We start from the raw sequence: 57,671 nt of genomic DNA on the forward strand, positions 1-57,671 counted from the left end.
GACGAGGCGCTGGCCGGCTACTGCGACACCATCCGGGTCGAGCTGCTGGCCGACAGCGGCATCCGGGTGGTCGACAACGGCCGCGGGATCCCGGTCGGCATCCACCCCAAGGAGGGCATCTCCGCCCTCACCGTGGCCCTGACCATGCTGCATGCGGGCGGCAAGTTCGGCACCGGTGGCTACAAGGTGTCCGGCGGTCTGCACGGCGTCGGCGTCTCCGTCGTCAACGCCCTGTCCGATCGGCTGGTCGTCGACGTGTACACGGACGGCTTCCACTGGCGCCAGGGCTTCCACCTCGGCACCCCGGACGCCCCGCTGGAGCGGCTGGAGCCCAGCGAGGAGACCGGCACCACGGTCACCTTCTACGCCTCCGACGAGATCTTCGAGACCACCGACTACTCGTACGACACGCTGGCGACGCGGTTCCGGGAGATGGCCTTCCTCAACAAGGGCCTGTCGATCACCCTGGTCGATCTGCGTCCCCGCGGCGATCAGGACCAGGGCGGCGAGGACCTCGACCAAGCGGCGGTGCCCGACTCCGGCAAGAAGCAGCGCGGGCCCCGCACCGACGTCTTCCGCTACGACGACGGCCTGATCGACTACGTCAAGTACCTGACCGGCACCAAGGAGACCGTGCACTCCAGCGTGATCGCGGTCGAGACCCACGACCCCGAGCACGCGATGGGCCTCGAGGTCGCGATGCAATGGAACCAGTCCTACACCGAGTCGGTGCACACCTTCGCCAACACCATCAACACCCACGAGGGCGGCACCCACGAGGAGGGCTTCCGCTCCGCGCTGACCAACACGGTGAACAAGTGGGGCGAGACCTGGGGGCTGATCAAGAAGCGCGAGGACCGGGTCTCCGGCGACGACATCCGTGAGGGCCTCACCGCGGTGATCTCGATCAAGATCGGCGAGCCGCAGTTCGAGGGCCAGACGAAGACGAAGCTCGGCAACACCGAGGCGCGCTCGTTCGTGCAGAAGGTCGTCAACGAGAAGCTCGGCGACTGGTTCGAGCAGAACCCGTCCGAGGGCAAGGACATCGTCCGCAAGGCCCAGGCCGCCGCCTCGGCCCGGATCGCGGCCCGCAAGGCCCGTGACCTGGCCCGCAACCGGAAGAGCCTGCTCGGCGGCGGCTCGCTGCCCGGCAAGCTCGCCGACTGCTCGTCGACGAACCCCGAGGAGTGCGAGGTCTTCCTCGTCGAGGGTGACTCGGCCGGCGGCTCCGCCAAGGGCGGCCGCAACCCGCGGACCCAGGCGATCCTCCCGCTGCGCGGCAAGATCCTCAACGTCGAGAAGGCGCGGATCGACAAGATCCTCCAGAACAAGGAGGTCGAGGCGATCATCAACGCCCTCGGCACCGGCGTGCACGAGGAATTCGACATCGAGAAGCTGCGCTACCACAAGATCGTCCTGATGGCCGACGCCGATGTCGATGGCGCGCACATCCGTACGCTCCTGCTGACACTGTTGTTCCGCTTCATGAAGCCGCTGATCGCCGCCGGCCACGTCTACCTGGCCCAGCCGCCGCTGTTCCGGCTGCGCTGGACCAACGCGCCGCACGAGCTGGCGTACAACGACGAGGAGCGCGACGCGCTGCGGGAGGCGGGCCTGGCGGCCGGCAAGAAGCTGCCGAACATCAACCCGATCCAGCGTTACAAGGGCCTCGGCGAGATGGACCCCGAGGACCTGTGGACCACCACGATGGACCCGGACAACCGGATCCTGCTCCAGGTGACGCTGGAGGACGCGGCCGCCGCCGACGCGATGTTCACCATCCTCATGGGCGAGGACGTCGCGGAGCGCCGGGCGTTCATCCAGCGCAACGCCAAGGACGTCCGGTACCTCGACATCTGATCGGAAGAACTGAACAATGAGCGAAATCCCCCCGCAGAACGAGGACGCACCGGGCCAGGGCCCCGACGAGCAGGCCGGGCCCGACGAGCAGGCGGTCGCCGACCAGCAGGGTCTCGCGGTCGTCGCGAAGACCGACAACGTCGAGCAGGTCGACCTCGAGGCGGAGATCCAGAAGTCCTACCTCGACTACGCCATGTCGGTGATCGTCGGGCGCGCTCTGCCCGACGTCCGCGACGGCCTTAAGCCGGTGCACCGCCGGGTGCTGTATGCGATGTACGACGGCGGCTACCGCCCCGACCGCGGCTGGAACAAGTGCGCCCGCGTCGTCGGTGAGGTGATGGGCACCTACCACCCGCACGGCGACTCGGCGATCTACGACACTCTGGTCCGGCTCGCCCAGCCGTGGGTGATGCGGGCGCCGCTGGTCAACGGCCAGGGCAACTTCGGCTCCCCGGGCAATGATCCGGCCGCGGCGATGCGTTACACCGAGTGCAAGATGGCGCCGCTGTCGATGGAGATGGTCCGCGACATCGACGAGGACACCGTCGACTTCCAGCCGAACTACGACGGCCGCGACATGGAGCCGACCGTGCTGCCGGCCCGCTTCCCGAACCTGCTGGTGAACGGCTCGACCGGCATCGCCGTCGGGATGGCCACCAACATCCCGACGCACAACATGCGCGAGGTCAACGACGCCGTGCAGTGGGCGCTGCAGCATGCCGAGGCCTCCGAGGAGGAGCTGCTCGAGGCGGCGATGGAGCGGATCAAGGGCCCGGACTTCCCGCTCGGCGCGCTGATCGTCGGCCGCAAGGGCATCGACGAGGCCTACCGGACCGGTCGCGGCTCGGTCACCATGCGGGCGGTGATCGACATCGAGGAGGACGAGAAGGGTCGTACGCAGCTCGTCGTCACCGAGCTGCCGTACATGTGCAACCCGGACAACCTGGCGCTGAAGATCGCCGAGCTGGTCCACAACGGCAAGCTCAACGGCATCGCCGACATCCGCGACGACAGCTCGGCGCGCACCGGCCAGCGGCTGGTGATCGTGCTGAAGCGTGACGCCCAGCCGCGGGTGGTGATGAACAACCTCTACAAGCACACCCAGCTGCAGGACACCTTCGGCTGCAACATGGTGGCGCTGGTCGACGACGTGCCACGTACGCTGCGGCTGGACCAGTTCATCTCGCACTGGATCACCCACCAGATCGAGGTGATCCGGCGCCGGACCGAGTACCGGCTGCGCAAGGCCGAGGAGCAGGCGCACATCTACCGCGCCCTGGTGAAGGCCCTGGACGCCCTCGACGAGGTGATCGCGCTGATCCGCCGCTCGCCGACCACCGAGGCCGCCCGCGAGGGCCTGAAGGACCTGCTGGAGATCGACGACGCGCAGGCCACTGCCATCCTCGACATGCAGCTGCGCCGGCTGGCCGCCCTGGAGCGGCAGAAGATCATCGAGACCCTCGAGGAGATCGAGGCCCGGATCGCCGACTACCGCGACATCCTCGCCAAGCCCGACCGGCAGCGCCAGATCATCGCCACCGAGCTGCAGGAGATCGTCGACAAGTACGGCGACGAGCGGCGCACCCGGATCGTCTCGGCCGACGGCGACCTGTCCGACGAGGACCTGATCCCGGACGAGGACGTCATCGTCACCATCACCCACGGTGGTTACGCGAAGCGCACCCGGTCCGACCAGTACCGGGTGCAGAAGCGCGGCGGCAAGGGCGTACGCGGCGCGACGCTGCGCGCCGACGACGAGGTGGCGCACCTGTTCGCCACCACCAACCACCAGTGGATCCTGTTCTTCACCAACATGGGCCGGGTCTACCGGGCCAAGGCCTGGCAGCTGCCGGAGGCCAACCGGGACGCCAAGGGCGGCCACGTGGCGGGCCTGCTGAGCTTCCTGCCCGGGGAGACGATCGCTCAGGTGCTCGCCATCCCGTCGTACGACGTGGCGGACTACCTGCTGCTCGCCACCCGCAAGGGGCTGGTGAAGAAGACCGCACTGACGGCGTACGACTCGCCGCGGCAGGCGGGGGTGATCGCGATCAGCTTCCGTGACGATGACGACGAGCTGATCGGCGCCGAGCTGGCCAGCAGCGTCGATGACGTGCTGCTGATCTCCCGCAAGGGCCAGGCGATCCGGTTCCGTGCCGACGATGCGCAGCTGCGCCCGATGGGCCGGGCCACCTCCGGGGTGACCGGGATGAAGTTCCGCGAGGGCGACGAGCTGCTGACCATGATGGTGGTCCGTGACGACTTCCCCGAGGACGACCGGTTCGTCTTCACCGTGACCGACGAGGGCTATGCCAAGCGGTCGCGGGTGAGCGACTACCGGCTGCAGGGCCGGGGCGGGCTCGGCATCAAGGCGATGAAGCTGAACTCGGAGCGCGGCGGCCTGGTCGGCGGTCTGATGGTCCAGGAGGGCGATGAGGTGATCGCCATCAAGACCTCGGGCCAGGTGACACGGAGCGCGGTCCAGGAGGTGGCTGTCACCTCGCGTGACACTATGGGGGTGAAGTTCGTCAAGGTCTCCGCCAACGACGCGGTGTCGATCATCGCGCTCAACCCGGAGAGCTCGGAGGACGACGAGGATGCCGAGGGCGAGGCGCCCGAGGGTGTGGACACCGCGACAGCCGAGGACACCGAGCTGACCGAGGCCCCGGACCTGACCGACGACATCGACCCGACCGACGACACGGACACGACCGAGGAGACCACCAGTGAGTGACGCCCGACCGGACGGCGACGTCGACGAGACCGTCCTGCGGTCCACCGAGGAGTTCTACGGCCCTGCCGGAGTGCCCGAGACCCCGGCCGCGCTGCGCCGCCCGGGTCAGGAGGGTGACGGCCCGGCGCCGCAGCGGACCCGGAAGGCCACCCTGCGGCTCAGCCACGTCGACCCCTGGTCGGTGATGAAGACGTCGTTCGTCTTCTCCATCGCCTTCGGCATCGCAGCGCTGATCCTGGTGCTGATCACCTGGCTGGTGCTGTCGGTCTCGGGGGTGTTCACCCTGATCAACGAGCAGGTCGGCGCGCTGCTGCTGTCACCGGGGGAGACCCAGCAGTTCCGGATCCAGGACTACTTCGGGCTGTCCAAGACGATGGGCCTGACGATCCTGCTGTCGGTGCTCAACGTGGTCATCCTGACCGCCATGTCGACGCTGCTGGCGTTCCTCTACAACACCGCCTGTCGCCTCATCGGCGGCCTCGAGGTGACCCTCGCCGAGGACTGAGCCCTGCCGCATCCCCGATTTTGCCTGCCATGAAGGGATGCGCTAGTGTTTGTCCTCGGCGCGGCAAGCAGTTGAGCGCCGTACGGGCCTATAGCTCAGGTGGTTAGAGCGCTGTCCTGATAAGACAGAGGTCGCTGGTTCAAGTCCAGCTAGGCCCACCAGAAGATCGTTGTCCAGACGGTCGACATCCCCGGTTCGCTGATTCGGATCGTTGAGGCCGTTGTCAGTAGGTGTCGAACTCCACGACCGCGGCCGAGGCGTCTCGCAGGGGCGCGATCTGTTCGGCCTCGTCCTGCAACGCCGTCCGGTGTCGGCTCGACAGGGCTCCGAACGTCCTGACTGTGATGGTCAGCGTCCGGCCGGTCCTGCGCGGACGCCAGGTGCCGATGATGGCGCCGTCAGCCAGGATCGTCCCGGGATCACCGATTGTTCGCCAGACGTCTCGGTGGTGCTTCTTCTCGACGATCATCTCGCGGTCGCGGGCCTGGACATAGGGGTCGTGGGGTGGGAGCAGGCGTACGCCCTGCGGTGTCGCGCCCGACCGCAGCGCGTCGAGGTCTTCGGTGAGGATCCACGCGGTGCCGCCGAACTCGACCTGGGTCAGCCCGTCGGCGAGCAGACGCCACCAGGGATCGGTGTCGCCGGCCCGGATTCCCAGCCAGGCGGCGAAATCGGCGCGGGTCGAAGGCCCGTAGCAGTGCAGGTAGCGGCGGAGCAGTTCCGTGCGCGCCGTCTCCGGGTCGGTGTCCGGGATCGGCTGGCCGAGCCACTCGGTGGCCAGGACGAACGGGGCCCTGTTCCGGGTGCGCGGGGCGAAGCAGACGACGCGTCGCAGGGTGAGGATGCGGACGCAGAAATGAACGACGGCCTCGCCGAGCGGCTGCCCCGGGGCGTACGGACCTTCTTCCTCCCAGATGTCGCGTTGCTCCAGCGGCAACCTGCGGGCGATCCGCCCAGCGAGCTCCGTGCCGAGTTCGTCGATGGCGAGCCCGCGCCCGGACAGGACATCGCCGATCTCGGCCTCGGTCAGTGCGACCGCCTCGGTCAGGCTCATGCCGAGTCTGTCCACCGCCGGTCCCGCTCCGAGGAGGAAGTGCCGCATCGTGGCCTCGGTGGGCGGGAGTACTCCGGTGGTGAACACGGGGGCGTCCGCGGTCGGGACGTAGAACGGTGCACCGCGCATGCACCAGGTCTGCACCAGGCTCCTGTCGTCGGCGACCGCCTCGTCCACTCGCTGCCGGGTGATGTCGCGCACCCTGGCGTGTAGTGCGAGCAGCGCCGAACCGGGCGGGCTGTTCTGAATGCCGCACCGGCCGGTCACGTCGAGCAGTCCGTCCGCGTCCGACCGTTCGAGAAGGTGGTGGGCGCGCAGGCGGAACGCGATGACGTCGCCCTTCGACACCTTCTCGACCACACGGACAGGCTATCGGCGGCTTCGGTCGCCGTGCGGTGACGTGGCGAGCCGGTCCGGTGCTCTGTGCTCCGGTCGTGTGTCACCGTGGGATGATGGCGTGACGTCCCGGATCACTACGCGACCGAGGGTGTTCACCCGAGGGCGGTCAGCGCAGCCAGAGCCAGGCGGCCAGGATGAACCCGGCTCCCGCGACGACCGCCCGCAGCACCGGCTCGGGGATCAGCCGCTGGATCACCGGGCCGAAGTTGCCGCCGACCACGCACCCCAGGCCGAGCGCGATCGCCGCCGCCCAGTTCACCGGTCCGAAGCCGATGAAGATGAGGGAGGCGACGAGGTTGCTCACCCCGAGCAGCAGGCTCTTCATCACCATCGACCGGGTGAACAGCTCGGTGCTCGCGATCAGGGTGAGGGCGAGGTACATCACGCCCGCGCCGGCCCCGAAGTAGCCGCCGTAGCAGCTGACCAGGAACAGCCCGATCCAGTAGACGACAGGGTTGGGGGCATCCCCCCGCAGCCGGCTGATCCGTGGGCTGAGCAGCAACAGGACCGAGGCGAGCACGATCAACCAGGGCACGATCGCCGTGAAGCTCGACTCCCCGGCGACCAGCAGCACCGTCGCCCCCAGGCCGCCGCCGACGGCGGCCACGACCAGCTGCGCAGCCAGGGTCCGGCGGCGGCCGCCGGTGACCGTACGCATCGCCCGGGCGGTCGAGCCGACCCCGACGCCGACCAGCCCCAGGGTGTTGGAGACGTTCGCCGCGACCGGCGACAGACCCGCTGCCAGTAGCACGGGGTAGCTGACCAGGGAGGCCAGCCCGGTGAGGTAGCCGACGATGCCGGTGCCGACGCCGGCCAGCGCGATCAGCGCCAGGACACCCAATGGCATTCCCAGGATCTCGATCCCGCCCATCGCGTCTCCTCCCGGTGCCGCGGCGCCGGTGCCGGCGGCCACGCCGCCACGATAGCGGCGATCGGTGCGGGGACAGCCCGTGCGGACAGCCCGTGCGGAGGGTCGCGAGGCCCGCTGCCGTCAGGTCCGGGTGACCTCTTCGACGGGGACCGACTGCGCCGGGACGGACTCTGCAAGGATCGACTGCGCGGGAATCGACTGCGCGGGAACCGACTCCGCCGGGACCGGCCCGATACCGGTCGACCCCGGGTCGACCGAGGCGCTCCTCGGCCGCTGGTTGTTCACGTACGCGTAGTAGTAGCCGATCAGGATGCCGCCGCCGATGAAGTTGCCGACCAGCGCGATCGCGACGTTGCCGGCGGCCCGGGCCACGTCGATGCCCTGGCTGAGCCCGACGATCAGGAAGAAGACGGTGTTCGCCACGGAGTGTTCCAGGCCGAGGAAGGCGAAGACGAACACCGCGGCGACCATCGTCAGGGTCATCGTGATGGAGTCCTTGACGAAGCCGTTGTAGACCAGCAGCATCGCGACGTTGATCACCAGGTTGCACAGGATCGCCCGGACGAACAGGTCCCCGACCCCGGCGGCGGTGTCCAGATAGCCGAGCTTCACCTCGACGGCATGCGCCATCTGGGTGGCGACCGCCCCGGAGACCAGTGTCGAGCACTTCAGCAGGAGGGCGAGGACCAGGCCGCCCAGCGCGTTGCCGAGGAAGCAGGTCGCCAGCACCCGCAGGGCCCGCCGGGTCGTCGTCCGGCGGTGGTAGTGCGCGATGCTGACCACCATCATGTTGGAGGTGAGCAGCTCCGACCTGGTGAAGAAGATGAACACCAGCGCCCAGCCGAAGATGAACGAGCCGAGCATCTTCCCGAAGCCGACGAGGCTGACGCCGCCCACCTGCACGGCGGCGAAGGTCGCCGCGGTCGCGTGGTAGGCGACATAGAACAGGCCGATGAGGAAGCCGGCCATCGCTGCGCGCTGGAGGTAGCGCACCGTGATCCGGCTCGACATGTGCACCTTGGTGTCTGCGGCCTCGAGGGTGTTCTCGATGAACACGCGGCCCGGATAGAGGCGGTCGTCGTCGATCTCCACAGGTGAAGTTTGTCAATACAAAATAGTATTTGTCAATACAAAAGAAGATCGTGGTCCGGGCCGCCGCCGGCACGCCGAGGGGCAGAATGTGGCCATGACCTACGATGTCGTACGTCTCGCCGTCGACGAGCAGCACACTCAGCTGGTGAAGAAGAGCGTCGGGCCCGTGCTGCTGCAGCTGCGCGCGTACGCGATGATGCCGCCGGAGGAGCGTCCGGTCGGGCACGACCAGTTCTACATGATGTGGATGGACCTCGACCGGCGCAGCGTCCCGGTGCCGGCGGTGATCCGGGCCGCCCTGGCGCCGGCCACCGCGCATGCGATGACCGCGCGGGTGTTCGGCGACGGCGTCGACCCGGTCGCGGGCCGGCTGGGCTGGTGGCGGGCCGCCGACCTGATCGGCTCACAGCAGGGCTTCGAGGCCCGGGTGGCCGCCCGGCTGGCCTGGTTGGTCGACGAGGACATGGGGGCCTTCCTGCGCTGGGATCAGCCCGATCCCGAGCAACTGGCCGCGCTGCCGCCCGCCGTCGCGCCGATCGACGCGGTCGGCCGCTGGGTCTTCGACCGCTTCACCCTCACCGACCCGGACACCTGGGCGCGGACCAGCCGGGAGCTGGAGGCCACCCCGGACCCGGCGGTCCGTCGCCGTCTGCTCGCGCTGCGCACCGACCTCGGCGGGGCCGCACCGCCGACCCTGGCCGCCGAGGCCGCCCGGGCCCGCGCGCTGGTCGCAGCAGGGTGGCGGACCGAGGCCGCCTCCCTGCTCGCGGCGCTGGTCACCGTCGCCCCGTTCGACCCGGAGCTGCTGACCGCCCTCGCCGACGCGGTGACCGATCCCGACCACGCCGCGCTGCTGCGGCGGCGGGCGGCGAGCTACCGCGTGGTGGGCGACCCCACGCTCACATAATGGTCATACCAATGTTTCAATAGAAGCATGGCTCCCACCGTTGGTAACAGGATTCTGCTTGTCGGCGCCGGTGACGTCGGCGCCGCGTACGCGTACGCGCTGGTCAACCAGGGCATCACCCACGATCTCGCGATCATCGACCTGAACGAGACCAAGGCGCGCGGCGAGGTCGAGGACCTCAACCACGGCGTCGTCTGGGCCCCCTCGCCCACCAACGTCCGGTTCGGCTCGTACGAGGCCGACTCGGCCGACGCGGCGCTGCTGGTGGTCACCGCCGGCGCTGCCCAGAAGCCCGGCGAGACCCGGCTCGACCTGGTCGACAAGAACCTGAGGATCACCGGTGGGATCATCCGCCAGGCCATCGACAACGGCTTCCACGGGGTCATCCTGATGGCCACCAACCCGGTCGACATCCTGTCCTACGCGGCCTGGAAGGTCTCGGGCCTGCCCAGCAGTCAGGTCCTCGGCTCCGGCACCACGCTCGACTCGGCCCGGTTCCGTTACCTGCTCGGCATGCTGTACGACGTCGCGCCGATGAGCGTGCACGCGAACGTGGTGGGGGAGCACGGCGACTCAGAGCTGCCCGCGCTGTCCAGCGCGACCATCGCCGGGGTGCCGATCGCCGAGGAGCTGGCCCGCCACCCGGAGCGCCGGCTGGAGATCGAGGAGGCGTTCCAGGTGACCGTCACCTCGGCCGAACGGATCATCGCCGCGAAGGGCTCGACGTCGTTCGGCATCGGGATGGCGCTGGCCCGGATCACCCGCGCGATCCTGGAGGACCAGCGGGTCGCGCTGCCGGTGTCGACACTGCTGAACGGCGAGTACGGCCAGCACGACGTCTACCTGGGCACTCCGGCGGTGCTCTGCCGCGGCGGTGTCGAGCGGGTCATCCAGATCCCGCTCAGCGAGGACGAACAGGCCCGGTTCTCGGCCAGCGCGGCGGCCCTGCACGAGGTGCAGGACCCCTACTTCCACACCTCCGCCAACAACTGAAGGCTGCGCAGCCGGACCTGCGGATCGTGGGCGTACGTCACCACGATGAGCTCGTCCGCACCGGTCGCCGCCACCAGCTCGTCCAGCTGCCGGCGCACCGTGGCGGGGGAGCCCACCGCCCGGCAGGCCAGCATGCCCTGGGCGGCCCGCCAGCCCTCGTCGTGCGGCAGGTCGGTGCGCGGGGGCTGCAGCGGCCGGCGGGCCCCGGTGGCGTTGCCGATCGACATCTGCAGGTGGGTGGAGTACTGGTACTCCGCCTCCGCATCGGTGTCCGCGACCAGCACCGACACCCCGACCATGGCGTACGGGGCCGCCAGCCGCGCCGTCGGCGACTCGGTGGAGAAGGAGTGCCGGTAGACCGACAGCGCCTCGTACAGCTCGTCGGGGGCGAAGTGCGACGCGACGGCGAACGGCAGCCCCAGCTGGCCCGCGATCGAGGCGCCGTTGGTGGTGGAGCCGAGCACCCAGATCGGCACCTCGGTGCCGGCGGCGACGATCGAGGACACCCCGCGCGGTGAGTCGCCGGACCGGAACCAGGACTGCAGCTCGTAGATCTGGTCGGCGAAGGACTGGGCGTCGGAGGCGCCGCGGCGCAGCAGCCGGGCGGTCATCGGATCGGTGCCGGGGGCCCGGCCGAGGCCGAGGTCGACCCGGTCACCGTGCAGCTGGACCAGGGTGCCGAACTGCTCGGCGACCGTCAGCGGCGCGTGGTTCGGCAACATCACGCCGCCCGAACCGACCCGCAGGGTGCTGGTCATCGCCAGTGCGTGCTCGATCAGCAGGCCGGTCGCGGAGCTGGCGAAGGTCGGTGAGTTGTGGTGCTCGGCGAACCAGTACCGGCGGTAGCCGCTCTCCTCGGCCAGCCGGACGGCCGCGTAGGTGGCCTCCAGGGCCGCCCTGACATCGGATCCGGCCGAGACGGGGACGAGGTCGAGGACGCACAGCGGTGGGGTCGTCATGCCCCGATCGTACGTGCGCGCGACCACCGGCCCCGGAACGTCGTCCGGGGGTGGATCGGGTTGGGGCCGAAGCTGCCCAGGGCCGTACGCTTCGCCGCGGCCACCAGGGCCTCGTGGTGTGCCTGGGCCAGGTCACCGGCCTCGCGCTCGGCCTGGGCCTGGCGGATGGCCGTGTCCAGCCGGGTCCGGACGAGGTCCGGCATCGCGGGGACGGTTGTCCGGCGGAGCAGCTCGCCCAGCTGCTCGGCCAGGGGATCCCCCCAGCTCTGGTCGCTCGCGTCGAGTGGGCTCCCGGCCTGCTCCTGCGGGTCGTCGATCACCACGCCTCCTGATCCTCGAAGCACACGTTGTTGTCCGGTGTGATGTACCCCCGTACGCCTCACAGCCCAGTGACTGACTCGTCCTATTCTGGCTCATCCCGGGGTCGGGAAGTCGTGCAACAGCGCGGCCAATCGTGCCCGGCCGCGCGAGCACCGGGACTTGATCGTCCCGGGGGCGCAGCCGAGCATGGCGGCTGCCTCCTCGACGGTGAACCCCTCCATGTCCACCAGGATCAGCGCCGCGCGCTGGTCCGGGGTGATCCGACCGAGCGCCTCGGTGACCGCGTCGACCAGCGCCTCGGGCGGGTCGTCCCCGCCCGGCCGGGCGGCCACCCGCTCGGGGTCGAGCGGGGCGGTCGGACGTCGCTTCAGGTAGCGGATCCGGTCCAGGCAGGAGTTGATCACGATCCGGTGCAGCCAGGTCGCGACGCGGGCGTCGCCGCGGAACGTGTGGGCCCGGCGGAAGGCCCGCAGGTAGGCGTCCTGCAGGGCGTCCGCGGCGTCCTCCGGGTCGCCGAGGGTCCGCAGCGCCACCGACCAGAGGCGGTCCTGGTGGCGCCCGACGAGCACCGCGAAGGCCTCCGGGGCGCCCGTGACGTGGGCGGCCAGCAGCTCCTCGTCGGTGGGCGGCTCGGGCGACCGCGTCATGGCGTCACCTGCACCTCGTAGATCCCGCCCCGGAACTGGCCGTTCCCGTCGGAGGGCAGCGACGTCAGGTAGACCAACACGTAGCGGGTGGTGACCGGGCTGTCCGCGGTCAGGTCCACCGTCCCGGCGGCACCGGTGGCCCGGGCCACCGCCCGCCAGGACTTCTCCGAGTCCATCGGCGCCGAGGTGGCGGCGGTGTCCTTCGGGACCCGCACCTCGAGATCGGTCCCGGTCCCGTAGAGCTGCAGGGTCACGGTGCGGACGTCGCGGGGGCGGCCCAGGTCGAGCACCAGGCCGGCGCCGGGCTTGAGCTTGCCGAAGCGGGCGTCGCCGACGTACGACATCGTCTGCCACATCGTGGTCGGGTTGCCGTCGGTCGCGTACGGGGCGGTCCGGTCGTTCTCCTCGTTGTTGCCGCCGTCGGCCGAGGGGTCGAAGGTGGCCACCCCGGTGATCTTCCAGGGGCCGGTGTCGGCGGAGCCGGACGAGCTGGCGGTGCCGCTGGTGACCCCGGCCGGCCCGGTGCCCGAGTGCCCGGCCCGGCCGGCGTTGATCGCCACCCCGATCAGCCCGACGACGACGGCCATCGCGACCAGCACGAGCAGGGCGATCACCCAGCCACGCCGGGGTGTGCTGCGGGGCACGATGCGGAGCGGGCGCTCGCTGGGCTGCGGGGGCACGGCCGCGGTCTGCGGTGGCACCGGCGCGGCGGGGACGGCCGGCTGCTCGCGGGTGGCGTCCAGTGACAGGGTGCCCTGGGCGGTTCGGACCCGCTGCTCCAGCCGGTACGAGGCGTCGGTGACCCCGAGCACGGTCGACAGTGCCGCCACCAGGCCGGTGGCGGTGGTGATGCCGGGCCGGCCGGTGGCGTTCTCCATCATCGGGCTGACGCCGCCGATCACCTGCGCGCAGATCCGGTCCAGGGCGGGCGGCACGTCGGTGCGGACCCGCCGCGGTGAGGGCCACATGCCGCCCCGGGTGGGGGCGGGCGGCAGCCCGGGCACCGTCCCGCCGGGCCACAGGCCGGTGAGGCAGGTGTAGAGCAGTCGACCGAGGGCGAGGACGTCGGTGCGTTCGGCGCCCTGCACCCTCGGCTCGGGCTCCTCGCCGGGCAGCAGCGCCTCGTCGATCTGGAAGCCGAGGATCTTCACGTTGCCGGTGTCGGTGACCATCACCGCGTCCGGGTCGAGTCGCTGGTGGTAGCGGCGCTGGGCATGCACGGTCGACATCGCGTCGGCGATCTCGCGGACCAGCCAGGCCGACTCGGTGCCGGACAACGGCCCGCGGGCCAGCAGCTTGGTGAGGGTCTGGCCGGGGGCGTACTCACGCACCACGTACGGCTCGTCGCCGTCGTCGGAGAAGTCGAGGATGCGGACGAACCGGGCGTCGGTGACCTGGGCGGCGCGCTTGGCGGCGGCCAGCAGCAGCGGGCTGCGCGGGTCACCGGCGGGGAAGAACTGGCAGACGACCCAGCGCTTCAGGCTGAGGTCGGTGGCCCGCCACAGGTCCTGGCGGCGCCCGTCGAGCGGGTCCTCGAGGCGGAACCGGCCGCCGAGCAGCCGGCCGGCCTGGTAGCCGGGCGCCCCGATCGGCCGGGTGTACTCGTCGCTGCCGAAGGCGTCCCCGTGGCCGGGGGAGTCAGCGTGGCCGGGGGAATCCGTGTGGCCCGGGGCGTGCGTGTCGCCCGGCCCGGCGGCCTCGGTCCTCGGGTCCTGCGGCACGGCCCCCTCCTCCTGCTGCCGTGGGAGGCCGGTCGGCGGGGTGCCGGATCCGCCCCTGCGTCGCAGGGCGGTGAGCACCTCCTCGACCTCCTCGATCTGCAGCCTACGTGCCAGCACCACGAAAGTCGCGACGGCGCCCGCCCCACCGACCGCGACGGAAAGGAGCAGCAGCAGCTGGCCGTGGCCCCCGGTGAACCGGACGATCAGCCAGGCCAGCAGTGCGCCGGGGGCGGTGGCCACGGTGAGCCGGACGATGTGGCGGATGATCGGCGCGAACCGGAAGTCCGGCAGCCGGCGGCGCAGCAGCGGGACGGCGATGCCGAGCCCCACCACGTACGCCAGCGCGTACGCCCCGCCCAGGCCGGCCGCGACCCAGCCGGGCGCGTGCCACGGGACGACCAGGACGATCGCCAGGATGATGTTGCTGGCCACGATGGTGCTCTGCACCAGGAAGGGCGTACGGGTGTCCTCGAGGGCGTAGAAGGACCGGATCACCAGGTAGTGCAGGCTGTACGGCACCAGGCCGAGAGCCATCACCAGCAGCGTCCGGCCGATGAAGTCGGCGTCCCGGGCCCCGGCGCCGTTGCCGAACATCAGCTGGCTGATCGGGAAGGCGAGGGCGAACAGCGCGATCGCGCTCGGCACGATGACGGCCAGTGCGCTGCGCATCGTCCGGTCGGACTCGGCCGCGACACCCCGCAGGTCGCCCTCGGCGGCCAGCCGGGAGCTGCTGGTCATCATCTGGGTGGCCAGCGACAGGGTGATCAGCGAGTGCGGGACGATCCAGATCAGCGAGGCCGTCTGGTAGGCGGTGATGCCCGCCCCCTCGCCGCTGGCGCCGAGCACGGCGGTCGACCCGAGCCGGTTGACGACGAAGATCGCCAGCTGGTTGACCAGCACGAAGTAGAGCGTCCACTGCGCCAGCCGGAAGGTGTGGCCCAGCCCGGTGCCCCGCAGGTCCCAGCGGGGCCGGTAGCGGAAGCCGGCCCGGGTGAGGAACGGCACCAGGATGAAGAACTGGGCGGCGATCCCGAGGGTCGAGCCCAGGCCCAGCAGCAGCACCTGCGGCCAGCTGAACGGCGCCCCGTGGGAGGTGCCCCACAGGCCGAGGTAGAGGCCGAAGACGGCGATCGAGATGACGTTGTTGGCGATCGGCGCCCACATGTAGGGGATGTAGACCTGCCGGGCGTTGAGCACCTGGCCGACGAGCACCGTGGCGCCGTAGAAGAAGATCTCCGGCAGGCACAGGTAGGCCAGCGCGACCATGTTGCTCCAGTACGGCGCCATCGCCGGCTCGCGCCAGCCCTCCGCCGTGTAGAGCGTCATGATCCACGGCGCGGCGACGGTGACCAGTGCCGTCGTCACACCCAGCGCGGCGAGGAACGCCGTCATGATCCGGTTGGTGTAGGCCGCGCCGCCGTCCTCGTCCTCGTCCATCGCCCGGACGATCTGCGGCACCAGGACCGCGTTCATCACGCCGCCGGCGAGCAGGATGTAGAGGCTGTTGGGGATGGTGTTGGCGAGGTTGAACGCCTCGGCCGGACGGGTGCCGTTGCCGAGGACGACCGCGATCAGGGCGGCCCGGACGAACCCGAGGACCCGGGAGGCGAAGGTGCCCCCGGCCATCAGAACGGTCGTGGACATCATCGAACGGGTCCGGCTCACCGGGGGCTCCGTTCGGCCCGGACCTGCTTGATCCGGAACACCGTGGTGCCGATCACGACGAGTCCCGACACGATCATCAGTATCCATCCGACCCTTCCGGCCTGTGTGGCCTGTACGTCGATGTCCACGGGGACGCCGATGGCGGTCCCTTCGGGCGTGGTGAGCCGGGCCACGACGGTGTAGCTGCCGTTCGCCGCCACCCTCGGCACGGCGACCACCCCGATCGCCTCGCCCGCCCCGATGGTGCGGACGTCGACCGGTGGCACGTGCAGGCGCTCGGCGTTCTCCGATTCGAACTCCAGCCGGACCGACACCGGCACGTCGAGGTTGTTGGTGATGGTGACGGGGAACTGGGTGTCCTGGCGGGCGGTGAGCAGCACCGGGCGGGCGCTGATCGCCACCGCGTCGCCGTCGGTGATCCGGTTGATCCGCTCCTTCTGGAGGTCCCGATAGGTGGCGTACGCGTCGGTGGTGGTGCCCGGGCCGGCGGACACCGAGGTCGGCGCCCACTGGGTGCTGGCGACCGCGGCGACGGCCCGCCAAGTGGTGTCCGCGGCGACGGCCGGGTCGGTGAACAGGCTGGAGAGCCCGGTGGTGGCGGTGGCCAGCCGGCGGACGTCGCGGGTCCGGTCGTCGTCGGCGGGCGGGGCGTGCAGCACCGCGTCGGTGATCGCCGCGGCGCTGCCGTCGACCAGCCAGGACAGTGAGGTGCGGGCGGTGGCGTCGAGGTCGTCGGCATGCGCGGTGTCGGTGTCGGTGATCAGCCGCACCTGGGCCGGCCGGTTGTCCAGGGCATCGAGGTAGCCGATGGCCGTCAGCGCCGCGCGCCGCTGGGCGTCGGTGCCGGCCGCGTCCGGCCCCGGGGTGAGCGAGCGGGAGTCGTACGTCACCACCGCAGGGCCCTCGGAGGTGGTCCAGTGGGCCGGCGGGGTGGCGCCGTGGGCGATGTCGGCGCCGTCGGTCGGCTGGGCGGCGAGCACCACCGGAGGGGTGGTCGAGGTCGGCACGGTGGCGGGGGTGGCGCCGGCGGAGGCCGAGGGAGTGGGTGAGGCGGCGGGGCCGTCGGTGGGGGCCAGAGCGGCCAGGCCGCGTCGGGTGAGCTGGCCGCCGGCCGGCAGCACCGCGGGGGGCAGCCCCGCGACGTCGGCCGGCAGGGTGGTGGCGTCGAGGGCGGAGCGGACCATCCCGATCTGGTCGATGCCGGCCATCAGGTCGACGTCGACGGTGGCGTACGGCAGCCGGTAGCCGGGCGTGGTGAGTGCGTCGAAGGCCTGCAGCCAGTTCTTCGCGTCGGCCTGGCCGGTGCCGTCACTGCCGTCGGTGAGCTTGTAGCCCTTGGCCATCTCCTCCACGGAGACGATCAGCGCGGGGTCGATGAGGTGGGTCCGGTTGTTCGCCGCGGCGCTGCGGAGCAGTACGTCGAGGCGGCCGCCGGGGGCGATCTCCCGGGCCAGGTGGTCATCGGAGAACGTCCCGGCCGCCACCCGCGAGGGCGCCGAGGCGAGCACCACGACCGAGGCGACACGCGGGGTGAGGGCCCGGGTGCCGAAGTCCTGGGTCAGCCAGGACCGGGCCCGGCCGAGGGTGGCGTTGCCCGAGCCGTCCGACCCGCGGACCTGGACGCCGATCATCGTCACGCCGTCCCGGGCCGGGATGCCGAGCTCGGAGAGTGGGGCGGTGAGGGTGAAGCCGCTCTGCTGGCCGGGTGTCAGGGTGCCGGTGGTGTCGGTGCCGAGGATCACGTACTTACCGAGGTAGCGGGCGCCGACCGGGCCGTCCGCGGTGTCGAGGTCGGTCGCGGTGGTGCGGACCAGTTGGTCGCGCCACAGGTAGGCCTGCACGCCCGACAGGGTGGTGGCGCTGGTGTTCGTCACCGTGCCGCTGACCGTGACGACGTCGGTGGCCTTGGTCACCTTGGGGGTGATCGCGGTCAGGTCGATCCGCACCCGGTCCTCCGCATGCGCCGGGGTGGCCGCCCCGGTGAGGACCGTCAGCATCGCCAGTAGCAGCGCGGTGAGCACGGCGGGCAGCACCAGCAGCCGGCGGCCGGTCGTGACCGGGCGCCGAGGGCCGGTCAGGGCGCGACGGTCCTGGCTGGATGAGCCGGGTAGCCCGCGGCCGGATGAGCCGGGTAGCCCGCCGCCGGGCGCGCCGAGGAACCGGCTGCCGAGGGGGCGGCGCCGGGACGGCAGCGGGCAGGGGCTCACTCCGCCATCGTACGGGCGACCCCGGGTAGACTCGGTCAGCGTGCCTTCCCTGACCCAAGCCCAGGACAACGCAGTGACCGAGTTGATGCGGATCGCCCCCGTCATCGACCGGCTCGGCGATGTCTTCGCCTTGGCGGGTCACCAGCTCTATCTGGTCGGCGGATCCGTACGTGACGCCCTGATGGGTCGGCTGGGCCACGACCTGGACTTCACCACCTCGGCCCGGCCCGATGAGATCGAGCGGCTGCTGAAGAAGGTGTCGCGCCACGTGTGGGACATCGGCAAGGCGTTCGGCACGATCGGGTGCAACGTCGAGGGCGGCTGGGTGGTCGAGATCACCACGTACCGGGCCGACACCTACCGCAGCGACTCGCGCAAGCCGGAGGTGGTCTTCGGCGACACCCTCGAGGGGGACCTGGGCCGGCGTGACTTCACCGTGAACGCGATGGCGGTCGACGTCCGGACCCGGAAGTTCGTCGATCCGTTCGGCGGGCTGGCCGATCTGGCCGCGGAGGTGATCCGTACGCCCGGGACGCCGGAGCAGTCGTTCTCCGATGATCCGCTGCGGATGATGCGGGCGGCCCGGTTCACCTCCCAGCTCGGTTTCGTGCCGACCCGCGAGGTGATCACGGCGATGCGGGAGATGGCCGACCGACTGGACATCATCTCCGCCGAGCGGGTGCGTGACGAGCTCAGCAAGCTGCTGCTCACCCCGCACCCGCGCAACGGGCTGAACGTCTTCGTGGCGACCGGGCTGGCCGCCCGGGTGCTGCCCGAACTGCCGGCGCTGCAGCTGGAGGTCGACGAACACCACCGGCACAAGGACGTCTACGAGCACTCGCTGACCGTGCTCGACCAGGCGATCGCCCTGGAGCAGGCCCGCGGCCATGCGCCGGACCTGGTGCTGCGGATGGCGGCGCTGCTGCACGACATCGGCAAGCCGGCGACCCGGCGGTTCGAGGACGGCGGCAAGGTGTCCTTCCACCACCACGACGTGGTCGGCGCGAAGATGGCCCGCAAACGGCTCAAGGCCCTGCACTTCAGCAGCGACGAGGTCAAGGAGATCTGCACGCTGATCGAGCTGCACCTGCGCTTCCACGGGTACGGCGAGGGCGGCTGGACCGACTCGGCGGTGCGCCGCTACGTCCGCGACGCCGGGGACCAGCTGGAGCGGCTGCACATCCTCACCCGGGCCGACTGCACGACGCGCAACCGCAAGCGGGCGGCCGGGCTGCGCGCCGCGTACGACCACCTCGAGGACCGGATCGGCGAGCTGGAGCAGCAGGAGGAGCTGGACGCGATGCGCCCGGACCTGAACGGCGACCAGATCATGGCGATCCTCGACGTGCCGGCCGGCCCGGTGGTCGGCCGGGCGTACAAGTTCCTCCTGGAGCTGCGCATCGACAACGGTCCGCTCGGCGAGGAGGAGGCCGCCCGTCGCCTGCGGGAGTGGGCCGCCGAGAGCCTGTAGGGTCCTCGGTCCTCGGTTGGTCCTCGGCCGGTCATCGGTTGGTCCTCGGGGACAGACGTTCGAGGTCTCCGCCCGCGGCACCCGGCGCGTCCCCGACCGACCGGGCCCGGAACATACACCAGGGGCCGCCGGTACGACACCTGACGGCCCCTGGGGATTCTGTGATCTCGCTACGAGACTGCTGTAAGCCTACCCTGTGCTCACCTTTTGGATACCCCTCGGGGCCGTGTAACGATCCCCACACCGACGGGCGGCCTGATCGGACCCTGCCTGTTCCCGGTCCAAACCGGCCAACACTAGGGGTGTTGCGGACAACACCTCGGACAACACCGGCCGGGAAGTATGGACGCGTGTTCCACTCTCCGATACGTCCCGTGCCCCCGGCGGCCTCCGACCCCTCCGGTGACACCCGGGCTCCTAGTCTCATGGGCAACGCCCGAGCCGACGATGCCCTGGAGTGATGATGCTGCCCGTCAGGACCACCATCCCGTCCGCGCCGACCCCGTCGGCCGCGACTGCCTCGCCCCCCGCCGACCCCACGACGGCCGTCCCGATGGCGGAGCCCACCAGGCTCGCCCCGGGGGCCACCAAGGCCGCCTCGGGGGCTGATGCCGAGCGTTCGAGAGGGATCTCCGCCGGCCGGCCGCTGGCGGCCATGCGCCGTCGCCGCCCCCGGTGGATCCTCGCAGGCGTGCTGGCGATGGTGATCGGGGCGCTCGGTTCGGTGGTGCTGTGGACCCGGGTCGCCGACACCATCTCGGTCCTGCGGCTGAACCGGACCGTCTACCGCGGAGAGATCGTCAGGGCCCAGGACCTCACGCCGATCACGGTCGGGCGGCTCGACGGGCTGGACGCACTTCCCTCGGACGCCATCGGCACCGTCGTCGGCCGCCCCGCCCGGATCGACCTCGCCGAGGGCGGTCTGCTCACCAGCGCCGCCGTCGGTCCCGAGGAGCTCCCCGCCGGCAAGGCGGTGGTCGGGCTGCGGCTCGAGGAGGGCCGGGCTCCGCAGATCCCGCTGGAGCCCGGCACGTCCGTCCTGCTCGTCGAGGCGGCCGCCGACCGGGCCGCGTCGGGGGCGGGGACCAACCGCGCCTTCCGGGCGGAGATCCACCGCCCGGTCGGGACCAGCTACGACCAGGTCGCCCGACTCATCGACGTGTCGGTCGCCCGGCGCGACGCCGAGGAGATCGCCCGGCTCGCCGCTGCCGACCGGATCATCCTGGTGCAGGGGTCCTGAGATGGCCGTACGACTCATCCTCGGACCGGCCGGATCGCCGGGAGCCACGACCACCGCGATCGGTCTCACCCTCCAGCTACCCGGGCCGGCGCTGCTCGTCGACGCCGCCCGGGACGCCGCCCAGGCCCCGCTCGCCGGCTACCTGCGGGGCGCCGTCGCTGCGGGGACCGGCCTGGAGGAGTACGCCCGGCGCCGGCGGATGGGTGCCCCCTTCGACCTCGCCACCGCCACCGTTCCCCTGGACGAGGAGGGGACCCGGCGGTTCCTGCCGGGCCTCGGACGCCTGGCGGCGGTCGACCTGTTCGAGCCGAGTTGGCCGGCCCTGGCCGATCTCCTGCGCCGGACGGCCGACGCCGGCACCGAGGTCGTCCTCGACGGCGGACGGCTCGCCTCGATCCGTCCGGTCGAACCCCTGCTGCGCGTCGCCGACCAGGTCCTCGTCGTGACCCGGACCAGCCTGCGCCACCTGGCCGCCGCCCGACCCGTCTGCGAGGCACTGGACGACGTGCTGGAGAGGTCGTTGCGGGCCACTCGTGCGGCCCTCGTCCTGGTCGGCGAGGGCATGCCGTACGACCGGCGCGAAGTGATGACACAGTTCGGCTGGCCGGTGGACCTGGTGCTGCCGTACCTGCCCGACCACGCCGCGGTGTTCTCCGACGGCGCACCGCCGCCGCGCCGCTGGGAGCGATCCCCGCTGCTCGAGGCCCTCCGCGAGTTCACCGTGCTCCGGGAGCCCGAGGAGGTGCCGGCATGACCGACCACGTCCCACTGGACCAGGTCCCCCTGCTGGGTCGTCGCGCGGTCGTCGATGTCGTCGACCGCGGCAGCGTGGGCGACCGGGACGGCATCGTCGACCGCGGCAACGCTGCACGGTACGCGGAGCCGACCCCGGCGGCAACGTCCGGCCTCCCGTTCGGGATCGGTGACCCGTCCGCCACCGGTCTCCCGTCCACCACCGGCATTCCTGCGCTCGGCGCCACCCACACCTCGTACCCGCCGAGCCCGGGCAGGCGTGGGCTGCCCGATGTCGGCGGGGTCGACTGGGGGGCGGTCGTCACGCTGCGCCGGCAGGCCGCCGCCGAGATCAGCGACCGCGCCCAGCACCACCAGGACCAGTACGGCCGGACGATGCCCGACACCGACCGGCGGCTGATGGGACGCGCGGTCATCCGGCAGATCGTCCGCGCCCACGCCGAGCAGCTCCAGGCCTCCGGTACGGCCCTGTGGGACCTCGACGACGAGGAGGCGTACGTCCGGGCGGTGTCCAGTGCGGTGTTCGGCTACGGCCGTCTCCAGCCACTGTTCGAGATCCCGACGGCCGAGAACATCGAGATCCACGGCTGCGATTCCGTCGTCATCCAGTACGGCGACGGTCACCGGGAGGACCACCCGTCGGTCGCGGACTCCGACGACGAACTCGTCGAGGCGATCCGGTTCCTCGGGGAGCAGGCCCGCCCCAGCCGACCGTTCGACGACGCCCACCCGAGCATGACCCTGGCCCTCGGTGACCGCTTCCGCCTGCACGCCATCGGCTTCGGGCTGTCCTTCCGCCCCTCGATCACCATCCGCCAGCACCTGCTCACCGACGTCGCCCTGCCCGACCTGGTGGCCGGTGGGATGCTGCCGGAGGACCTCGCCCGCTACCTGCACGCAGCGGTGATGGGGCGACGATCCGTGGTCATCTCGGGCGACCAGGGCGCCGGCAAGACGACCCTGCTGCGGGCCCTGATCGCGGCGATCCCGGCCAATGAACGGTTCGGCACGATCGAGACCGACTACGAACTGCTCACGCACCTGCTGGCGCACCGGCGCAACATGGTCGCCCTGCAGGCCCGGATCGGTCAGGGCGAGGTGATCGGTGGGCGCCGGCTGGGCGAGGTGACGGTGGCCGATCTGGTCCCCGAGGCTCTACGGCAGAACCTCTCCCGGATCATCGTCGGCGAGGTCCGCGGCGCGGAGGCAGGGGCGATGTTCGAGGCGATGCAGTCCGGAGCAGGCACGTTGAGCACGACCCACTCCCACTCGGCGTCCTCGACGATGGACCGGCTCGCCGCCCGGGTGGCGCAGGGCGGGGTGCTCACCGTCGACGAGGCCTACCGGCAGATCGCGCACAACATCGACCTCTTCGTCCACGTCCGGCTGGTCGACGACACCTGGCGCGGCGGTGTACGCCGCCGCCTGGTCAGCGAGGTCCGGCAGGTCACCGGGGCCCTCGAGAACGGCCGTCCGGTGACCCACTTGCTCTACAACGCGCTGCCCACGGCGGTGACGGGGGCGGTCTTCGACCCCGAGCCGATGCTCAGTGCGGAGCTCGAGCGCTACCGCTCGGCCTGGCCGGGTGCCCGATGACCGCGGTGGTGGCGCTGCTCGGCGCCCTCCTCGCGGTCGGGGCGCTGCTCGTCGTGGCCGGTGCGGTGCCGCGCGAGGCGGAAACCGAGATCCGGGCTGCCGGGCCGCGGCGAGGCCTGCGACAGTGTTGGGCCGCCGTGACCCGCCGTCCGGTCGGGGCTGCCGGACGGCGCCGCGACGCCCGGTGGCTGGCCGCGCTCCTCGGGGGAGTGGTGGCGTACGCCCTGACCGGTTGGGTGGTCTGGCTGGCGATCGTCCCGCTCGCCGTGATCGCGCTGCCGTACCTGCTCGCCGATCCGCCGGCCCCGACGATCGAGCAGCTCAGCGCCCTCGACCGTTGGGTGCACAGCCTGGTCGCGACGCTGCCGACCGGTCGGTCCATCGGCGATGCCATCCGGATGTCGCGGCGGACCGGGCCCGCGCTGCTCGCTCCGCACATCGAACAGGTCGTCCGCCGGCTCGACCAGCGCTGGACCGTCCGCGACGCCCTGCGCGAGATGTCCGACGGCTTGGCCGTGCCCGAGGCCGACGCCGTGCTGGCCGCTCTCGGCCTGGCGGCCCACCGCGGCGGCACCGGGGCGACCGCGACGCTGGAGGCGCTCTCCGCGTCGATCCAGCAGACGCTCGCCGCGCTGCGCGAGATCGAGGCGGAACGCGCCAAACCGCGCATCGTCGTCCGCCAGGTCACCGCCATCACCCTCGGCATGCTGGCGATCGCCCTGCTCTTCGGGCGTGACTTCTTCGCCCCGTACGCCACCCCGGTGGGCCAGCTGCTGTTGCTCGGTCTGGTCGCCGCCTACCTCGGTTCACTGGCGATGATGCGTCGCTTGACCCGGCCGCGGGCGCGGCAACGGATCCTCACCGGGGCACTGTCATGACCGCCCCCGCCTGGATCCTGATCGTCGCGGTGCTCGGCGCCTGTGTCGGGCTGGGTGCCGTCGTCGTGGCCCGCGGCCTGCGCCCGCCGATCCCGTCGCTGAAGGCCGGGCTCGCCCTGCTCGACACCGGCCCGGCCGCGGCCGGGACGGACCCCACCGGCGTGGGCCCCACCTCCGGGGCGGGTGTCGTCGCCGGGGCTGACCGCGGGTCCCGGCTCGACCGACTGGGGCGCTGGCTGGCGGCCCACCCGCTGACCCCGCTGTCCGCCGCGCAGCGGCGTGCCCTGGATGCGCGTGGTGTGCCGGTGGCCGAGTTCATGGCGGAGAAGGTGGCGTACGCCCTGATCGGCGCGGTGACACCCGGGGTCGTCGCAGGCTGTGTCGGGTTCCTCGCCGGCTGGACCCCGCTGGTGCCGATCGGGGTCGCGGCGGCGGGCGCCGTCGTGGGCTGGTTCCTGCCCGACCTGACGCTGCGCCGCCGGGCACCCGCCGCCCGCCAGGACCTGGCGGAGGCACTGTTCACCTTTTTCGACCTGGTCACCCTCGAACGACTGGCCAACCGATCGGCGACCCAGTCCCTCGCGGCCGCTGCCGCGGTGTCCGACGCGCCGCTCTTCGTCCAGATCCGGGCCGCCCTGGACCGGGCCCGCCTCGAGCAGCGCCCGCCGTACGCCCACCTCCGGGCACTCGGGGCCCACCTCGATCTGCCCGAACTCGCCGACATCGCCGACGTGATGCAGATGGAGGAGTCGGGTGCCTCACTCACCGGGGCGCTGCGTGCCCGGGTCCGGGAACTGCGAGATGCCCATCTCAGCTCCCAGAAGATCGCTGCGACGAAGGTTTCCGAACAGATGACCGTGTTCATGGTCGTGCCCTCGATGGTCTTCGCGCTCGTCTTCCTCGTGCCGCCGTTGCTCCGCCTGACCGGCGACGGAGGTGCCCCATGATCGACCGACCCGAACTGGTCGACCGACCCGAAAGGAACCCCGATGAAAGTCCTCACCGCACTGGCGACCATCCTCGTCCGGCTGACCGACGGCCCGCGCGTCCGCGACGAGCGTGGACTGTCGCAGAGCACCGAGAACGCGATTCTGCTGGCCGGGGCGGTCGCGGTCGCCACGGTCGTGATCACCGCGGTCACCGCGTACGTCCAGGGTCACATGCCCACCTGAGGTCCGCCGACCAGCGTGGATACACCGAGAGTCTCCAGTGGGCGCTGCTGTGGCCGGTCGTGATGCTGGTCGTGCTCGGGACCGTCCAGCTGGGGGTGTGGTGGCATGCCCGGCTCACCCTCGGGGCGGCGGCCGCCACCGCGGTCGACATGCTCAGTGTCGAATCGGCGAGCGTCGCGTCGGCCGAATCAGCCGCCCTGCGCGTCGCGGCGGCTGGTGGTGTCGAAGCCGTCACCGTCAGTGCCCGGCGCGGCCCCCGGCAGGTCGACGTCGTGGTGCGGGGGACCGCTCCGCTGGTCATCGACCTGGGCCTGTCGCGGCTCGAGGTCACCGCGTCCGCACCCCGGGAGGTGGCCCGATGAGACGACCCCGCGTGACGGACCGCGGTGCGGTCGCCGTCGAGATGGCGCTGCTCGTGCCGGCCCTGATGATGCTCACCGGTCTGGTGGTGGGCGGAGCCCGGATCTGGACGGCCCGGGCCACCGTCGAGGAGGCTGCCCATCGGGCCGTACGCACCGCCACCGTCCGCTCCGATGCCCGCATGTCCGCCCGGGCCGCCGAGGAAGCGGGCCGGGCCAACCTTGCTGATCTGCCCTGTCGCAGCTCGTCGGTGAGCGTCGACGTGGCTGCTCTGCATCGCCCGCCCGGCACACCGGGCACCGTCCGGGCCACCGTCGCCTGCACCGTCGCGCTCGGGGACCTGGTCGTGCCGGGGCTGCCGGGTGAGCTGACCCTGCGGGGGAGCGCCGCCAGTGTCGTCGACAGGTACCGGGGGCGATGATGAGGACCGTACGAGGACTGCTGGCCCTGGCCGTGTTGCTGGGGTCGGTGCTGGTGGTCCCCTGGCTGCTGGTCTCCTGGGGCCGCTACCCGGCACCCGCCGAGCTCGGCCTCGAGCAGCTGCTGCTGGTGCCTGACGACGGCCGGGTCCTGCTGTGGCTGCTGACCGGCCTGGGCTGGCTGGTGTGGCTGCTGTTCACCCTGTCCGTGGCCGCGGAGGTCGTCGGGGCCGTGGGTGGCCGTGTCGTACGTCTCCCCGGGCTGCGCTGGATGCAGCTGGCCTCCGGGACCCTGCTGCTCGCCGTCCTGATGATGCTCGGCACCGGCCAGCGCGACGGCCCGCCCGGAGTGTCCGGAGGCGTCGAGGGCCCGGCACCCGCGGTCGCCGTGGCGTACGCGGCGCCGACCCAACCCACCGGCCCGGCCCTGCCCGCCGCAACGGAGGCTGCCGAGCACGAGGCCACTGGGCTGCACGAGGAGCAGGTCGGTACCGGCGAGCGGGCGCCGGCCCGACCCGAGACGTTCGAGTACCGGGTGCAGCGCGGCGACGACCTGTGGACCCTCGCGGAGACCTACCTCGGCGACGGTCTGGAATGGCGCCGGATCCGTGACCTCAATCCGCGACTGTTGCGCCACGACCCCGACCACTTGGAGGCGGGCTGGGTCCTCGCCCTTCCCCTGCCAGCGGACGCTGCCGGGATGGGGCCACGGGAGGGGGTGGCCCCCGACAGCGGGTCGGCGGAGTCGGTCCCGGGCGGTCTTCCCACGGCGTCCGAATCGGCGCCCGCCTCTGTCGAGTCGGCGCCGCGGACTGAGCCGGCACTGCAGACCGGCCCCGCTCCCGTCGAGGCGGCGCCGCAGACCGAGCCGGCACTGCAGACCGACCCCGCTCCCGTCGAGGCGACGCCGCAGACCGGGCCGGCCCCGGCGGAGGCGATGATCGACCCTGACCGGGAGCGGAGCCTGGCGTTGGGCGGCATCGGGACGCTGGCCGCCACCGGGATCGTCGCCGGCCTGGCCGGCCGTCGGCACCTCCAGCTCGTCCAGCGGCCGGTGGGCCGGGTCCCGCAACGTCCCGGTGAGGGCGCCGAGCGCCTGCGCAACGCCCTGCTGGCCACCGACGTACCTGACGAGATCGAGGTGGTCGAGTGGGCGGTGCACATGGTCGCCCGCCATGCTCTGCGCACCGGACGACTGGCTGCGCTCGACTGGCTCCGGGTCGGTGACACCGACCTCGAGTTCGCCTGGGACCGGCATCACGATGACGGTGCGGACGACAGGTGGGCAGCCGCGGCCCCGGCGCCGTTCGTCGACACCGGGTCGTCGTGGGTGGTCCCGCGCGCCGAGGTCGTGGCGGACCGGGCCGGATCGTCCGGGGATGAGCTGCTGCGTCCGTGGCCGACCCTGGTGTCCCTGGGGACCGGCGAGGACGACGACACCCATCTGGTCGACCTCGAGCGGTGGGGCCGTCTCAGTGTCCATGCCGACACCGCCGAACGCGCCGGGGAGATCCTCACCTCCTACGTCCTGGATCTGGTCACCAGCTCCTGGGCCGGTGCTGCGCGGGTCGTGGTCGTCGGGGACGACGGTGGACTGGTCGACACCAGTGGCGTCGAGCACGTCCGCCATGTCGACGACCTCGACGACATCATCACGGCCTGGGAGGCCACCGTCGCCACCCAGCAATCCCTGGTCGCCGTGGCGGACGCCCCCATCGCGGTGCTGCGGCTCGATCCCGACTTCGCCGAGGCCTGGGCACCGCAGGTCGTGGTCCTGCTGGCGGACATCACCCCGGCCCAGCGCCGCCGCCTCGGCGACCGCTTCACCCGTACGCATCGGGGACCGATCGTGCTGGTCTCCGAGCATCCGGGTGGCGAGGCGACGCTGCTCGTCGACGAATCCCCCCTGCGGGCACGGTTCGAGCCGGCAGGGATCGACCTCACCCCGCAACGGGTCGCGCGACGGACCCGGGACGAGGTGGTCGAACTGCACCGCAACACCTCCCCGGAGGCCCTGGTCCCGGCCCCCTGGGCGGGGGAGCCCCCCGGCGCCATGGTGACCGTAACCCCGACCGCGACCCCGTCCTTCGCCACACTGGTCACCACCGCGCAGACCCTCGTCGAGGAGGAGCCCCCGATGTCAGATGACCCGAGGCTCCTGCTGCTGGGCCCGATCGGGCTGGAGGGTGCCCGGGGCACCCCGCCCAGCCGCGCCCCCCGGCAGTGCCTGGAGTACTGCGCCTGGCTGCTCGAACACCCGAACGCCACCTCGGTGGAGATGGCCCGGGCCCTGCTGGTGGCCGAGAGCACCCGGCGGTCCAACATGAGCCGGCTGCGCGGCTGGCTCGGCACCTCCGCCGACGGCCGGCCCTATCTGCCCGAGGCCTACTCGGGCCGGATCCGGCTGGATCCCGCCGTCAGGTCCGACTGGCAGGAGGTGCAGGTGCTGCTCGGACGTGGCATCGCGCAGACCAGCAGCGCCACCCTCGCCGCCATCCTCGACCTGGTCCGCGGCGCCCCACTGGCCGACGCCCCGCCCGGTGACTGGACCTGGGCCGAGGAGCTGCGGATCGAGTCCGCCTGCGCCATCCGTGATGTCGCCGACGAGCTCGCCGCCCGGGCCCTCGACGAGCAGGACCTCGACCTCGCCAAGTGGGCGATCGGCCGCGGACTGGTCGCGGCACCGGCGGACGAACTGCTGCTGCGGCGGCTGCTGGTCGCCGAGCACCGGTCGGGCAACACCCGCGAGGTCGAGCGGCTGGTCTTCACCCTGAACAAGCAGGCGCACACCCTCGGCATCGACCTGCTGCCCGAGACCGTCTCCCTCATGCAGGAGGTCCTCGAGGGCGGCATCCGGATCCGCACCGCCGGGCCCCGACGCGCCGCGGTCTGACGGCGCTGGGCCGGCGGATCGGCTGACAGGTGCGGGCCTGCGTGGTGATGATGAAAGGAACCCTGTCCCGACCGGAGGTCAATGATGACCGATAACGTCCGCGGACCGGCGCCGGCACCCGATGCCGGCGTCAGGCTCGATCTCTACTCCACGATGGTGCTCGCCCGCACCTTTGAGCTCGCCATCCAGCGCGAGTACCACGCCGACAAGGGCCCCGGCTTCGACATCGGCAAGGGACTGGTGCCCGGCGAGATGCACCTGTCCGCCGGCCAGGAGCCCGTCGCCGCCGGCGTCTGCGCCCACCTGACCACCGACGACGCCATCACCGCCACCCACCGCCCGCACCACTTCGCCATCGCCCACGGCGTCGACCTGGACCGGATGACCGCCGAGATCTTCGGCCGCGAAACCGGGCTCGGCCGCGGCCGCGGCGGCCACATGCATCTGTTCGACCCGACCACCCACCTCTCCTGCTCCGGCATCGTCGCCGAGGGGTACCCGCCGGCCCTCGGCCAGGCGTACGCCTTCAGGACCCGCGGCACCGGCAACGTCGCCGTCGCGGTCACCGGTGAGGGCGCCGCCAACCAGGGCGCCTTCCACGAGTCGCTCAACCTCGCCGCGCTGTGGAAGCTGCCGGTCGTCTTCGTCATCGAGGACAACGCCTGGGGCATCTCCGTGCCGCGCAGCGCCTCGACCGCTGTCGCCTCGAACGCCGTCCGCGCCGCCGCGTACGACATCCCGGGGGTCCGGGTCGAGGACAACGACGTGGACGCCGTCTACGCCGCCGCCGGGGAGGCAGTAGCCCGGGCCCGCGCCGGTCAGGGCCCGACCCTGCTCGAGGTCTCCACCCTGCGCCTGCTCGGCCACTTCGAGGGCGACGCGCAGGGCTACCGCCCCGAACTCGCCGAAGTGGCCGACCACGACCCGATCCCGGCGTACGCCCGACGGCTCCAGGAGGCCGGGATCCTCGACCCGGCCACGATCGAGCGGGTCGGCGCCGAGGCCACCGAGCGGGTCGAGGCCGCGATCCGTTTCGCCAAGGAGAGCCCGCTGCCCGACCCGGCCGAGGTCCTCATGTACGCGTTCGCCGAGGAGGCCTGACATGACCAGTACCGCTCCCGCCACCCCCGTACGCCGCCTGAACACCGCCAAGGCGATGACCGAGGCCATCGCCCAGGAGATGCGCGCCGATCCCGAGGTGATCTACCTCGGTGAGGACGTCGGCAGCTACGGCGGCATCTTCAGCTCCACCGTCGGCCTGCTCGACGAGTTCGGCCCCACCCGGATCATCGACACCCCGATCTCGGAGACCGCCTTCATCGGGCTCGGCATCGGCGCCGCCGTCGAGGGCATGCGCCCGATCGTCGAACTGATGTTCGCCGACTTCATGGGGGTCTGCCTCGACCAGATCTACAACCACATGGCCAAGATCCACTTCGAGTCCGGCGGCAACGTCAAGGTCCCGATGGTCCTCACCACCGCGGTCGGCGGCGGCTACTCCGACGGCGCCCAGCACAGCCAGTGCCTGTGGGGGACCTTCGGCCACCTGCCCGGGATGAAGATCGTCGTGCCGTCCAACCCCGCCGACGCCAAGGGACTGATGACCGCCGCCATCCGCGACGACGGACCGGTCGTCTACATGTTCCACAAGGGCGTGATGGGCCTGGCCTGGATGGCCAGGAACAAGCGGTCCATCGACGTCGTCCCCGAGGGCGACTACGTGGTGCCGATCGGCAAGGCCGCCGTGGCCCACGAGGGCGCCGACGTCACCGTGGTGACCCTGTCGCTGTCGGTGCACCACGCCCTCGACGTCGCCGAGAAGCTGGCGGCCGAGGGGATCGGCGTCGAGGTCATCGACCTGCGCTCCGTCGTCCCGCTCGACCGGGAGGCGATCATCACCTCGGTCGCGAAGACCGGCCGGCTGGTCGTCGTCGACGAGGACTACCTGTCGTACGGGGTCTCCGGCGAGGTCGTCGCCTCGGTGGTCGAGGCCGACCCGACCCTGCTGAAGGCGGCGCCGAAGCGGCTCGCCGTGCCGGACATCCCGATCCCGTACAGCCATGTCCTGGAGTACGCGGTGCTGCCGCGCCAGGAGCAGATCGAGGCCGCGATCCGGGAGGTGCTGCAGTGACCGAGGTGGTCTTCCCCGAGATGAATGCCGAGGACAGTGGCGCCACCGGCGTCGTCGCCACCTGGTACGCCGCCGAGGGCGAGCAGGTCGCCGAGGGACAACTCATCGCCGAGGTGCAGATGGACAAGGTCGACGCCGAGGTGATGGCTCCCGCCGGCGGGACCATCGCCCTGCTCGCCGCCGAGGGGGACGAGGTGGCGCAGGGATCGGTGATCGCGCAGATCAGCTAGCTCCCTCGGCCGGCCGACACGCAGGTGCCCTCGCCCGGATCAGGACGAGGGCACCCGTACGTCCGGCGGGCAGGCGGACCCCGTGGGTCGGGCGGACCGGATGCCCGGGGCCGTGGCGATCCCACCCTGCGACGGAGTGTGACGTAGGTTACATGGAACCGGCGGAGGAAACAGTCTCAGGCTGCCCTAAGTTATTGAACTGTTACCGAAGGTGCCCATCTGGGCCAGGCTTTCCTCTTACGGGTGCACCGGGGAATGGTTAGGGTGACGCTGATCTCACGCCCCTGTGAGCCGTTTCACCCCAGGAGCGATTCCATGCCCAGCCCCACCCGCTACAGAGAGGTAGAGAAGTCGGCTGAGTTCGTCGAGCTGCGGAAGAGATTCCGCAGCTTCGCGTTCCCGATGACTGTCGCCTTCCTCGTCTGGTACTTCATCTACGTCCTGCTGTCCGTGTACGCGGTCGGCTGGATGAGCACCCGTATCGCCGGCAACATCACCATCGGTCTGCTGATCTCCTTCCTCCAGTTCGTCACCACGTTCCTCATCACGTGGCTGTACATCCGGCATGCGAACCGGTCCCTCGACCCGCTGTCCGCGCAGCTGAAGACCGACCTCGAGTCCGACCAGGAAGGGGCCCACTGATGCTCCCTCTCGCCACGCTGGGCAATCCGGCCGTCAACATCGGCATCTTCATCGGCTTCGTCGTCATCACCATGACCGTGGTGGTCATGGTGACCCGCGGCGGGATGAAGAAGTCCAGTGACTTCTACACCGGCGGTGCCACCTTCTCCGGGCGCCAGAACGGCTTCGCCATCGCCGGCGACTACCTGTCCGCCGCCTCCTTCCTCGGCATCGTAGGGTCGGTCGCCTTCTACGGCTACGACGGCCTGCTCTACTCCGTGGGCTTCTTCGTCGCCTGGCTGGTCGCCCTGCTGCTCGTCGCCGAGCCGCTGCGCAACACCGGCCGCTACACGATGGCCGACGTCATCTCCTTCCGGGTCCAGGACCGTCCGGTCCGGATGGCCGCAGCCATCTCGACCCTGCTCGTCTCCTTCTTCTACCTGCTCGCCCAGATGGCCGGGGCCGGCGGCCTGGTGGCCCTGCTCCTCGGCATCTCGAGCAAGGCCGGCCAGAACATCGTCATCGTGATCGTCGGACTGCTGATGGTGGCCTACGTCCTGATCGGTGGCATGAAGGGCACCACCTGGGTGCAGATGATCAAGGCGATCCTGCTGATCATCGGTGTGATCGTGATGTCGGTGTGGGTGATGGCGCGGGTCGGGTTCAACCTGTCGACGCTGATCCAGCAGGCGATCGACCACGTCAACACGGTCAAGCCGGGCACCGGCGACCATCTGTTGCAACCGATGGGCAAGTACGGCACGAACAAGCTGGGCTTCATCTCGCTCTCGATCGCCCTGGTGCTCGGGGCGTCCGGCCTGCCGCACGTGCTGATGCGCTTCTACACCGTGCCGACCGCCAAGGAGGCGCGCCGCTCGGTGACCTGGGCCATCGGCCTGATCGGCCTGTTCTACCTGCTCACCATGATCCTCGGCTTCGGCGCCGCCTGGCTGGTCGGCGCGGAGAAGATCAAGGCGATGCCGGGCGGCGCCAATGCGGCCGCTCCGGCCCTGGCGTACGAGCTGGGCGGCACCATCCTGATGGCGCTGATCTCCGGTGTGGCGTTCGCGACGATCCTCGCGGTCGTCGCCGGCCTGACCATCACCGCGTCGGCGTCGTTCGCCCATGACATCTACAACTCGGTGATCAAGAAGGGCACGGCGGAGCCCCGCCAGGAGCTGCGCGTCGCCCGGATCTCCTCGATCGTCATCGGCCTGATCTCGATCGTCGGTGGTGTCGTCGCGAACGGGCAGAACATCGCCTTCCTGGTGTCGCTGGCCTTCGCGCTCGCCGCCTCGGCGAACCTGCCGTCGATCCTCTACACGCTCTACTGGAAGCGGTTCAACACCCGCGGTGCGCTGTGGAGCATCTACGGCGGCCTGATCTCGGCGATGGTGCTGATCATCTTCTCCCCGGCGGTCTCGGGCGCCAAGGACGCGATGTTCCCGCACGCCAACTTCGCCTGGTTCCCGCTGGACAACCCGGCCCTGGTCTCGGTCCCGATCGGCTTCATCCTCGGCTGGCTCGGCACGATCACCTCGGACGAACACAACGAGGACAAGGCCATCGAGATGGAGGTCCGCTCGCTCACCGGTGCGGGTGCCGGTGGTGCGATCGACCACTGATCGGTCGTCCGGATCGGTGACTATCCGAGCTCTTCGTGACAGCCCGTCGGGTCCGCCCGGCGGGCTGTCGCCGTGTCCGGGTCCGCGGGTGCGGGTGCCGTCGCTGTCCCGGGGGAAGAGTGCCGTCGCCACCCACGTCGCCCCGGTGGCGGGCCGGGTCGTGACACCGTGTTCACGACTGAGGGGACCCTGTGAATCCGTGGACTCGGGGTAGCCTTTCGGCTACCCTTTCTGCAGGTGCGCAGACATGCGCCCTCCAGATCGTCGCTCGCTGACATCATCCCCCCCGTACGCCAGCGGTGCGACAAACCCAGTGGTCGACCGCCCCGTGTGGTCGACTACTGCTGGTTTTACCGGTCACATGATGTGCCGTGATGATTTGTCGGTCACAGATGTGACGTGTCGTGTCGGTCACCCGGCTCCCCGGTCACAACGGGGCATCCCAGCGCCGCGGAACCGTACGGCCGAGCGTGCGTGACCCCGAGCGTGGCTGCACCCAGGGCGTGACCGAAGCCGGAGCGTGATTGACCCCTCCGTACGCTGGGGGCGTGACTCCCGTCTCCGTGCTCATGCTGGTCGTCGGTCTCGTGGTGACGGCCGTCACCGTCCTGGCGATCGTCCGGTCCCGCCGCGGCGGCCTCGACGAGATCTATGACGGGGTCATCCCGGGTCAGTTGCCCGCGCCGGGCCAGCCGGCCCTGACCCGCCGGGTGCCGGACAGCGAGTACACCAAGGCGCTCGCCGTGCAGTTCACCCCGCCCAAGGGGCTGCGCCCCGGCCTGGTCGGCACGGTCTACGACGGCGTCGCCGAGAGCCGTGACGTCACCGCCACCATCGTCGACCTCGCCGTGCGCGGGTACGTGAAGATCACCGCGGTCGAGCCCGCGGGTGAGCCGGCGGTCGACCGCCCGGGCGGGCGGGGGCCGACCCATCCGGCGGATCGCCGGGGCGGCACGGAGAAGCCGGACTGGGAGATCACCGCCCAGGACCCGCCCGTCGGCGATGAGCTGTCGGTGATGGAGGCGCACCTGCTCAACGGCATGTTCGCGCACGGCCCGACGGTGCGCATCTCGCAACTGACCGGCGATTTCGGGCAGGTGATGCGCGAGGCGGTGCAGGCGCTCTACTCCGAGGTCGTGCACCGTGGCTGGTACCGCCGCCACCCGCGCGCCAGGAACGGGCTCAGCGGGGCCGGGCTGTGGGGCCTGGCGCTCGGTGGCGCCGTGGTGATGGCGGTCATCGGCGGCGTCGGCGGGGTCGGCGGCGGCCTGCTCACCCTGGTGTCGGCCGGGGCCTGGGCGCGCTGGGGGCGGGTCCGGCCCGGACGCACCGCGGAGGGCACCGCCGTCCGGATCCAGGCGCTGGCCTTCGAGGAGTACCTGCGGACCGCCGAGGCGGACCAGATCAGATTCGAGGAGGCGGCCGACCTCTTCTCCCGCTACCTGCCGTACGCGATCGTCTTCGGGGTCGCGGACCACTGGGCGAGCGTGTTCGGCGAGGTGGCGGCGAAGGCGCAGCTGGCCGGCTACGACCAGCTCGACTTCGGCCTCGACTGGATCGACATGATGATGCTCGCCGACCTGCTGGACGTCCCCCAGCTGGCCATCATGCTCGGCGAGGGGGTCGCCGAGCTGGTCAGCGATCTGGACTTCTCCGGGATCGCGGACGCCGTCGGCGGCGGGCTGTCGGCGGTCACCGACGGGGTGTCCAGCTTCGTCGACTCCACCGGTGGCCTGGACAGCCTCGGCGACGGCTGCGACGGGTGCGACCTGGACTTCGGCTAGGCGCTTTCGGTGCGGGGACCTCGGTCAGGCGCCGGCCTGATCGGCGGCCGTCGGCACCGCGGGATCCTCGATGCCCGCGACGTGCAGGGCGGTGCGGATCCGGCTGAGCGCCTCGCGCTGGAAGCCCCACTGCTGGTTGGCCAGGGTGTCGGCGATGGCGCGCAACTTCGTCTGCACGGCGTTCATGCTGTCCACGCCGAGCACCTGCGGTTCAGCGATCAGCACCTGCTGCCACTCCTCCTGGCCGGCCATCTCGGTGAGGACCTGCTTCATGATCTCGATCGCCGGGGCGGGGTCGGCACCCACCGCGATCGGGATGTCGATGATGGCGGTCGAGGTGCCCTGCGAGGAGTTGCCGAGCTGGGTGATGTCGCCGTTGCGGACGTACCAGACGACGCCGGAGAACGCGCGCAGCCGGGTCACTCGCAGCCCGACCTCCTCGACCCGCCCGGAGATCTTGTCGTTGATCTGGATCCAGTCCCCGACGCCGAACTGGTCCTCGGAGACCATGAAGATGCCGGACAGGTAGTCCTTCACCAGGGACTGCGCGCCGAAGCCGATGGCGACACCACCGATGCTGGCGCTGGCCAGCAGCGGCGCCATCGGCACGCCGAGGACGTTCATCACCGTCATCACCACGATCACCACCAGGACGATGTCGAGGATGTTGCGCAACAGGCTGGCGGTGGTGTTGGCCCGGGCCGCGTAGCGCTCGTCGGACATGTCCGCCGCCCGGCGCAGGATCTCGGTGGCCCGCAGCCGCTTGCCGCTCGCGTCCTTGATCATCATCCCGGTGATCCGCCGGATCGCCCGGGCCAGCAGGCCCCGGACGAGGAGAGCGACCAGGACGGTCACGACGATGACGATCGCGTTGTTGATCCACTGCTCGGTGACTTGTTCGGACACTGGCCAGGGCACGGGTGCCTCCGATCCGGGTGGGGGAATGGTCAGGTGGTGGCGCGGTGGCGTCGTTCCGATCCTGCCACGCGCTCCGGACCGGTCGCGGTACGGGCGTCAGCGCTCCCGGACCCGCCGGGCCGCAGCGCTTCCGGGCGGGGTCAGCGCCCCCAGGCCCGCCGCAGCGTCGCGGCGGCCTCCCGCGGGGAGGGCCGACCGCAGATGGCCGAGACGACACTGATCCCGTCGACGCCGGTCGCCCGGACGGCCCGCACGCGGTCCGGGCCGATCCCGCCGATGGCGACGCTGGGCCACGGGCTCGCCGCGGCGACGACCGCCGTACGTTCCGGGCCACCCGCCTCGGCGGCGTCCGGCTTGGTCGCGGTGTCCCAGACCGGGCCGATGCCGACGTAGTCGATCAGGTCCTCGCCGAGGGCCCGGGCCACCTCGAGATGCCCGACGGTCTGCACCGACAGGCCGAGCAGCCGGTCCGGGCCGAGCGCGGCCCGCGCCTCGTCGATGGGCAGGTCGCCCTGGCCCACATGGGCGCCCTCGGCACCGATCGCCGCGACCAGGTGCACCCGGTCGTTGATGATCAGCGGGACCCGGCCGGCCAGCGCGGTGTGCAGCTCGCGGCCGATCCGGACAAAGGTGGCGTCGTCGACCTGCGTGTCGCGCAACTGCACCAGCGTGACCCCGCCCTCGACGGCCTCCAGGACGGTCCGCACCAGACCGTACGCGGCGGTCATCGCGGGGTCGGTGACCAGATAGAGCCGGTAGTCCGCAGTCGGGCGGTCGGACGTCGATATCGCGGGGTGGTCGGATGCCGATATCGCGGGGTGGCCGGATGCCGACGTCGGGGCAGGGCCCCGAGCGGGCATCGTCGCGGGCTCTGGTGTCGGCACAGGCGCGGCGGGTGCAGGGGAGGGGCCGGGGGCGGTGGTCATCGTTCCTCCAGTGTGACCCGGTCGGCAAGCTGCTCGGCGGTGACCGCGCCGAGGGCGTCGAGCAGGCCGACGGCGAACGAACCGGTGCCGTTCTTCGGCGCGGCCTCGGCCGCCAAGCAGAGCAGGGTGGTGGCCGTCGCGGCCGCCACCAGCGGGTCGGGTGTGGTGGCGGCGAAGCCGGCCATCAGGGCCCCCAGTGCGCAGCCGACCCCGGTGACCTTCGTCATCAGCTCGTGCCCGTTGCGCAGCGCCACGGTCCGGGTGCCGTCGGTGAGGTAGTCGGTCGGGCCGCTGACCGCGACGACGGTGCCGAGCTCCGTGGCGAGCTGCCGGGCCGAGCCCACCGCATCATCGGCGGAGTGGGAGGACTCCACCCCCCGGCCGCCGGCGCCGCCGAGCAGGCCGAGGATCTCCGAGGCGTTGCCGCGTACGACGGTCGGGTGCTGCTCGAGCAGCTCGACCGCCACCTGCGTACGCCACCCGATGGCACCGGCGGCGACCGGGTCGAGCACCCACGGCACGGCGTGCTCCCGGGCGGACGCCGCGGCCAGCCGCATCGCCGCCACGGTGTGGTCCTGCGGGGTGCCGAGGTTGACCAGCACGCCGCCCGCGACGGCGGCGAACTCGCCGGCCTCGTGCGGGTTGTCGACCATCGCGGGGGCGCCGCCGGCGGCCAGCACGACGTTCGCGGTGAAGTTGGTCACCACCGAGTTCGTCAGGCAGTGCACCAGCGGGACCCCGGTGCGGAACCTCTCCAGTGAGGCGGCGAGTGCGGACGGCGTGACGGGCGAGAGCTCCATGGCCCGACACACTATCCAGCGAGATCTGCCGTGATCTGGGGGGATCGGTAGACGGCACCATAGAGTGACGGTGTGGACCCGATCCAGAACCCGTACGCACCGGGGGCCGGGCAACGACCGCCCGCCCTGACCGGTCGGGACGACGAGTTGGCGGCCTTCGACGTCGTGCTCGCCCGGGTGGCCAAGGGCCGGCCGGAACGCTCGATGGTGCTCACCGGGCTGCGCGGTGTCGGCAAGACCGTGCTGCTCAACACCCTGCGGTCCTCGGCGGTGCGCGCCGGCTGGGGCACCGGCAAGTTCGAGGCCCGCCCCGGCCAGTCGCTGCGTCGTCCGCTCGGCGCCGCCCTGCACATGGCGGTCCGCGAGCTCGGTCACCCCTCCCGGTCCGGGACCGTGCTCGGCACCGTACGGTCCTTCGTCGAGGCCGACGCCCGGCCCGGCACCAAGCTGCGGGACCGGTGGAACCCGGGCATCAACGTGCCCGCGACCAGGGGACGGGCCGACTCGGGCGACATCGAGATCGACCTGGTCGAGGTGCTCACCGACATCGGCGGGCTGGCCCTCGACCTCGGCACCGGCGTCGCGCTGCACATCGACGAGATGCAGGACCTCGAGCCGCCGGACGTGTCGGCCATCTGCGCCGCCTGCCACGAGCTGAGCCAGCAGGGGCTGCCGCTGATCGTCGTCGGCGCCGGCCTGCCGCACCTGCCGGCCGTGCTGTCGGCGTCGAAGTCCTACTCCGAGCGACTGTTCCGCTACGTACGGATCGACCGGCTGTCCCGGGAGGCGGCCGATGCCGCGCTGGCCGAGCCGGCCGCCGACGAGGGCGCCGCGTACGATCCGGCCGCGCTGGCCGCGCTCTACCGGGCCACCGGCGGCTATCCGTACTTCATCCAGGCGTACGGCAAGGCGGTCTGGGATGTGGCGACGGTCTCGCCGATCTGCGCCGATGACGTCGCGGTCGCGGTGCCGCAGGCCGAGTCGGAGCTGGCCGTCGGCTTCTTCGGGTCGCGCTACGAGCGCGCCACCCCGGCGGAGCGGGAATACCTGCGGGCGATGGCCGAGATCGGTGGGGAGGACCCGGTGGGCACCGCCGAGGTCGCCGTCCACCTCGACCGCAAGCCGCAGAGCCTCTCCCCGGCCCGCGACTCGCTGCTGAAGAAGGGCCTGGTCTACTCCGGTGAGCGCGGCAAGGTGCAGTTCACCGTGCCGCACTTCGGCCGCTACCTGCGGGGCGCGACGGCCACGGAGTAGGACGGCCACGGAGCAAGCGGAAACGCCACCCGCTCGTCCCGTCCGATCGGCGCACCGTGGGCCCGTCGACGGGTGGCCGTTCGATGGTCCGTACGGGCCGATCGGAGGGCCGATCGGAGCGCCCTGTCGGGAAATGTCAGCGGCCGGTCCTAGCGTTCAGACATGCGCATCCTGCACACCGCTGACTGGCACCTGGGGCGGACCCTGCACGGCGAGAGCCTGCAGACCGCCCACGAGACGTTCGCCGACCACCTGGTCGAGGTGGTCGAGGCCGAGCGGATCGACGCCGTGCTGGTCGCCGGTGACGTGTACGACCGCGCCATCCCGCCGGTCGAGTCGGTCGCGCTGCTCGGCGAGACACTGGGCCGGCTGACCGCGCGCACCCGGGTGGTGATCACCTCCGGCAACCACGACTCCGCCGTCCGGCTGGGCTTCGGGGCGGGGATGTTCCGTGATCGGCTGAGCGTCCGCACCCGGGTGGCCGAGGTCGGCCGGCCGGTCGTCGTGCCGGACGTCGAGGGGAACGACGGTCTGGTCGTCTATCCGGTGCCCTACCTCGATCCGGACGGCACCCGGCAGGAGCTGGGCGGGGTGGAGCGGACCCATGCCGCGGTGGTCGGGGCCGCCATGGAGCGGATCGCCGAGGACCGTGCCCGGCGCGACCCCGCGGTGCCGGTGACGGTGCTCGCCCACGAGTTCGTCGGGACCGGCGAGACGTCGGACTCCGAGCGGGACATCCGGGTCGGTGGGATCGGCTCGGTGCCGTCGGCGGTGTTCCGGGCGGCCGGCGCGTCGTACGTCGCGCTGGGGCACTTGCACCGGGCCCAGCGGACCGGTGACCCGGAGCGTGACCCGCTGATGCGCTACGCCGGCTCCCCGCTGGCGTTCTCCTTCTCCGAGGCCGGCCAGGTGAAGTCCAGTGTGATCGTCGACTTCGACGGGCCGGCGCCGGTGGTGCGGACCGTGCCCACCCCCGTGCCGCGCCGCCTGGTCCGGGTCCGCGGCACGCTGGCCGAGCTGGAGTCGTCGGCCTGGGACGCCGACCGGGACGCCTGGGCCGAGGTGATCGTCACCGACCCGATCCGGACCGCCGACATGATGGCCCGGGCCCGGGCCTGCTTCCCGCATCTGCTGACCTTCGCCCACCAGCCCGCCGACCGGGTCGCCGAGGGACCGTCCCGGATCACCGCTGCGGTCGACCCGCTCGAGGTGCTGACCGACTTCGTCGCGGACGCGGGCGGTCGGGCCGCCACCGCCGACGAGGAACTGGTCCTGCGCGAGGCGTACGAGGCCGTCCGGACGTTGGCGGTGGCCTGACATGCAGCTGCACCGGCTGGCCCTGCGGGGCATCGGGCCGTTCCCCGACGAGTGCCTGATCGACCTGGACGCATTGGGCGCGGGTGGTCTGTTCCTGATCGAGGGGCCCACCGGCTCGGGCAAGTCGACCCTGCTCGATGCGGTCACCTTTGCTCTCTACGGCGGCCTGGCCGACTCGGCCGCCAGCGACGAACGGCTGCACTCCGCCCACGCCGGCGCGGAGGTGGAGCCGTACGTCGAGCTGGTGTTCTCCACCGGGGCGGGGGACTTCCGGATCTGGCGCCAGCCGAAGTACGAGCGCCCCAAGCAGCGGGGCACCGGCACCACCACACAGAACCAGCAGGTGAAGCTGTGGCGGCTCAGCCCCGGTGAGCTGGAGGAGGTGCTCGGCGGTGGCGAGGCGGGGCGGCTGGTGTCCAACCGGACCCAGGAGGTCGGCGCTGAGATCCCGGCACTGACCGGGCTGACCAAGGACCAGTTCACCCAGACCGTGCTGTTGCCGCAGGGGAAGTTCGCCACGTTCCTGCGCTCGAAGCCCGATGACCGGCGGACCGTGCTGCAGCAGGTGTTCGGCACCGAGGTGTACGACCGGGTGCAGCGGCGGTTGATCGACGGAGCCAAGGCTCTGCGGAAGTCCCTGGAGGGCCACCGGGCGGCGATCGGGAAGGCCGCGGCCGTCTACGGGAGCCGGCTCGGCGCCGAGACCGCGGACACGGCGACGCTGGAGACCACGGCGCTCGAAGGACGTGAGGCCGTCGTCCCGCGGTTGGAGGCCGATGCGGCCCGGCTGGCCGCCGAGGTGGCCCGGACCGGAGCCGTCGCCGAGGGGGCCGAGCTCGTCGAGGCGTCGGCGCGCCGCGCACTCGACCGGGCCGAGAAACTGGCGGAGGCCCTCCGGCGGCGGACGGACCTGCTGGCCCGCGACCGCTCGTTGACTGCCGGGGCCGCCGAGATCGTCGCACTGCGAGAACGGCTCGACCGGCACGCCGGCGCCGCGTCGGTGGTGCCGCTGGTGCCGGCCGCGGAGAAGGCGGCCGCCGCCCTGGCGGCAGCACTTGCCGCGGGCGAGGCGGAGGGCCTGCCGCTGACCGCGGGGGCCGGCACCGACGAGCAGCTCATCGCGCTGGCCGACCGCGAGGACGCCCACTACGCCGACAGCACCCGGACGGTCGGGGAGCTGGAGCCCTGGGTCGGCGTCGAGGCCGGTCTGTCGGCCCGCCGGCAGGGCTTGTCGACCCGCCGCGACCGACTGGTCACCCAGCGGGACGCCCTCACCCGGCGCCGCGCCGAGCTGGACGCCCGACCCGCCGCGGAAGCCGCACTGGACCAGCGGCTGTCCGCGCTGCGGGCGGACGCCGGGGATCTCGCGGCAGCGGAGCGGGAGACCGATCGTGCCCGTACTGCTCTGGCGGCGGCGAGCGGCGCCGAGAAGCTTGTCGGGGAGGTCGAGCAGTCGACGGCGACGTTCGCCCGCCTGCTGGCTGCCCAGGAGCGCGCTGACGCGACCGCACGGCAGCGCCGGCTCGACCGGTTCGCCGGGATGGCCGGGGAGATGGCCGCCGCGCTGCGTGACGGCGAGCCGTGTCAGGTCTGCGGCGCGACCACGCACCCCGCCCCTGCCCAGCAGGACGCCGCGCACGTCTCGGCCGAGGACGTCGAGGCGGCGGAGGAGGAGCGGACCCGGGCCGTGGCCGCGGTCTCTGCTCATCAGAGGGCCCATGCCGCGTTGCAGGAGCGGCTCGCCACCCGGCGCGCCGAGGCCGGTGGACTCGACGTCGCGGCGGCCACCGCGGCGCTCGGCGAGGCCGAGCAGGGGCAACGGCAGATCGTCGCCCGACACGACGAGATCGCCGTCCGGGAACAGGCGTTGCGCGATGTCCGGGCCGACACCCAACGGCTGGAGGCCGCGTGGACCCGGGACGAACAGGCCTGGGACCGTGCCGACCAGGACCTCGCCCACGATGCCGCCAGGCTCGAACAGGACACCGACCGGTGCGCCGAGTTGCGCGGTGCGGAGGAGTCGGTCACCGACCGCGTCGCCGTGCTCCGCAGCCAGGCCACGGCCGCCCGTCACCGGGCCGATGCGGCGCGGGCCGTGGTCCGCGCCCGCGCCGAGGAGCACAACGTCCGCCTCGCCCTCGACGCCGCCCTGGCCGATTCCCCCTTCGCCGATCCCGCCGCCGCCCGGGCCGCCCGACTGGAGCGGACCGCCGAGACCCAGGCCCAGGGCCGGGTGCGGGCGTACGACAAGGAACGCGACGCAGTCGACATCGGACTCGCCGAACTGTCCGCGCTGACCGGTGAGGAGGATCCCCGGTCGGAGGAGTGCAGGGCGGCGGCTGACGAGGCCCACGCCGCGGCCCGGAGCGCCACCTCGGCCGCTGACGCTGCCGCGACCCTGGCCGCCGATGTGGCCGAGGCACGCAACGCCCTGGAGGAAGCGATGGCGGCGTACGCCAGGGCGGCCGACAGCGGCCGGGCGCTGCTGCGGGTGTCCGACCTGGCCCAGGCGGGATCCCAGTCGCTGATCCGGACCGAACTGGCGACCTGGGTGCTGGTGCGCCGTTTCGAGGAGGTCGTCGCCGCGGCCAACGATCGGCTGCAGGTGATGTCCGACGGGCGCTACCTGCTGGAACGGGTCGACGACGAGGCGGGGCAGCGCTCCCACAAGCTCGGCCTGGGCCTGCAGGTGCTCGACCAGCTCACCGACCGGCCGCGCTCGCCCGGCACCCTGTCGGGCGGTGAGACGTTCTATGTCTCGCTGTCCCTGGCGCTCGGCCTGGCCGACATCGTCCGGGCCGAAGCCGGCGGGGTGGACCTCGACACCCTCTTCATCGACGAGGGCTTCGGGTCGCTCGACCCCTCGACCCTGGAGAACGTCATGGCGGTCCTCGACGGGCTGCGGGCAGGCGGTCGTACGGTCGGGGTGATCAGCCACGTCGCGGACATGAAGGACCGCATCCCGGAGCGGATCAGCGTCCGGCGGCGACCGGACGGCTCCTCCACCCTGACCGTCACGGCCTGACTCCGGGTGTCCCGGCCCGACCGCGATCGGCAGGGCCTGAGCCTCACTGTCATGGCGTGACCTCGATCGGCAGGCCTGCCCCTGACCTGACCGGCACCGTCCGACGCACGCTCCCTAGGATCGATCCGTGACAACCACGACAGCCCCCGTGCGGCCCGTCGACCCGGTCGACGCCGTCCTTCCGCTCCCGAAGCTGACGATCCTCGGCGTCCAGCACGTCCTGGCCTTCTATGCCGGGGCGGTCATCGTGCCGCTGGTCATCTCGCAGGGCCTCGGCCTGTCGACCCAGGACACCATCCACCTGATCAACGCCGACCTGTTCACCTGCGGCATCGCATCGATCATCCAGTCGGCCGGGCTGGGCCGACGGATCGGCGTCCGTCTCCCGCTGCTGCAAGGGGTGACCTTCACGGCGGTGTCGCCGATCATCGCCATCGGCCTGGCCTCCGGTGGCGGCACCCACGGGCTGGCCGCGGTCTACGGGTCGATCATCATCGCCGGGCTGGCGACCTTCTTCGGCGCCCCCTACTTCGCGAAGCTGCTGAAGTACTTCCCGCCGGTGGTCACCGGCACCCTGCTCACCGTGATGGGCACCACCCTGATCGGCGTGGCCGCCGGCGACGTGGTCCGCTGGGGGCAGACCGACCCGGCGAGGATGGGTCCCGGCCTGCTCTATGCGTTCGGGACGCTCGCGGTGATCGTCCTGGTGCAACGGCTCTTCAAGGGCTTCATGGCCACCATCTCGGTGCTCATCGGCCTGGTCATCGGCACCGCCGTCGCGGCGACGCTGGGCCACGCCGATTTCTCCGGGGTGGCGAGCGCCGCCCCGATCGGCATCACCGCACCGTTCTTCTTCGGCTGGCCCGCCTTCTCCCTCACCGGTGCCATCTCGATGATCATCGTGATGGCGATCACCGCGGTCGAGACCACCGGCGACGTGTTCGCCACCGGTGAGATCGTCGGCAAGCGGATCACCCCGCGGCACATCGCCGCCGCGTTGCGCGCCGACGGCCTGTCGACCACCCTGGGTGGCGTCCTCAACTCCTTCCCGTACACCTGTTTCGCCCAGAACGTCGGCCTGGTCCGGCTCACCCGGGTGAAGTCGCGCTGGGTCGTCACCGCGGCAGGGGTCATCATGATCGTCCTCGGCCTGCTGCCGAAGGCCGGCGCGATCGTCGCCGCGATCCCGGCGCCGGTGCTGGGCGGCGCGTCCCTGGCGATGTTCGCCAACGTCGCCGTCGTGGGCATCCAGACGCTCGGCAAGGTCGACATGCACGACAACCGCAACGCGGTGATCGTGTCGACCTCGATCGGCCTGGCGATGCTGGTCACCCTGCAGCCGACCATCGCGCAGGCGGTGCCGTCCTGGCTGCAGATCATCTTCGGCTCCGGCGTCACCCTCGGCTCGATCGTCGCGATCATCCTCAACCTGCTGTTCTTCCACGTCGGCCGGCGCACCGGACCGGACGTGGCGATGGCCCACGGCAGGCCGGTCCGCCTGGACGAGGTGAACGCGATGTCCGAGGACGAGTTCGTCGCGGCGTTCGGCGGGCTGTTCCCGGTCACCTGGCCGGTCGCCCGCGCCTGGGAGGACCGCCCGTTCGAGAGTACCGAGGAGCTGCGCGAGGCCTTCCAGCAGGTCGTGCTGTCCGCCTCCGCCGAGGAGCAGCGGGCGCTGATCGACAGCTACCACGACATCGCCGAGCTCGTCCTCACCGACCCCGAGGAGGCCACCGCGGACGTCCGGGCCCTGCAGGAGACCGGATCGCTGGCCGTCGACCGCCTCGACGACCGGGACCGTCAGGAGATCGCCGCCCTCAGCCAGGCCTTCCGGGAGCGCCACGGCATGCCCTGGGTGGTCTGCCTGGCCAACCTGGCCAGCCGTGACCAGCTCGTCGGTGACGGCTGGCACCGGGTGGCCAGCTCCCCGACCCGTGAACTCGTCACCGCCATCACCGAGATCGGCCACATCGCCGACGCCCGGTTCGATGCCCTGGTGGCGGACGCCAACCCGATCCGGTCGGCCTGGGCGCGGAAGTTCGAACAACTCAACTGACCGGGCGACGCGGGCGGGCGGCCCGGGCGGGCGACCCGGACAGACGACACAATCGGACGATCCGGCAGAATCACTTGATCGGACAACCGGCCGGACGGCCACAGAGGACAACCGGACGGGACAATCGGACGAGATGGCCGGAGGGGCCGGTCGGACGACCACAGGAGGAGGAACAGTGCGATTCGCAGTGATCGGGGCCGGCGGCCTCGGCGGGTTCTTCGGGGGGCTGCTCGCGGCCGGCGGGCACGAGGTCCACTTCGTGGTGCGGGGGCGTACGTTGAGCGCCCTGCTCAGCACCGGACTGAGCATCACCGGCGGATTCAGTGCCCGGGTCGACCGGGTGCAGGCGACCGACGACGCCCGGACCATCGGCCACGTCGACGTGGTGCTGGTCGCTGTCAAGGCCGGCCAGCTGCCCGACATTGCCCACCAGTTGCCACCGCTGGTCGGGCCACAGACGCTGGTCATCACCATGCAGAACGGTGTCGACGCTCCCGACCTCGTCGCCGCCACGGTCGGCCGCGAGCACGTCGCGCCCGGGGTGGTGCGGATCTTCACCCAGCTCGACGAACCCGGCCGGATCAGCCACCACGGCGGTCCCGGCTCGATCACCTTCGCCGGCTGGGACAACGTCGAGACCCCGCTGGTCGAGGCCACTCGCGCCGCCTTCCAGGCGGTGGGGATCGAGGCCCCCGAGCCGGCGGACATCTGGGTGGACCTGTGGGCCAAGGCGATGTTCATCATCCCCACCGGCGCCCTCGGTGCCCTCAGCGGGCAGCCGTTGGGCGTGCTGCGCACCGCGCTGCGTGACGAGCTCGCCGCCTGCATCGCCGAGGTCGAGGCCCTGGGCCGGGCCCGCGGTGTGGCCCTGCCGCCCGATGCGGTGGCCCGTACGCTCGCCTTCATCGACCAGCAGCCGACCGACGCGACCGCCTCGCTGCAGCGCGACCTGCTGGCGGACCGGCCCTCCGAGCTGGACGGTCAGGTCGGCGCCGTGGTCCGGATCGGGCGCCAGCTCAGGGTGCCCACGCCGCGCCACGCCCTGATGTACGCCGTGCTGTCGCTGCGGGAGCAGGCCGCCCGGGCCTGAAGCGGATCCGCCCCAGGCTTGCCACAGGCCTGACACGGACCGGACTCAGGCCTGCCACGGACCGGACTCAGGCCTGCCACGGGCCCGACTCAGGCCTGCCACGGACCGGAGCGGGTCCGACGCGGACCGGCCCCTCGCCGCTCCGGCATCTCCGGGCCTGCGCGCTGTACCCAGAGGGTCTGTACCTGGAGATTCTGTACCTAGAGGTATGTACAGTGGACACATGGATTCGCGGGAGCGACTCATCGTCGCGATGAGTGACCTGATGTGGGAGCGCGGCTATGCCGCCACGAGTCCTCGTGACGTCCGCGCCCGCTCCGGCGTCGGCCAGGGCAGCATGTACCACCATTTCCCGAGCAAGCGGGACCTCGCCCTGGCTGCGTTGGAGCGCAACTGTCAGGAGTCGTTGCCCGGCACCGCGGATCCGCTCAGTGCCCCCGGCGACCCGCTGGAGAAGCTCGCCGAGCACATGACCCGACCGCGGGAGGCGCTCAAGGGCTGCAAGGTCGGCCGGATGACGCAGGACCCGCTGGTCGCGTCGGACCCCGGGCTGCTGGCCCCCGTGGCGGACGCCTTCGACACGGTGCACCGCATCCTGGTCACCGTCATCCGTGAGGCGGTCGACGCCGGGGAACTGCCGGCCGACACCGATCCCGACCGGATCGCCTCCCTGCTGCAGGCCACCATCCAGGGTGGCTACGTCCTCGCCATCGCCCGGCAGGACCGGGCCCCGTACGACCAGGCCGTCGCCGGCGCGGTCGACCTGCTCCGCGCCGCAGCACCCGGTGCAGCACCCATCCCTGCGGTATCGACCTCCACCCCATCCCACAGAAAGGTACGGGCATGACCGTACGCATCGGTATCAACGGATTCGGCCGGATCGGGCGCACCTACCTGCGCGCCGCCCTGGCCAACAGCGCAGACGTCGAGGTGGTCGCCGTCAACGACCTCACCGACGCCGCCACCCTCGCCACCCTGCTCGAATGGGACTCCGTCAGCGGCCACCTCGACGGCGTCTCCGCCCACGGCGGCGACCTGCAGGTCGGCGACCGTCTCGTCCGCGTCTTCTCCGAGGCCAACCCGGCGGGCATCCCGTGGGGTGACGTCGGCGCCGACGTGGTGATCGAGTCCACCGGCCGGTTCACCGACGGTGGCAAGGCGCTGGCCCACCTGGAGGGTGGTGCCCGCAAGGTCATCATCTCCGCCCCGGCCAAGGGCGACGTCCCGATGTTCGTCCTGGGCGTGAACGATGACGCCCTCGACCCGGCCGCCAGCGACGTCTTCTCCAACGGTTCCTGCACGACCAACTCGCTGGCGCCGCTGGCCAAGGTGCTCAACGACACCTTCGGTGTCGAGAGCGGGCTGATGACCACCGTGCACGCCTACACCGGCGACCAGCGCCTGCTCGACGCGCCGCACAAGGACCTGCGAAGGGCCCGGGCCGCGGCCGTGTCCACCGTCCCGACCTCCTCGGGCGCCGCCAGGGCGATCGGCAAGGTCATCCCGGAGCTCGACGGGTTGCTGACCGGCTTCGCCCTGCGTGTGCCGGTGCCGGTCGGCTCGATCACCGACCTGACCGTCGTCCTGAAGCGGGAGGCCGGCGTCGACGAGATCAACGCCGCCTTCCGGGAGGCCGCGGCGGACGGCCCGCTGTCCCACGTCCTGCAGTACTCCGAGGCGCCGCTGGTGTCGCACGACATCGTCGGCAACCCGCACTCCTCGATCTTCGTCGCGCCGCTGACCGAGGTCGTCGGCCGCCAGGCCAAGGTGCTCGGCTGGTACGACAACGAGTGGGGCTTCTCCAACCGGCTGGTCGAGTTCTCCGAGCGGATCGGGCAGGCCCTCTGAGCCACCCGCCGCCCCGGTTGCCGGCTGACCCGCCCACTCACCGCCGGCCCACCCGCCACCGATCCGGCGCCGACCCGCCCATCAGCATGCTGCGCGGGTCGGTGGCCATCACCCCGCCGCCCGGACCGGCCGGCGGGGTGATGGTTTCCCCGGGTTCAGAAGGACAGCAGCTTCATCCAGGGCAGGATCGGCGTCATCAGGCCGGTCGACATCCAGAACATGCCGAAGTTCATCGCAAAGCCGGCCAGGGCGGCGAGCCGGAACGTGCTCGATCCGGCCGGGCGCACCTCGTGACAGACGACCGACTCCTGGGTCTGCTCGACGGTGCGCGTCGTGGTGTGCTCGGCACCGGTGGCGGCCGGGACGCTGTCGGCGGACGGAGCGGTGCCGGCACCGACCGCCGCGGAGTGGTCATGCCCGCCGAGATGGCCTGCCCGGTCCCCTGCGGTGAGATCGTTCTCCGCCGGGGCGGGACGTACGGCCGTGACCAGGTCGCGGATAGCGGCGATCAGCAGGTAGAGCATGAACGGGATGCCGACCAGGGCGACGAACCACACCGAGCCGCCGGGCTGCGAGGCCGCGGCCATCGGGCTCATGCCGGCGTTGCCGCTCATCCCACCCATGCCGGACATGCCGCCCGCCCCGGGCGTGGCGCCCATGCCGGGCATCCCGCCCATCGAGCCCGAGCCGGCCGTGCCGGAGCTGCCGTGCTGCATGGTCGCGCTCATCAGCGGCATCTTGATCACCATGCCGGTCAGGTGCCAGGCCATCGCGCCGAACATCGCGGCGTGGCCGAGGTAGTGACCACGGGCCTCCCGGCGGACGACGGCCAGGCCGACGAACCACGCCACCGACAGCACGAAGACCGCGATCAGCACCGGGCCGCCGACCAGGTGCACGAACGGGCGCCACGTCACGGTCGGCACCATCACCAGCATCACCAGCGACATCACCAGGTGCAGCGAGTTGGAGACGCGCTGCGTACGGTCCTGGGGTCGGGTGAGTTCGTAGATCGACCATGCGGTGCAGAACAGGAACAGGATCAACAGCGAGACGAATTTCACCGGTGTGTCGGCGAGCGTGAACATGACGGTCCTCCTCGAGGAGACGACTGACGGGATGAACAGGTGTCATCGGGTCGAGTCGTGTGAGGAGACACGGCAACGCTGGGACGACGCTCCGGAACTCACAGTAGGCGCCCCGGGACGGGGCGATACCCCCGGTGAGTCGCGGAAATGGAACGTCCGGCCGGATCCCGGCGGGTCGGACGACGTCGCCGTCGACCGATGTCGCCGCCGGCCGACGGGGTGGCGGCGACGGTCAGCGCCGTGGCGGCACTTCGGCCGACCGACGTGGCCGTCAACCGAAGTGGTAGAGCATCAGGTCGTCGAAACGGGTCACCTCGATCACCACAGCGGTCCCGGCGGACCCGGCCCGCACGGCCAGATCGTCGATCCGCCAGATCCGGTTGAGCCGCCCGCGGGAGTCGCAGGCACAGCCCCACGGCTCGCCGTACGCCTCGTCCAACAGGCCGAGCAGGTCACGGGTGTAGTCCCGGATCGCCGCCGGCGCCCGCCAGGCGTCCAGCACCGTCAGATCGATCGTCCCGCCGCGCACCCGCACCCGCCAGCCGGGACCGGCCCGCAGCTCGGGGATGCCGTAGCGGTTGGCGGCCGCGACCAGTTCGTGGTGCTCGATGAACGCCGCGATGCCGGTACGGATCACCTCGTCGATCAGCCCGGCGGCCTCCTGGGGCGAGGCGTACGCGGCGACGTACGTCCCACCCGGGCGGGCCGGCTGCTCGCGCTGCGGGACCGGGGTGGTGAACGGCAGCAGGTCGATCACGGTGGCCGGTTCCAACGCCGCCTCGGCGACGGGCCGGCCGTCCGGGCCGGTCACCGCCTCGCCTCCCGGGGTCGGCAGCAGCAGGAACGGCGGGGTGGTCGGGACGACGCCGATGGTCAGGTCGCCGGGGGCGTGGTCCTCGTACGTGGTGGCCCAGATCCGGCCGATCACCTTGCCGGCGCGCCGGGCCTGGTCGGCGTCCAGGGTGACCTCCATGCCCTCGACGGTCATCGTCAGCCGATCCGGTTCGACGCGGACGCTGAGCGCCCGCCCGTGCAGGGTGCTGCCGAGGACGACCGGTTCGTCGAACCAGGCGGGCGGGATGATGGCCAGGTCCGTGGGCAACAGGGCGAGCAGGAAGCCGAGCTCGGTCGCCACGTCGCTCCACTGCGGCAGCAGGAACGGGCCGGGGCGCCACGACCGGGCGGGTCCCTCGACCGGGGCGATCGACCACAGGTACGGCGGCGCCAGGTCAGGCGTGGCCGAGGCGAACGCCTCCTGCTCGCGCCGGCTGACGTCCGGTTCGTACGGGAACGCCCGGTAGCCGACCTCCCACTCGTCGAAGAACCGGTCGACCCCCACCTCGACCATCACCCCGTCGAGCTGCCAGCGGAACCGCGTCTGCGGCCCGTGCACCTCGTACGGCGGCGACCCGAGCGCGTCGGCGATCGCCAGCAGCGCGGGATGGGCGTCGCTCGGCCGGAGCAGCAGCCGACCCGAGAGCGCCCGGACGGCGGTCTCGACCGTCGACAGCAGCTCGTCGATCGGCATCCTCACACACCTCCTGGGTCTGGGTCGCCGGAGTCTGGGTCAAGCCGGGTCCGGGGTCGAGCCGGGTCCGGGGTCGCCGGGGCTAGGGTCGCTGCATGAAGATCTCCCGGCGCTCGGACATCCACGCTTTCGAGGTGATGACCATCCAACAGAAGGTTGCCACGATGCAGGCGGCGGGTCAGGAGGTTCTGCTGCTGAGCGTCGGGGAACCCTTCCAGGGAGCGCCCCGCCCGGTACGGGAGGAGCTGGCCCGGGTGGCGCTCGACGGCACCGACCTGGGTTACACCACCGGGTTCGGCATCGCGCCGCTGCGCGCCGCGATCGCCCGCCACTACGCCGACTGGTACGGCCTCGACGTCGACCCGGACCGGGTGTGCATCACCGTCGGGTCGTCGGGGGCGTTCCTGTTGGCCTTCCTGGCGTGCTTCGACGTCGGCGACCGGGTGGCGGTCGGTCGGCCGACCTACCCGGCCTACACCAACGACCTGCGGGCCCTCGGCTGCGAGGTGGTCGAGCTGGAGTGCGGCCCCGCCGAGCGGTTCCAGCCCACCCCGGAGCTGCTCGAGGCGGCCCACGCGCAGGCTCCGCTGGCCGGCGTGGTGCTCGCCTCCCCGGCCAACCCGACCGGGACGATGCTCGACGCCGAGCGGATGGCCGCCCTCGCCGCCTGGTGCCGGGAGCACGACGTCCGGCTGATCAGCGACGAGATCTACCACGGGATCAGCTTCACCGGCAGCCGCGGCGAGTGCGCATGGACGTACGACCCGTCCGCGGTGGTCATCTCGTCGTTCTCCAAGTACTGGTCGATGACCGGCTGGCGGCTCGGCTGGATGTTGCTGCCCGAGGACCTGGTCGACCCGGTCGACCGGCTCACCGGCAACCTGTTCCTGTGCGCGCCGGCGCCGGCGCAGTGGGCGGCCGTCGCGGCGTTCACCCCCGCCGCGTACGCCGAGGCCGAGCAGGCCGTCGCCGACGTCGCCGCCGCGCGGACGGTGGTGCTCGACGCCGACCTGGGCTGGGGCACCGTGGCGCCCCCCGACGGCGCGTTCTACATCTACGCCGACATCAGCCCGGTGCTCGGGCCGTACGCCACCTCCCGGGAATGGTGCGCGGCGCTGCTCGAGCAGCAGCACGTGGCGGTGACGCCCGGCCTCGACTTCGATGCCGCGTACGGCGACCGGACCATCCGGCTGTCGCTGTCCGCCGGCGCCGCGGCGGTCACCGAGGCGCTGGCACGGATCCGGATCTTCCAGGCCGGTCTGCGCGGCTAGCCGGTCGGCCCTCGGGCCGGGTCAGTGCGCCGCGGTGACCACCGCGACCGGGCACTTCGCGCCGTACAGCGCGTGCTGGGCCACGCTGCCGAGCTTGAGACCCTTGAACCCCTCCTGGCCGCGGCGGCCGACGACCATCAGGTCGGCGTCCTCGCTGGCCCTCACCAGCACGTCGCGGGGGTGGCCGGGGCGCGCCTGCAGATCGAGGGTGACGCCCGGCTTCGTACGGCCCGCCAGGGTCTGCTCCAGCATCGAGTGCGCCACGGCGGGGACCGGGTCGGTCGAGTCGCGGGGCATCGTCGACCAGCACAGCAGCAGTGTGATCGTGCCGCCGTCGGCGACCAGGCTGAGCGCGAGGTCCAGGGCGGCGGTGCTCGACGTCGACCCGTCGGCCCCGACGACGATCGAGCGCGGGGCCCGGTCGGTGACGTCGTCGCCGTGCACGATGACGACCGGGCAGGCGGCGTGCTGGGCGGTGGTCATCGAGACGGTGCCGAGCAGCGCGGAGGTGATCCGGCCCCGGCCGCGGTTGCCCATCACGAGCATCGCCGCGTCGTCCCCGGCCCGCACCATCACGCCGGCGCCCGTCCCGATCGGGTCCTCGCCGGTCACCTCGAGGCCGGGGTGGTTCTCGTGGACGCGGTCGATCGCCTCGGTGCTGCGGATCGGTTGCGCGTCGTTCTCCCGGGCGGACACCACCCGCAGCGGCAGGCCCAGCCGTTCGGCGGTGCCGGCGGCCCAGGTCACCGCCCGGCAGGCCATCGGGGAGGAGTCGTAGCCCACGACGACGGGACGGATTGCGGCGGTGCCCTCGGACATGGGGCCCAGTCTAGGTGGCGGACCGTTGCGGGGCGGGACGTACGGGGTGTGGTGCCGCGGCACCCCGGGCGGGGCACGTCCGGGTCGCCCCCGGGGTGCCGCCCGAGCTGCCGCTCCGGGTCGCTGCCCGGGGTGCCGCGCCGGGACGTACGGACATGCAGGGGTGCCCCCGATGGGACCGGAGGGACAGACTGGTGTCATGAGTGACACCGATGACTACCGCATCGAACACGACACCATGGGCGAGGTGAAGGTGCCCGCCCGGGCGCTCTACCAGGCCCAGACCCAGCGCGCGGTCGAGAACTTCCCGATCTCGGGCACCACCCTCGAGCCCGCGCTGATCGTCGCGCTGGCCCGGGTCAAGAAGGCGGCGGCCGGCGCCAACCGGTCGCTGGGGGTGCTGGACCCCGACATCGCCCTGGCCATCCGCGACGCCGCCGACGAGATCATCGTCGGGGAGCACCTCGGCGAGTTCCCGGTCGACGTGTTCCAGACCGGGTCGGGCACGTCCTCGAACATGAACACCAACGAGGTGCTGGCGACCCTGGCGTCGCGGCGGCTGGGGCGTACGGTGCACCCCAACGACCACGTCAACGCCTCGCAGTCGTCCAACGACGTCTTCCCGTCGGCGGTGCACGTGGCCGTCGCCTGGGCGCTGAAGCACCAGCTGTATCCGGCGCTGCAGCACCTGGCCCAGGTGCTGTCGGTGAAGGCGGAGGAGTTCGCCACCGTGGTGAAGTCGGGGCGTACGCACCTGATGGACGCCACCCCGGTGACGCTCGGCCAGGAGTTCGGCGGCTACGCCGCCCAGGTCAACATGGGCATCGAACGGATCTGGGCCTGCCTCGACCGGGTGGCCGAGCTGCCGCTCGGCGGCACCGCGGTCGGCACCGGGATCAACACCCGCCCCGGTTTCGCGCCGAAGGTGATCGCCGAACTGGCCCGGGAGACCGACCTGCCGCTGCACGAGGCCCGCAACCACTTCGAGGCGCAGTCCGCGCGCGACGGCCTGGTCGAGGCCTCCGGGATCCTGCGCACCATCGCGGTGTCCCTGGTCAAGGTCGCCAATGACATCCGCTGGATGGGCTCCGGCCCGCGCGCCGGTCTCGCCGAGATCCACCTGCCCGACCTGCAGCCCGGCTCCTCGATCATGCCCGGCAAGGTCAACCCGGTGCTCTGTGAGGCGATGATCCAGGTCGGCGGCCAGGTGATCGGCAACGACGCCGCGGTGGCCTTCGCCGGCACGACCGGCATCTTCGAGCTGAACGTGATGATCCCGATGATGGGCAACAACCTGCTCCAGTCGATCCGGCTGCTGTCCAACGTCTCGTGGCTGTTCGCGGATCGTACGGTCGCCGGGATCGTCGCCGACGTCGACCGGTGTCGTACGTACGCCGAGTCGTCCGCCTCGATCGTCACCCCGCTGAACCGCTACATCGGCTACGAGAACGCGGCCAAGGTGGCGAAGACCTCGCTGAAGGAGAACAAGACGATCCGCCAGGTGGTGCTCGAGCAGGGCTTCGTCGAGCAGGGGATGCTCACGGTGGAGCAGCTCGACGCGGCGCTGGACGTGCTGGCGATGACGGTCCGCCCGGAGTGATCTCCGGTACGTCGGGCGCGGTCTGAGGTCGCTGGTCGGCGGCGGTTGGCCTCGGCGTGAGGCGCTCGCCCGAGGCTCGGCGCGGCATCGGGAGACCCTCTCGTGTTCCCGCGGACCTCGTGTTCCCGCGGACGCTATGCGGTTCTTGCGGACACCGCGGTATCCGCGGGAGCACGGGAGCGTCCGCGGGAATGGTGGGGCTCAGACGAAGATGACCTGCGCCCCCTCGCTGATCACGATGAAGTCGGCGGCCGAGATGACGCCCTCGACGGCCGGGTGCAGGTCGGCCTCGAGGAGCTTCATCATGTCGAAGGTCAGCCGGCAGGCGTACATGTGGGCGCCCTGGGCCGCCATCAGGTCGAGGAACTCCGGGACGTCGGGGATGTCGAGGTCAGCCATCTCCTTCTTGAAATAGCGGGTGGCGAAGGCACCCATCCCCGGCAGGCCGCCCATCTGCTGGGGCACCGAGAAGTGCTCGAGCCCGGGCCGGATGTTGCCCAGCGCCGGCATGTGCATGGCGGTGTTGCCCGAAATGGTGAACTTCAGGTTCTGGTTGGTCTTCTGGTTGATCATGTCGAGACCCCAGAAGGTGAAGAAGATGTGCACCTCGGCACCCTCGCTGAGGGCGGCGTTGCCCATGATCAGCGCGGGATAGGCCATGTCGAGGTTGCCCTTGGAACAGATGAAGGCGATCTTGCGCGGCCCGGCATGGGCCGGGACGCTGCCCGCGTACGCTTCGGCGGGTGCGGCGGCCCCCGTCGGACCGGTGCCGGCGGGCGCGCCCTGGCGAGGGCCGAAGTCCGGCATGATGAACCCGTCGGCGATCGGGGCGGGCATCGTACGTGCCTCCGTGGTGGTGGTCATGTTGTTCTCCTGACGCGTCGGTGATGCCGACTAGACGCAGCCGACGGGCTTGGGCAGGCCCGCGATCCAGGCCATCTTCTTGGCCGGCTTGCCGGGGTAGAGGCGGTACAGCTCCTTGATGTCGAAGCCGCCGACGGTCTGCATGCGCCGCAGGGTCGGGGTCGGCCCGTTCTTCGCGGAGTCCTCGCGCATGAAGCGGATCGGGGCCCAGTGCTCCTCGTCCATCTCGATGCCGATCAGGGCGGCCAGGTCGGCGCCCAGTTCCTCGCTCCACTCGTCACGGTTGGTGAGGAAGCCCTCGTCGTTCACCTGGAACGTACGGTCGTTGAGGGTGTTGGTGGGCACGTCAGTCCTCCTCGTGCTTGCCGGCCATCGACATCAGTGTCGGGACGGGCAGTTTGTGTCCGGGCAGCAGCAGTCGCCAGTAGATCTGCTCGAAGGCGAGCTTGCCCAGATGGTTCATGCGGGAACGGCCGAGCAGCTTCAGCGGCCCGACGCCCGCCAGCGGGTAGGTGCCGGTCAGCGGCTGGGTGTCGTAGTTGAAGTCGAGCAGCAGCGCCTGGCCGCGGCCGGACTCGACGAAGCAGTTGGCGTGGCCGTCGAACTTGTTCGGCATCGGCCGGCCGTCGATCACGGCGAGGAAGTTCGGGATGAACGTCTCGACGGAGAAGTGGGCCACCGCGCCGGCCTTCGAGGTCGGGATGTTGCTCGCGTCGCCCAGCACGAAGATGTTGTCGTGCGCCGTGGACCGCAGCGTGTGCTTGTCCACCGGGATGAAGCCGCTCTCGTCGCCCAGCCCCGAGTCGAACACGTACTGCTGGCCGGTGTGCAGCGGGATGGTCACCAGCAGGTCGAACGGCAGCTCCCGGCCGTCGTACGAGACCAGCACCTGGCGGTCGTTGTCGATCCGCTCCAGGGCGAAGTCCGCGGCGAGCCGGATCGAGCGCTCCTGCAGCAGGTCACCGAGGTGACGCGAGGCGACCGGCTTGGTGAACGCCCCGTCCAGCGGCGTGACGTAGGTGATGTCGACCTTGTGACGCATGTGTCGCTTGCGGAAGTAGTCCTCCACCAGGAAGACGAACTCCAGCGGCGCGACCGGGCACTTGATCGGCATGTCGGTCAGCTGCACCAGCACCTTGCCGCCCTGGAACGCCTCGAGGGCGTCGTGCAGCCGGGTGGAGCCCTCGAGGGTGTAGAAGTCGAAGATCTTCTTGTACCAGAGGGAGCCGTCGGCCATGCCCGGGGTCAGGTCGGGACGGGGCTGGGTGCCGGTGGCGATCAGGAGCCAGTCGTACGGCAGGGTCCGGCCGTCCTCGAGGTCGACCTCGTTGTCGTCGGCGCGGACCCGGCGGATGCCCGCCTGGACGAAGTCCACGCCCGGCGGGATGAAGTGGGTCCGCGGCTTGGTGATCCGCTCCGGCGTCGAGGTGCCGAACGGGATGAAGAGGTAGCCGGGTTGGTAGTGGTGGTCATTGTCCTTGTCCACCACGGTGATCGCCCAGTCCTGGGTGAGCTCGTCGCGGAGGTGGTTGGCGAGCATGGTGCCGGCGGTACCGGCACCGAGGATGAGGAGCCGTCTCATGAGTCGAGGATACCCATACGGGTATACAAGTACTACCTGTTACGTAGCCTTGCCCTGTGATCCGGCTCACTCGCGGCTGTGGCGCGACGGCGCCAGAGGCGAGGCGGGTCAGGGATGTGACGCCAGGGGCGAGTCGAGGATGTGCTGCGTCATGGCCTGCTCGGCCCGCTCCGGGTCACGGTCGCGGATCCCCTCGTACACCTCGCGATGGCCGCGGTTGCGCTCGACCAGGCTGCCGGTGAACCCACCCCCGTGGGTGGCGATGAGGAAGTCACTCAGGTCCCACAGGTCGTGGCTGATGTCGGCGGCCAGTGGGGAGTCCGCCATCCGGTGGATGAGGGTGTGGATGCTGCGGTTGCCCCGGACGTACGCCGGCCCACTCCCGGCCTGTCCGGTCCCGCCGGCCGCAGCGCGCGACTCGAGGGCCTCCAGGGTGTCGCAGAGGCCGGCCAGCTCGGCGAGCTGCGCGTCGGTCCGGCGGAGGGCGGCCCGGTGCGCCATTCCGCCCTCGGTGCGGGAGAACATCCAGAAGAAGGCCTCCACCTCCTCGAGGGTGTAACGGCTCACTCGCACCCCGACC

General features: G+C 71.5%; 48 protein-coding genes and 1 tRNA gene (2 of these 49 only partly in view). 31 read left to right on the forward strand and 18 right to left on the reverse strand.

Features of this window, described 5'->3' with window-relative positions; translation table 11 throughout:
- The 4 genes from gyrB to VB059_RS00570 form a co-directional block, all read left to right on the forward strand.
- On the forward strand, positions 1-1,860 hold the 3' portion of the coding sequence (gene gyrB, locus VB059_RS00555; RefSeq protein ID WP_323420061.1) for a DNA topoisomerase (ATP-hydrolyzing) subunit B. 174 nt of this gene lie to the left of the window's left edge; the window shows 1,860 of its 2,034 coding nt (coding positions 175-2,034); its start codon lies beyond the left edge, outside the window; the stop codon is at positions 1,858-1,860.
- A 16-nt stretch (positions 1,861-1,876) separates the two neighbouring features.
- A complete protein-coding gene (gyrA, locus tag VB059_RS00560; protein ID WP_323420062.1) occupies positions 1,877-4,591 on the forward strand; it encodes a DNA gyrase subunit A in 2,715 nt (904 codons plus the stop codon).
- Entirely contained in the window at positions 4,584-5,096 is a 513-nt protein-coding gene (locus VB059_RS00565) for a DUF3566 domain-containing protein (protein WP_323420063.1), read from the forward strand. The genes gyrA and VB059_RS00565 overlap by 8 nt, the downstream gene beginning before the upstream one ends.
- Before the next feature lie 84 nt (positions 5,097-5,180).
- A tRNA-Ile gene (locus VB059_RS00570) sits at positions 5,181-5,257 on the forward strand.
- Between the two features lie 62 nt (positions 5,258-5,319).
- Here the strand turns inward: VB059_RS00570 and VB059_RS00575 are convergent.
- From VB059_RS00575 to VB059_RS00585, 3 genes are all read right to left on the reverse strand, one after another.
- Entirely contained in the window at positions 5,320-6,510 is a 1,191-nt protein-coding gene (locus VB059_RS00575) for a winged helix DNA-binding domain-containing protein (RefSeq protein WP_323420064.1), read from the reverse strand.
- Positions 6,511-6,655: 145 nt separating this feature from the next.
- On the reverse strand, positions 6,656-7,462 hold the full coding sequence (locus tag VB059_RS00580) for a sulfite exporter TauE/SafE family protein (RefSeq protein WP_323420065.1): 807 nt from the start codon (positions 7,460-7,462) through the stop codon (positions 6,656-6,658).
- Between the two features lie 78 nt (positions 7,463-7,540).
- Positions 7,541-8,512 (reverse strand): formate/nitrite transporter family protein, encoded by a 972-nt coding sequence (locus tag VB059_RS00585; protein ID WP_323420066.1) that lies wholly within the window; start codon positions 8,510-8,512, stop codon positions 7,541-7,543.
- Between the two features lie 94 nt (positions 8,513-8,606).
- Between VB059_RS00585 and VB059_RS00590 the strand changes: the two genes are divergently transcribed.
- Positions 8,607-9,419, forward strand: coding sequence for a hypothetical protein (locus VB059_RS00590; RefSeq protein ID WP_323420067.1), 813 nt, complete (start codon positions 8,607-8,609; stop codon positions 9,417-9,419).
- Between the two features lie 27 nt (positions 9,420-9,446).
- The gene (locus tag VB059_RS00595; RefSeq protein WP_323420068.1) at positions 9,447-10,412 is read left to right on the forward strand and encodes an L-lactate dehydrogenase; all 966 of its coding nucleotides are present in this window, start codon (positions 9,447-9,449) and stop codon (positions 10,410-10,412) included.
- Here the strand turns inward: VB059_RS00595 and VB059_RS00600 are convergent.
- The 5 genes from VB059_RS00600 to VB059_RS00620 form a co-directional block, all read right to left on the reverse strand.
- On the reverse strand, positions 10,385-11,371 hold the full coding sequence (locus VB059_RS00600) for an LLM class flavin-dependent oxidoreductase (RefSeq protein ID WP_323420069.1): 987 nt from the start codon (positions 11,369-11,371) through the stop codon (positions 10,385-10,387). The genes VB059_RS00595 and VB059_RS00600 overlap by 28 nt on opposite strands.
- Positions 11,368-11,694 carry a hypothetical protein gene (locus VB059_RS00605; protein WP_323420070.1) on the reverse strand — a complete coding sequence of 109 codons (327 nt, stop codon included), beginning with the start codon at positions 11,692-11,694 and terminating at the stop codon, positions 11,368-11,370. Before VB059_RS00605 ends, VB059_RS00600 begins: the two co-directional genes overlap by 4 nt.
- A 90-nt stretch (positions 11,695-11,784) precedes the next feature.
- Entirely contained in the window at positions 11,785-12,339 is a 555-nt protein-coding gene (gene sigM / locus VB059_RS00610; RefSeq protein WP_323420071.1) for an RNA polymerase sigma factor SigM, read from the reverse strand.
- Entirely contained in the window at positions 12,336-15,704 is a 3,369-nt protein-coding gene (gene murJ, locus VB059_RS00615; RefSeq protein ID WP_323420072.1) for a murein biosynthesis integral membrane protein MurJ, read from the reverse strand. The genes sigM and murJ overlap by 4 nt, the downstream gene beginning before the upstream one ends.
- Positions 15,705-15,721: 17 nt before the next feature.
- Positions 15,722-17,932, reverse strand: coding sequence for a hypothetical protein (locus VB059_RS00620; RefSeq protein WP_323420073.1), 2,211 nt, complete (start codon positions 17,930-17,932; stop codon positions 15,722-15,724).
- 40 nt (positions 17,933-17,972) lie between these two features.
- Here VB059_RS00620 and VB059_RS00625 point away from each other — a divergent pair, with 40 nt between their 5' ends.
- The 16 genes from VB059_RS00625 (at position 17,973) to VB059_RS00700 (ending at position 35,105) form a co-directional block, all read left to right on the forward strand.
- Complete coding sequence (locus VB059_RS00625; protein WP_323420074.1) at positions 17,973-19,403, forward strand: CCA tRNA nucleotidyltransferase; 1,431 nt, start codon at positions 17,973-17,975, stop codon at positions 19,401-19,403.
- Between the two features lie 460 nt (positions 19,404-19,863).
- A complete protein-coding gene (locus tag VB059_RS00630) occupies positions 19,864-20,643 on the forward strand; it encodes an SAF domain-containing protein (RefSeq protein ID WP_323420075.1) in 780 nt (259 codons plus the stop codon).
- Between the two features lies 1 nt (position 20,644).
- The gene (locus VB059_RS00635; RefSeq protein WP_323420076.1) at positions 20,645-21,397 is read left to right on the forward strand and encodes a hypothetical protein; all 753 of its coding nucleotides are present in this window, start codon (positions 20,645-20,647) and stop codon (positions 21,395-21,397) included.
- Complete coding sequence (locus tag VB059_RS00640) at positions 21,394-22,992, forward strand: CpaF/VirB11 family protein (protein WP_323420077.1); 1,599 nt, start codon at positions 21,394-21,396, stop codon at positions 22,990-22,992. Before VB059_RS00635 ends, VB059_RS00640 begins: the two co-directional genes overlap by 4 nt.
- On the forward strand, positions 22,989-23,870 hold the full coding sequence (locus tag VB059_RS00645; RefSeq protein ID WP_323420078.1) for a type II secretion system F family protein: 882 nt from the start codon (positions 22,989-22,991) through the stop codon (positions 23,868-23,870). Before VB059_RS00640 ends, VB059_RS00645 begins: the two co-directional genes overlap by 4 nt.
- Positions 23,867-24,817 (forward strand): hypothetical protein, encoded by a 951-nt coding sequence (locus tag VB059_RS00650; RefSeq protein WP_323420079.1) that lies wholly within the window; start codon positions 23,867-23,869, stop codon positions 24,815-24,817. The genes VB059_RS00645 and VB059_RS00650 overlap by 4 nt, the downstream gene beginning before the upstream one ends.
- A gap of 42 nt (positions 24,818-24,859) precedes the next feature.
- The gene (locus tag VB059_RS00655; protein ID WP_323420080.1) at positions 24,860-25,042 is read left to right on the forward strand and encodes a hypothetical protein; all 183 of its coding nucleotides are present in this window, start codon (positions 24,860-24,862) and stop codon (positions 25,040-25,042) included.
- A gap of 44 nt (positions 25,043-25,086) precedes the next feature.
- A complete protein-coding gene (locus tag VB059_RS00660; protein WP_416339468.1) occupies positions 25,087-25,404 on the forward strand; it encodes a TadE/TadG family type IV pilus assembly protein in 318 nt (105 codons plus the stop codon).
- Positions 25,401-25,823: a TadE family protein gene (locus tag VB059_RS00665; RefSeq protein WP_323420081.1), complete on the forward strand. Its 423-nt coding sequence runs from the start codon at positions 25,401-25,403 to the stop codon at positions 25,821-25,823. The genes VB059_RS00660 and VB059_RS00665 overlap by 4 nt, the downstream gene beginning before the upstream one ends.
- Positions 25,823-28,714 (forward strand): LysM peptidoglycan-binding domain-containing protein, encoded by a 2,892-nt coding sequence (locus VB059_RS00670; RefSeq protein ID WP_323420082.1) that lies wholly within the window; start codon positions 25,823-25,825, stop codon positions 28,712-28,714. Before VB059_RS00665 ends, VB059_RS00670 begins: the two co-directional genes overlap by 1 nt.
- 84 nt (positions 28,715-28,798) lie before the next feature.
- Complete coding sequence (locus VB059_RS00675) at positions 28,799-29,815, forward strand: thiamine pyrophosphate-dependent dehydrogenase E1 component subunit alpha (protein WP_323420083.1); 1,017 nt, start codon at positions 28,799-28,801, stop codon at positions 29,813-29,815.
- Position 29,816: 1 nt separating this feature from the next.
- Entirely contained in the window at positions 29,817-30,845 is a 1,029-nt protein-coding gene (locus VB059_RS00680) for an alpha-ketoacid dehydrogenase subunit beta (protein WP_323420084.1), read from the forward strand.
- A complete protein-coding gene (locus VB059_RS00685; RefSeq protein WP_323420085.1) occupies positions 30,842-31,075 on the forward strand; it encodes a lipoyl domain-containing protein in 234 nt (77 codons plus the stop codon). Before VB059_RS00680 ends, VB059_RS00685 begins: the two co-directional genes overlap by 4 nt.
- A gap of 315 nt (positions 31,076-31,390) precedes the next feature.
- Positions 31,391-31,717: a DUF485 domain-containing protein gene (locus VB059_RS00690; protein WP_323420086.1), complete on the forward strand. Its 327-nt coding sequence runs from the start codon at positions 31,391-31,393 to the stop codon at positions 31,715-31,717.
- Positions 31,717-33,321, forward strand: coding sequence for a cation acetate symporter (locus VB059_RS00695; RefSeq protein ID WP_323420087.1), 1,605 nt, complete (start codon positions 31,717-31,719; stop codon positions 33,319-33,321). Before VB059_RS00690 ends, VB059_RS00695 begins: the two co-directional genes overlap by 1 nt.
- Before the next feature lie 548 nt (positions 33,322-33,869).
- Positions 33,870-35,105 carry a DUF2207 domain-containing protein gene (locus tag VB059_RS00700; RefSeq protein WP_323420088.1) on the forward strand — a complete coding sequence of 412 codons (1,236 nt, stop codon included), beginning with the start codon at positions 33,870-33,872 and terminating at the stop codon, positions 35,103-35,105.
- A gap of 24 nt (positions 35,106-35,129) precedes the next feature.
- Here VB059_RS00700 and VB059_RS00705 read toward each other — a convergent pair whose 3' ends face one another.
- From VB059_RS00705 to thiM, 3 genes are all read right to left on the reverse strand, one after another.
- Entirely contained in the window at positions 35,130-36,023 is an 894-nt protein-coding gene (locus tag VB059_RS00705) for a mechanosensitive ion channel family protein (RefSeq protein WP_323420089.1), read from the reverse strand.
- A gap of 140 nt (positions 36,024-36,163) precedes the next feature.
- Complete coding sequence (thiE, locus tag VB059_RS00710; RefSeq protein WP_416339469.1) at positions 36,164-36,835, reverse strand: thiamine phosphate synthase; 672 nt, start codon at positions 36,833-36,835, stop codon at positions 36,164-36,166.
- A 110-nt stretch (positions 36,836-36,945) separates the two neighbouring features.
- The gene (gene thiM / locus VB059_RS00715) at positions 36,946-37,749 is read right to left on the reverse strand and encodes a hydroxyethylthiazole kinase (protein WP_323420091.1); all 804 of its coding nucleotides are present in this window, start codon (positions 37,747-37,749) and stop codon (positions 36,946-36,948) included.
- A gap of 72 nt (positions 37,750-37,821) precedes the next feature.
- Between thiM and VB059_RS00720 the strand changes: the two genes are divergently transcribed.
- The 7 genes from VB059_RS00720 to gap all read left to right on the forward strand — a co-directional run bounded on the left by VB059_RS00720 (position 37,822) and on the right by gap (position 48,339).
- Positions 37,822-39,003 (forward strand): ATP-binding protein, encoded by a 1,182-nt coding sequence (locus VB059_RS00720; RefSeq protein WP_323420092.1) that lies wholly within the window; start codon positions 37,822-37,824, stop codon positions 39,001-39,003.
- A gap of 162 nt (positions 39,004-39,165) precedes the next feature.
- Positions 39,166-40,320, forward strand: a complete 1,155-nt coding sequence (locus VB059_RS00725) for an exonuclease SbcCD subunit D (RefSeq protein ID WP_323420093.1) — start codon at positions 39,166-39,168, stop codon at positions 40,318-40,320.
- A 1-nt stretch (position 40,321) separates the two neighbouring features.
- On the forward strand, positions 40,322-43,345 hold the full coding sequence (locus VB059_RS00730; protein WP_323420094.1) for an SMC family ATPase: 3,024 nt from the start codon (positions 40,322-40,324) through the stop codon (positions 43,343-43,345).
- 127 nt (positions 43,346-43,472) lie between these two features.
- Positions 43,473-45,401, forward strand: a complete 1,929-nt coding sequence (locus VB059_RS00735; protein ID WP_323420095.1) for a solute carrier family 23 protein — start codon at positions 43,473-43,475, stop codon at positions 45,399-45,401.
- Between the two features lie 175 nt (positions 45,402-45,576).
- A complete protein-coding gene (locus tag VB059_RS00740) occupies positions 45,577-46,491 on the forward strand; it encodes a 2-dehydropantoate 2-reductase (RefSeq protein ID WP_323420096.1) in 915 nt (304 codons plus the stop codon).
- 223 nt (positions 46,492-46,714) lie between these two features.
- Positions 46,715-47,338 carry a TetR/AcrR family transcriptional regulator gene (locus VB059_RS00745; RefSeq protein WP_323420097.1) on the forward strand — a complete coding sequence of 208 codons (624 nt, stop codon included), beginning with the start codon at positions 46,715-46,717 and terminating at the stop codon, positions 47,336-47,338.
- The gene (gene gap, locus VB059_RS00750) at positions 47,335-48,339 is read left to right on the forward strand and encodes a type I glyceraldehyde-3-phosphate dehydrogenase (RefSeq protein ID WP_323420098.1); all 1,005 of its coding nucleotides are present in this window, start codon (positions 47,335-47,337) and stop codon (positions 48,337-48,339) included. Before VB059_RS00745 ends, gap begins: the two co-directional genes overlap by 4 nt.
- A 155-nt stretch (positions 48,340-48,494) precedes the next feature.
- Here gap and VB059_RS00755 read toward each other — a convergent pair whose 3' ends face one another.
- On the reverse strand, positions 48,495-49,427 hold the full coding sequence (locus VB059_RS00755; RefSeq protein ID WP_323420099.1) for a DUF5134 domain-containing protein: 933 nt from the start codon (positions 49,425-49,427) through the stop codon (positions 48,495-48,497).
- Positions 49,428-49,698: 271 nt separating this feature from the next.
- On the reverse strand, positions 49,699-50,955 hold the full coding sequence (locus tag VB059_RS00760) for a hypothetical protein (RefSeq protein WP_323420100.1): 1,257 nt from the start codon (positions 50,953-50,955) through the stop codon (positions 49,699-49,701).
- 95 nt (positions 50,956-51,050) lie between these two features.
- On the opposite strand from VB059_RS00760, the gene VB059_RS00765 reads away from it, so the two are divergent.
- A complete protein-coding gene (locus VB059_RS00765; protein ID WP_323420101.1) occupies positions 51,051-52,226 on the forward strand; it encodes a pyridoxal phosphate-dependent aminotransferase in 1,176 nt (391 codons plus the stop codon).
- A gap of 21 nt (positions 52,227-52,247) precedes the next feature.
- Here the strand turns inward: VB059_RS00765 and VB059_RS00770 are convergent, their stop codons facing one another.
- A complete protein-coding gene (locus tag VB059_RS00770) occupies positions 52,248-53,045 on the reverse strand; it encodes a universal stress protein (protein WP_323420102.1) in 798 nt (265 codons plus the stop codon).
- Positions 53,046-53,244: 199 nt separating this feature from the next.
- On the opposite strand from VB059_RS00770, the gene VB059_RS00775 reads away from it, so the two are divergent.
- On the forward strand, positions 53,245-54,645 hold the full coding sequence (locus VB059_RS00775; RefSeq protein WP_323420103.1) for a class II fumarate hydratase: 1,401 nt from the start codon (positions 53,245-53,247) through the stop codon (positions 54,643-54,645).
- A 201-nt stretch (positions 54,646-54,846) separates the two neighbouring features.
- On the opposite strand, the gene VB059_RS00780 is transcribed toward VB059_RS00775, so the two are convergent.
- The 4 genes from VB059_RS00780 to VB059_RS00795 all read right to left on the reverse strand — a co-directional run.
- On the reverse strand, positions 54,847-55,509 hold the full coding sequence (locus VB059_RS00780; protein WP_323420104.1) for a DsrE/DsrF/DrsH-like family protein: 663 nt from the start codon (positions 55,507-55,509) through the stop codon (positions 54,847-54,849).
- Positions 55,510-55,539: 30 nt separating this feature from the next.
- Positions 55,540-55,854, reverse strand: coding sequence for a TusE/DsrC/DsvC family sulfur relay protein (locus VB059_RS00785; RefSeq protein WP_323420105.1), 315 nt, complete (start codon positions 55,852-55,854; stop codon positions 55,540-55,542).
- A gap of 1 nt (position 55,855) precedes the next feature.
- Entirely contained in the window at positions 55,856-57,091 is a 1,236-nt protein-coding gene (locus tag VB059_RS00790; RefSeq protein ID WP_323420106.1) for an FAD/NAD(P)-binding oxidoreductase, read from the reverse strand.
- A gap of 108 nt (positions 57,092-57,199) precedes the next feature.
- Positions 57,200-57,671: the 3' portion of a GntR family transcriptional regulator gene (locus VB059_RS00795; RefSeq protein WP_323420107.1), read on the reverse strand. The gene runs 215 nt beyond the window's last position; 472 of the gene's 687 nt are visible here — the last part of the coding sequence; its start codon lies off the right edge, out of view; its stop codon occupies positions 57,200-57,202.

This window comes from Raineyella sp., assembly GCF_034933565.1.
GTDB lineage: Bacteria > Actinomycetota > Actinomycetes > Propionibacteriales > Propionibacteriaceae > Raineyella.

Bases quoted from the DNA above. Each gene is read 5' to 3' on its own strand.
- gyrA (WP_323420062.1), top strand. From the start codon at position 1,877: ATGAGCGAAATCCCCCCGCAGAACGAGGACGCACCGGGCCAGGGCCCC.
- VB059_RS00590 (WP_323420067.1), top strand. From the start codon at position 8,607: ATGACCTACGATGTCGTACGTCTCGCCGTCGACGAGCAGCACACTCAG.
- VB059_RS00595 (WP_323420068.1), top strand. From the start codon at position 9,447: ATGGCTCCCACCGTTGGTAACAGGATTCTGCTTGTCGGCGCCGGTGAC.
- VB059_RS00600 (WP_323420069.1), bottom strand. From the start codon at position 11,371: ATGACGACCCCACCGCTGTGCGTCCTCGACCTCGTCCCCGTCTCGGCC.
- sigM (WP_323420071.1), bottom strand. From the start codon at position 12,339: ATGACGCGGTCGCCCGAGCCGCCCACCGACGAGGAGCTGCTGGCCGCC.
- murJ (WP_323420072.1), bottom strand. From the start codon at position 15,704: ATGTCCACGACCGTTCTGATGGCCGGGGGCACCTTCGCCTCCCGGGTC.
- VB059_RS00630 (WP_323420075.1), top strand. From the start codon at position 19,864: ATGATGCTGCCCGTCAGGACCACCATCCCGTCCGCGCCGACCCCGTCG.
- VB059_RS00635 (WP_323420076.1), top strand. From the start codon at position 20,645: ATGGCCGTACGACTCATCCTCGGACCGGCCGGATCGCCGGGAGCCACG.
- VB059_RS00640 (WP_323420077.1), top strand. From the start codon at position 21,394: ATGACCGACCACGTCCCACTGGACCAGGTCCCCCTGCTGGGTCGTCGC.
- VB059_RS00645 (WP_323420078.1), top strand. From the start codon at position 22,989: ATGACCGCGGTGGTGGCGCTGCTCGGCGCCCTCCTCGCGGTCGGGGCG.
- VB059_RS00650 (WP_323420079.1), top strand. From the start codon at position 23,867: ATGACCGCCCCCGCCTGGATCCTGATCGTCGCGGTGCTCGGCGCCTGT.
- VB059_RS00655 (WP_323420080.1), top strand. From the start codon at position 24,860: ATGAAAGTCCTCACCGCACTGGCGACCATCCTCGTCCGGCTGACCGAC.
- VB059_RS00665 (WP_323420081.1), top strand. From the start codon at position 25,401: ATGAGACGACCCCGCGTGACGGACCGCGGTGCGGTCGCCGTCGAGATG.
- VB059_RS00670 (WP_323420082.1), top strand. From the start codon at position 25,823: ATGAGGACCGTACGAGGACTGCTGGCCCTGGCCGTGTTGCTGGGGTCG.
- VB059_RS00675 (WP_323420083.1), top strand. From the start codon at position 28,799: ATGACCGATAACGTCCGCGGACCGGCGCCGGCACCCGATGCCGGCGTC.
- VB059_RS00680 (WP_323420084.1), top strand. From the start codon at position 29,817: ATGACCAGTACCGCTCCCGCCACCCCCGTACGCCGCCTGAACACCGCC.
- VB059_RS00690 (WP_323420086.1), top strand. From the start codon at position 31,391: ATGCCCAGCCCCACCCGCTACAGAGAGGTAGAGAAGTCGGCTGAGTTC.
- VB059_RS00695 (WP_323420087.1), top strand. From the start codon at position 31,717: ATGCTCCCTCTCGCCACGCTGGGCAATCCGGCCGTCAACATCGGCATC.
- thiM (WP_323420091.1), bottom strand. From the start codon at position 37,749: ATGGAGCTCTCGCCCGTCACGCCGTCCGCACTCGCCGCCTCACTGGAG.
- VB059_RS00725 (WP_323420093.1), top strand. From the start codon at position 39,166: ATGCGCATCCTGCACACCGCTGACTGGCACCTGGGGCGGACCCTGCAC.
- VB059_RS00730 (WP_323420094.1), top strand. From the start codon at position 40,322: ATGCAGCTGCACCGGCTGGCCCTGCGGGGCATCGGGCCGTTCCCCGAC.
- VB059_RS00745 (WP_323420097.1), top strand. From the start codon at position 46,715: ATGGATTCGCGGGAGCGACTCATCGTCGCGATGAGTGACCTGATGTGG.
- gap (WP_323420098.1), top strand. From the start codon at position 47,335: ATGACCGTACGCATCGGTATCAACGGATTCGGCCGGATCGGGCGCACC.
- VB059_RS00755 (WP_323420099.1), bottom strand. From the start codon at position 49,427: ATGTTCACGCTCGCCGACACACCGGTGAAATTCGTCTCGCTGTTGATC.
- VB059_RS00760 (WP_323420100.1), bottom strand. From the start codon at position 50,955: ATGCCGATCGACGAGCTGCTGTCGACGGTCGAGACCGCCGTCCGGGCG.
- VB059_RS00765 (WP_323420101.1), top strand. From the start codon at position 51,051: ATGAAGATCTCCCGGCGCTCGGACATCCACGCTTTCGAGGTGATGACC.
- VB059_RS00770 (WP_323420102.1), bottom strand. From the start codon at position 53,045: ATGTCCGAGGGCACCGCCGCAATCCGTCCCGTCGTCGTGGGCTACGAC.
- VB059_RS00775 (WP_323420103.1), top strand. From the start codon at position 53,245: ATGAGTGACACCGATGACTACCGCATCGAACACGACACCATGGGCGAG.
- VB059_RS00780 (WP_323420104.1), bottom strand. From the start codon at position 55,509: ATGACCACCACCACGGAGGCACGTACGATGCCCGCCCCGATCGCCGAC.
- VB059_RS00790 (WP_323420106.1), bottom strand. From the start codon at position 57,091: ATGAGACGGCTCCTCATCCTCGGTGCCGGTACCGCCGGCACCATGCTC.